Origin of the sequence: Alkalisalibacterium limincola (assembly GCF_008017755.1) — a bacterium.
Lineage (GTDB): Bacteria > Pseudomonadota > Gammaproteobacteria > Xanthomonadales > Xanthomonadaceae > Alkalisalibacterium > Alkalisalibacterium limincola.
In genome coordinates this window covers 1-57,373 of record NZ_VRTS01000007.1, presented here as the reverse complement: position 1 = coordinate 57,373, position 57,373 = coordinate 1, and the positions used below count along the sequence as shown (strand labels likewise).

Here is a 57,373-nt window from a genome sequence, read left to right as displayed (position 1 = left end):
CCGACACCCTGGTGGTGCTGGTGCGGCATGCGGAAAAGCTGGACGAGCCGGGGCCGGACCCGGCGCTGAGCGAAGCCGGGGAGCGTCGCGCCCGGGCCCTGGTGGGCCGGCTCGAGCACGCGGGCATCGACACGATCTACGTCACTTCCCTGCAGCGCACGGCGCTGACCGCGAAACCGCTGGCGGCGCACCTGGGGCTGGAGCCGCGCGTGTTCTGGCCCAACGAGGAAGGCCATGGCGCCGCCGCGCGTGCGCTGGCCGACCGGATCCGGCGCCAGCATTCCGGTGGTTCGGTCCTGGTCGTTGGCCACAGCAACACCCTGCCGATGATCGTCGAGGCGCTCACCGGCGTAGTGCGGGAAGAGATCGACGAGGGCGACTACGAGAACCTGTTCGTCATTGTCGTGGACGCCGAGGGCGGGACGCGGCTGTTGCCCGCCCGGCAATAGTCACCCGCTGTCGGGCCGTTCCCGGCCCCGCGCCCGGGCATCCACCCGGGCGAAGAGGCCCGCAGGATTCACGACGCGCTGGTTGGGGCGGAAGCGGCAGCCCCGGTCGGCTGGGCCGGCCGCGAGACGTAGGACTGGGCCTTCGCGCCGATCTCGCGGAACTTGCCCGACGCCGATTCCAGCTTCCCGGCCCATTCCGGATTGGGCTCCTGTCCGTCGGTGGCCTTGAAGTACGCCTGCACCAGGGCCGTGGTGGCGAACGGGTCGATCAACGCCGCCTTGAGGCTCCAGGCAGCCAGCGCCGCCAGCACCAGCGCCCAGACCCCGCCGATGGTCGGGAAGAACGCCACGACGAGCGCGACGGGTGCGAGCACCACGAGGAAGATCACGAAGGTCAGCGCCCACACCACCAGCGTCAACCACAGCGCGTTCTTGATCAGGTTCCGGTAGTTCTGCGCGTAGAGCACCATGCCGTCACGCGCACCCGCCCACGGGTTGTCGATGCGATTGCGGATGTTGTGCGCCAGGATCGCCTCGTCGACGTAGGTCAGGGACATGTTCACGACCGCCAACGCGAACTGCGTGACGCCCTGCAGGCCCGGAATGGGCAGGAAGTTGGTGACCCGCGTGACGGTCCGGTTGAACGCGCGCAGCACCACCTTGATGAGGCGATCCACGGCGAACAGCACCGAGGACTCGATGAAGCGCTCGCGGATCACCGCTGCACCGTGCTGCAGCTGGCCCTTCCCGTCCGGAATCGGCTTGCCGTCGAGCAGCTCCACCAGCACCGCCAGGTGTGCCGCCTTGACCATGTACAGCAGGTACTCGCGGGCCCAGTACAGGACGCCCGACACCAGCGCGAAACCGATCAACGCGCCCACGCCGCCACCCGAGCCCGCACCCCCACCGATGCTGCCCACCATGTAGCCCAGGCCGCCTCCGATGGCGATGCCCAGGACATAGGCGACCAGGATGCCGAAGTACACCAGCACGCGCAGCACCAGGAACGGCAGCGTGCGCAGCATGAGGCCCATGATCTTGCCGATCTCAAAATCCCACATGTTTCCCCCTGTCTCAGTACGCTGCAAACCTCGGCACCGGGGTCACGAGTGCGTTCCTTTACCCGCACCACCGCTCCGAATCCCTGAGTAAGCCACTGTATGAGTACTTCAACGAAAAAATCGACTGGCAAGGCCAGAGAAGGCATTGCGGGTACGACATTTGCCGACTCATGAGACTTGGTCAGCCCGACGCCCGCACGGCAGATCAGGAAGCGTGCATGCGCAACAATTAGCCAAGCGCCTGTTGGATTCTGACTCCATCCTAGTTCCGATCGATTGTCTGGTCTTCGAAGGCGCCACATCCAAGCGCGTTCTCTCGGTCACACTCGAGAACATCGGGCAGGACCGAGAGATCATCAAAGACTTCTTTTGCGCACTCGAACCGTTGCTCAGTTCCCGATTTGATATCCGTGATCAACAGGCCATACGAAGGTTTCTCGTCCCCGAACTCGCCGAGGTAGTGCTTGTAGACGCGGTACTCGGCGTGATCTGTTCGGGCCGAAATCTCTAAATACTCGGTTTGAAATCGCGAGTAGTGGTTGAACCGGAACGGTGCCACTGACGAACTCAAACCTAGACTCCGAGAGGCCGAGCCATCGGCAGCAACGAGTTCCAAACGATGCTCTTGCCGTTCGCTCGCTTCGCCGGGACTCTCACAGAAAGCTATGCGCTCCCCCTCGATTCCTACGCAAGAGAATTGAAGAGTGGCGCCGGGGCTATCGCACGTGAAAGCTGGTTGCGTGGGCACTTCCTCTGCATGGACAAGTGCGGTCGTCAGCACGAGCATCTCAATCATTGCGCGCGCCATTTCGGCGAAAGTTCTCATAGTTTTCTCTCATCCGTAGGTCGTACCCGCGCTGCGCTGGCCCGTTATAACGGCGGGCAAAGGCTAGCCAATCTTTTCCAACCAGTGACCTCTGCAATACCGCGTCCGAAGAAATGAACGAGACGAACATCCGGAGATGAAATTTTTCCGACACGCTGGCGGCACGCACCATCTCCCTGACTGATTCGAATCCCGCGGCGACATGGTTCGCCCCCATGATTTGGAACTTGGTCCACGAAGCTGACTTCAGAGCAGCTTCCTCACTCAGCGCGTACGCTCTCAGAAGTTTCCGATATTGGTCGCTCCACGTGCCACCTGCCCCGGCACGACGGTCGGAAATGTCGGGATGGGACGCATCAAAGGCTCCACTCGTGAGCCTGTGAAAGTAGTGGCGCTCATAGAGGATCGCAGGCACGGAATCCCAGCCCCGCAATTGAAAGAAGCTTCCCATTGCGCCGGTTTCGGCTTGAGCCACCGCCTTGATGGCGGCGACCTCGCACCCCAAGAGCGAAGCGGCAACCTCATAGTCCGACTCTTCGATCCTCTCGCCTGAGTCGAAGTCCAGAAAGTCGAGAGCGACTTCACCTGCATCAATCCTGATTAGGGGGTGACCTTCGGCAGACCGGTCGTTGCCGGGAATTCCTTCGTGGGCCTCGGTCCTGGACTTCACGAGCAGAGCCGGGCTGTACGCCGTCAGGATGCGTTCGCCACCTCCGAAGGTGGTGGAAATCACCTTCTTGAAACCCCCACGAGCCCTTTTTACCAGCAGCGAGAGTTCCTCCCCGACCCTTAGCTCGCTGACACTCTCACTGAGCCCATCAGCATTCGTGATCCCTTCGAGAATCACGCCCCGGTTGCTCTCCAGAACAAATTCCAAACCAGAGATGGCCCTCAGCAACTTGTCTACGAAAAGAATCCGAAGACTTCCTTGCGTGCCGCCCTCCTCGGCCCTACCGAGTTCACCTTTCTCCTCAAGGGGCAACTGCAACATTTGTCCGACTGCGATTCGGTCCGGATCTGGTATTTCGTTTGCCACTACGAGCTCATCAACGCTGTAGCCAAAGCGCCGTGCGATCGCGCCCAGAGTGTCTCCCGCCGCAACGACGTACTGCGACGGCTTCGTTGCGACACTCATGCCTTCGTCTCCAAGTGAGACTCCACCGCGACCGTTTCATGAAACTCCCAATCTCCTTCACTGACCCAGATCGAAACGTCTGTTTCGCTCTGGCAGGTGAAGACTCGATCTCCCACGCTGACGTTCGAGGCCGGGAACGCCAGTGCTCCAGTCCGTGCGATCTGAAAGTCCACTGCGGCGCGGGCGGAAATCGCGAACGGATGGGGGAGTGGCCCGGGAACAATCACCTGCTGGCTATACCTTGCAGGCGGGTTGAACTTTTCGAATGGCAGCGTTGACAACGTCGGTGTTGCGCTTGCCCCTCCAGAAAACGGATGCATTGCCCCTTTGGCGGTGAACCGCCCACTGCACGCGAATGTGACGTTGCCACCGGACAGCGTGATCGCACTGTTCCCCACCCGCAGCTCGATACGCTGCTTCGCAAGCACCTCTACGCTGTCGTCGGTCGAGCTGATCGTCACGCTGTCGTCGGCCAGGAGTTCCAGGGCATCCGTATGCGCGTGCAGGCTCACCGGCCCGTCGGCGGCAACCAGGCGCAGGGGCCCGGCATGGGCGCTGAGTCCGGCGCTTTCGCCGGTGGCCAGGGCGATGGTGTGGGCGGCCGCGAGATGCAGGTCGTCCTGGCACGTCAGGCTGATGTGCTCGCTGGCGTGCAGCGCCATCGTTCCGGCACTGGTCAGGGCGATGTCGCTGGGGGCTTCCAGCAGCAGCTGTGGCTGGGCGAAGCGCTCCGTCGGTGCGTCCGGATCCCTTGTACCCGGCGCAGGCTTTCCAGAGGGCTGGCCGCCCACCGGACCCTCGTACGCGGCACCGGCGTCGGGGTCGAGGTGATCGAGCAGGGTCTCGATCGCAGCGTTCGCCGCCGTCGCGGGAACGCCGCGGGCGGTGGCGGCGTCGGCGACATTGGCCGATGTGGAGCCGGCCGCCCGGAGCTGGCCCTGCGCGTCGCGCGTGTCCATCTGCACGGATCGCGCGCCCTCCCGGGCCGTGGTGGATAGCAGCAAGCCGCCGGCGGCGTGCATTCGCCCCCAGCCGCGACTTCTGAGTTCGAACCCGCTACCGCGGCAGTCGCCTCGCCGGGTGCCGGACTGGTCGATCAGGTGTCCCAGCTCGAGGCAGGTGTCGGTCAGCGTGGTCTCGATGCGCTGGCGCAACTGGCCGTCGGTGTCGTCGACCACCCACTGCTGCGGATGGCCGCCGTCCAGGCCTTCGGTCCGTAGGCCGCTGAGCACGCCGGCATGGTTGGCGGAGCTGCCCTGCCCTGCGGCAAACGGGAGCTTGATGTCCGCGTTGTACAACTGGCCGACGATGACCGGGCGGTCGATGTCTCCGTGCTCGAACTCCACCAGCACTTCGCTGCCGATGCGGGGCAGGAAGTGGGTGCCCCAGTTCGGGCCGGCGACCGCTTCGGCCACCCGCACCCAGGTGCCGCTGCGCTGGTCCCCCGGGGCATGGCCTTCCGGGGTGGCGCTGCTGGCCGCGTCCTCCAGGCCACCGGCCAGCGGGGCCTTGCCGCGCTGCCACGGAAACTGGATGCGCACCTGGTGGTCGCGTTGGCTGGTGATGGCCTGGTCGGCATGACCCACCACGCGTGCGGTCTGCGGCCCAGGCGCCGTGGGCCGCACGCGCGGCAGGGGCAATGGGGCGAGCTCGGCCGGGGCGCAGACGAAGCGGTTGCGATAGGTGCCGCGTTCGATGTCGGTGGCCTGCAGCAGGGTCGCGATTCGCGCACCCAGGTTGTTGGCCGCTTCGTGCTCCACGACCAGGGGCCGGTAGCGTTTCCCGCCGAGGCCCTGGTGCTGCAACAGCGTGAACCCCACGCCCGCCGCCAGGCCGCGAACACTGCCCTCGCCGGCATAAAGCTCGCCGGGCAGTTGCAGCGCTCCCAGGCGCGCGCGCGCGCAGCGGGCCGCGTCCTCGTCACCATCGAAGCGCCTGGCGCCGGCGCCATCGAACACGTCCCATCCCGGGGATTCGCTTGGACCGCGCCCCTCGGTGGCCGACGCTGCCTCGAGCCGGTCGCACGCCCAGCTGGCCACCGTGGCGCTGTCGGGCACCACCGCGAACTGCCGGCTGAACAGGGTGATCGCGTCGCTGGCTTCGGTGGCATCGACCCGGTGGAAGCGCACCGCGGCGGGGTCTGCATCCGCGCACTGCGCCTGCGCGTCGAACACGACCAGGCGGTGCCGCACCTGCCGGCCATGCGCTTCTTCGGCGGCGTGCTCGATGTACCAGGACAGGCCGTCCTCGGCCATCACCCGCTGCACGAACTCCAGGTCGGTCTCGCGAAACTGCGTTCGGATCGCTCGCGTGGGCAGTGGCAGCGACAGGTCGAAGCGCACGTTGGCCTGCGGGTAGTCGGCGAACACCCGCTCGAGCACGGCGCGGGCGTCGCAGTCCTGGAACACCAGCGCATTGCGGCGATGCGCCAGCAGGGCCAGCCAGGGCTCGAGCACCAGCCGGTATCGCGCCAGTCCACCGTCCGCGCCGGTGCGCCGTGCCTGCGTGACCAGCCCGTGCCAGTGCAGCGGCTGGCCGGTCGGGCGCGCCAGGCGCAGGCCGACTTCGCGCCCCAGCAGCTCGCGCAGGTCGAGGAAGGCCGAGGCGGAGATGCAGTCGACCTCGAAGCGGAAGCCCTCGCACACGGCCTCGCGCCCGCGCAGGCGTTCCACCTGGAGGGCGTCGGGCAGGGGGGTGTCGATCTGCAGCAGCCGGCTGCGCTGGGAAATCAGGCCCATCCAGGCCTTGGCGGTGACCGCATCCATGGTCGTGCTTCCAAAAGGTGTTGCGTCGGGGAGCGCCACCAATCCGTTGGGGCGCGGACATGCTTGCACCGGGCCGGAACATTTTCAACTCGCCAAGACCGCAGCGCCCCCGCCGGGTCACGGATCAGTCGTGGCGCCCGGGAAGCGCGGACCGGGCGAAATCCACCAGCCGGCCGCGGAAATCCGCGTCGAAGTAGGGGCAATCGTTGTGGCCGCACTCCAGCGTGACGAGGGTGCCCTGCGCTGCCTGCTCGGCCAGGGTGCTTCCGTGCGTGTAGGGAATGATCGTGTCGCGGCGTCCGTGAAAGACCAGCACCGGCCCGGAAAACTCCTCCACCAGCGTGAGATTGTCGAAACGGTCGCGCACCAGGAACCCCGGCGCACCGAACTGCCGGGCGAACGCGGCCACCGAGGTGAAGGGCGACATCAGCACCAGCGCCGGAAGCTCGCGCTCGGCCGCCAGCTCGGTGGCCGGGCCGCTGCCGACCGAGCGGCCCACCGCGATGATCCGTTTCGGGTCCACCTCGGGATGCTGCTGCAGCCAGTCGTGGCCAGCGCGCGCCACCTGCATCAGCGTCTCGCGCGTGGGCGGCCGTCATTGCCCGCGTAGCCGGGATAGCCGGTCAGGAGGACATGGAATCCGTCGTCGGAAATGTCCGCGAAGAAGCCGACGTTTTGTCCCACGGATTCCGCGTTGCCATGGAAGTAGATCAGGGTGGCCAGCGCCGGCGCCCCCGGAGGCGCGGCGATGAACACCGCCTCGACCGCCCCGAAGGGCGTCTCCAGCGGGACCCGCCGGGCGCGCGCGGGCAGCGCGGCATCGGCCGCCCGGGAGAACCCGGCACCGGGAAACATCATGCTGCGCTGCTGGGTCCACAGCAGGGCCAGGTAGAGCCCGTAGCCCAAAGCGACCACACCCAGCAGTCCAACCAGCGCCCGCGCCATCGAAAACCTCCGCTCCCAGCTTCCCTCCCGGCCATGCTAGAACATGTGGATGCGAAGGTTCCTCATCATCGGTGCCGTGGTGGTGGTCGCCGTGGCGATCAGCGTGGCCCTGTGGGCGGGGCAACGCCTCGCCGACGTGCCCTCGCTCGACGTGCACACCGTCCCCTTCCCGGAGAGCGACGCCGGCCTCGTCCTGGCCGACCCGTCGCGCCTTCGGATCACGTTCCTGGGTGCGACCACGCTGCTGTTCGACGACGGCGAGACCGCCTTCCTCACCGACGGCTTCTTCAGTCGCCCGTCCTTCAGCGAAGTGGTGCTTTCACCGCTGGAGCCCGACATCGAGGAGATCGCACGGGTCCTCGAGCGCCTCGGCGTGGAGCGCCTCGAGGCGGTGATCCCGCTGCACGCGCACTACGACCATGCGATGGATGCCTCGAGCGTGGCGGAACTCACCGAGGCCCGGGTCATCGGCAGCGAGTCGGTCACCAACGTCGCCCGCGGCCACCCGCTGCCAGAGCGGCAGATCCAGTTGATCGAGGACGGCGAGACGATCGCGCTGGGCCGATTCCGCCTGACCTTCATCGAATCGCTGCATGCCCCCGGCGACAGGGCCCCGGGGGTCATCACCGAGCCGCTCAAGTCCCCGTCCCACGCGACGCGCTTCCGCACCGGCACGGTCTACTCGATGCTGGTGGAGCACGAGGGGCGGCGGGTGCTGGTGCATTCCAGCGCCGGTTTCCTGCCGGGCAACCTGGCCGACCACCAGGCCGATGTCGTCTACCTGAGCATCGGCGACCTGGGCACGCAGGGCGCGTCGTATCGCGAGGCGTACTGGGACGAGGTGGTGGCCGCGGTCGGTGCCCGGCGGGTGGTGCTGACCCACTGGGACAACCTGTTCCTGCGCCTGGACGACCGCTTGCAGCCCGCGCCGCGGCTGTACCAGGACCACAAACCGGCGATGGAGTCGCTCTACGCACTCAAGCTGCGTGACGGTGTTGAGCTGAGGCTGCGCGGGTGTTCGTCGCGGCCGATCCGTTCGTCGGCCTGCCCGACGAACCGGAGGAGGATGAGGACGAAGACGACCTCGAACCGGTCCGCCTCCCGCTGCCGGACTTGCGCGACCGCGAATAGTGGATGGGCCACGACGCCGTGGCCCATCCACCGACTCACCAGTCGGTAGGCCGGTAGTCCTTCAGGAACTGCCCCCACACGTGCGTGCCGGTGTTGATGCCGTCGATGATCGGGTCGACGATCCGCGCGGCGCCGTCGACGATGTCCAGCGGCGGGTGGAAGCGCTCCTGCTCGACCTTCTTCGCGGCCAGGTCGGCGGGATCCTCGTCGGTCACCCAGCCGGTGTCGACGCTGTTCATGTGGATGCCGTCGCCGTGGTAGTCGGCCGCCGAGGTGCGCGTCATCATGTTCAGCGCGGCCTTGGCCATGTTGGTGTGCGGGTGCCGGGTGGTCTTGAAGCTTCGGTAGAACTGCCCCTCCATCGCCGACACGTTGACGATGTGCTTGTCGGCACCCGGGGTGCGCAGCATCAGCGGCTTCAGGCGCGCGTTGAGGATGAAGGGCGCGACAGCATTCACCAGCTGCACTTCAAGCAACTCCACCGAAGGCACTTCGGCCAGCTGCAGGCGCCAGGAATTGCGGTCGCGCAGGTCGACTGCTGCAGGTCCTGGTCCAGGCGGCCCTCCGGGAACAGGTGCTTCTGGCCCAGCAGTTCCTCGGCCAGCAGCGGCACCTGCGACAGCTCGGCGGCGCGGGTCAGGCCGTCGGCACCGGCCAGTGCCTTGTCGTTGCCGACCTGCAGCACGCTGCGCTTCGCCTCCGGCAGCAGGTCATGGCTGCGCAGGCCTTCGTAGTTCCCGACCAGGCGGCGGATCGCCTCGGGGGCGTCATCGATCGACCCGGTCTCGCCCTCCATCATGTGCGCGTAGAACTCGGGCGGACGGCGCACGGTCTGGCAGGCGTTGTTGATGATGAAATCCAGGCGCTCGCGCGTGGCCAGCAGGTGGCTGCAGAAGGCCTCGACGCTGGGCGTGTGGCGCAGGTCCAGGCCGAACACCTCCAGGCGATGGCCCCACTCGGCGAAATCCGGCTCCTCGGCGTAGCGGGCGGCGGAGTCGCGCGGGAAGCGCGTGGTGACGATCAGCGCGCAACCGGCGCGCAGCAACTTCAGGCCGGCCTGGTAGCCGATCTTGACGCGGCCACCGGTGAGCAGCGCGACGCGGCCGGTCAGGTCGGCGGTCTCCGTGCGCTTTTGGAAGTTGAACTGCGCGCAGGCCGGGCACATCTGGTCGTAGAAGTGGTGAACCTGGGTGTACTTCACCTTGCACACGTAGCAGTGCAGCACTTCCGGCGAGGCGCCCAGCGTGTCGCCCGCACCGGGCACGCCCGCGACACGGCTTTCGTCGGCTGCGCCGGCATGCTCGAGCACGTTCTCGCCGCCCGGCGGATGCGGCGGGAAGTAGTTCGGCGTGCTGAACACCGGCTTGCGCCGCAGCGTGCGGATGCCGGTCTGGTCGAGCAGCGCTTCGGTGCGCTTGACCTTCTCGGCATGCGCCTCGCGCTGGAGCTGCTTGAGCTTGCGGCGGTTCGCCTTCGGATCCGGGTGGTGCACGCGGGCCACCGCCAGGTGCAGGCGCTTTCGATCCGCCTCGGGAAGGGCGTCGAGGACGCTGCGGTCCGCGGCGATCGCTTCAAGCAGGGCCAGCGCAGCTTCCACGCGGGCGGAATCGGTGATCGCGTCCTGGCTGGACGGGGCGACGGGGGAAGTGTGCACGGGCAGGTCCGGGATGACGGCGAAAGCGCATCGCCGGCGGGATCCACGGCGAGACGGCGCAGTACCTTGGCGGCACGCGCTGGGCGCGATGGTACGTGCTAATGCACGCCACGGCGACCCGGGAGACCGTACGGGCCGCCCACCTGCCCCAGGCCCGGAGCGCGGGCCTGGGGTCGAAGGGTCCGTGCGGCGGTCAGTCCCGCATCGGGAAGAGCCCCTGCACGCACATTACATAGCTGAGGCCATTTGGCGCGGCGCCACGCAGGTCCGGAAGCTGGAAGGTCGTGGTGCCGTTCCCGCCGTACAGTGTGCCCAGCAACGCGAACAAGGCCTGGTTCTGGGCAATGGACAGCACCTGTCCCCTCAGGGGCAGCCCGGAAGCGACACCGCCGGCGGTAAGCCAGACTTCGCCCAGCGTGCATTCTCCACCTCGCCCGCTGGCCGCGTAGCTGGTGTTCGAACCGAAGCGTGCATCCGGGACCACCGGCCCGGCCGGGCCTTCGGGACCCTGCGGGCCGGCGGGGCCGGTGGCGCCTGTCGGACCGGTGGGCCCGGTCGCGCCTGGGACGCCTTGGGGACCGACGGGGCCGGCCGGGCCGGTGGCGCCGATCTCGCCGGGAATGCCCTGGGGACCCTGGGGACCATCGGCGCCCGTTTCACCGCGCGGACCCATGACACCCTGGGGACGGTCTCGCCGGCAACGCCCGGAATGCCTTGGACGCCCTGTTCACCCTTGGGGCCCTGCTCACCCTGCGCACCCTGCTCGCCCTGGGGGCCGCGATCGCCCTGCGGACCCTGCGCGCCCCGCTCGCCCTGGACCCCCTGCTCACCCTGCGGGCCCGATTCGCCCTGCGGCCCCTGCGGGCCGATCTCGCCCTGCGGACCCTGGGGGCCCACCGGGCCCAGGGCACCGATCGTCAGCGGATACTCCACCCGGCCCTGCGGCGCGAGGGTCTGGGTGATGCCCAGCATGTAGTCGCCCGCCGGCGGCAACCCGCCGCGCAGCGTGCAGGTGAGCAGCGTGCGGTCCGGCGAGCTTCGGCAATCCGGGGTGATGTCGCCGGGTTCGCCCTCGGCGCCCAGGGTCACCCTCATGCCCATCGGCATGCGCAGGAAGTTCTCGCCCACGACCACCAGTGTGTTCACTTCCTCCAGTGTCATGACGGCCTTGATGACGGGATCACCCGACACGGCATGCACGGATGGCGCGTACGCCAGGGACAGCACCGCGCCCACGGCGGCACAAAGGACGAGCTTCTGCATGGTTTCCCCCTGATGAGATGACGTCTAGCGGTGCGGATCGTGCCTGATCCGCGCCACCCGCGACAGTGTCGTCGTTCCCATCAGTGGAAAGTGTCCTCCATGTCCTCGCGCAGCCCAAAACGTGACCCCGTCGAGCCACGACATGGCGCGCCTGCGAGGACGGTCACACTGCACGCCGCCCGATGCCCGCTGCTCGCGGGACATCGGGCCACCTGGTCCTTACCCGTGGGTCTGGCCTGCCCCGAGATCGAAGCGATCAAGGTTCATCACCTTGTCCCAGATGCGCACGAACTCGTGCACGTAGCCTTCGTTCGCATCGTCGGAGGCGTACACCTCGGCCAGCGCGCGCAATTGCGAATTCGAGCCGAAGACCAGGTCGACGACGGTCGCGGTCCACTTGGGCTTGCCCGTCTTCCGGTCCTTGCCCTCGAGCAGGTTCTTGTCGGCCGAGTTGCGCTCCCACACCGTGCCCATGTCGAGCAGGTTCCTGAAGAAGTCGTTGCTCAAGGTGCCGGGTCGATCGGTGAACACACCGTGCTTCGAGCCACCGTGATTCGCACCGAGCACGCGCAGGCCGCCGAGCAGCACGGTCATCTGCGGTGCGGTCAGGGTCAGCAACTGGGCCTTGTCGACCAGCATTTCCGTGTCGCCGACCTCCATGTCCTTGCGCACGTAGTTGCGGAAACCATCGGCCAGGGGCTCGAGCCAGTTGAACGACTCGACGTCGGTCTGCTCCTGCGAGGCATCGGTGCGCCCCGGGGTGAAGGGCACCTTGATGTCGACCCCGCCCTTCTTCGCCGCCGCCTCGACCGCCGCGCAGCCACCCAGCACGATCAGGTCGGCCAGCGACACCTTCTTGCCACCGGACTGGGCGCCGTTGAATTCCTTCTGGATGCCTTCCAGCACGCCCAGCACCTTGGTCAGCTCCTCGGGCTGGTTGACCTCCCAGTCCTTCTGCGGGGCCAGGCGGATGCGCGCGCCATTGGCACCGCCGCGCATGTCGCTGCCGCGGAAGGTCGAGGCCGAGGCCCAGGCGGTGCTGACCAGTTGTTCCGTGGACAGCCCGGAGTCGAGCAGCTTCTTCTTCAGCCCGGCGATGTCGTTGTCGTTGACCAGGGGGTGGTCCACGGCCGGCACCGGGTCCTGCCACACCAGTTCCTCCTTCGGAACCAGGGGGCCGAGATAGCGCGCGATCGGACCCATGTCGCGGTGGGTCAGCTTGAACCAGGCGCGGGCGAACGCATCGGCGAACTCCTGCGGGTTGTCCTTGAAGCGGCGCGAGATCTTCTCGTAGGCCGGATCCATGCGCATCGCCATGTCGGCGGTGGACATCATCGGCTGGTGGCGCTTGTTCGGATCGTAGGCGTCGGGCACGGAATCCTTGCCGGCATCGCCCTTGGGCTTCCACTGGTGCGCGCCGGCCGGGCTCTTGGTGAGCTCCCACTCGTAGCCGAACAGGTTCTCGAAGTAGCCCATGTCCCACTTCGTCGGATGGTTGGTCCAGGCGCCCTCGAGGCCGCTGGTGATGGCATGGGTGCCGACGCCGCTCTGGAAGGTGTTCTTCCAGCCGAAGCCCTGGTCGACGATGTCGCCGCCCTCCGGCTCGGCACCGACGTGGTCGGGCTCGCCGGCACCATGGCACTTGCCGAAGGTGTGGCCGCCGGCGACCAGCGCCACGGTCTCCTCGTCGTCCATCGCCATGCGCGCGAAGGTGTCGCGGATGTCGCGGGCCGAGGCCAGCGGGTCGGGGTTGCCGTCCGGGCCCTGGGGATTCACGTAGATCAGGCCCATCTGCACCGCCGCCAGCGGGTTGGCCAGCTCGCGGTCGCCGGAGTAGCGGCTGTTCTCGGTGTCGCTGGTGGCCAGCCACTCTTCCTCGGGCCCCCAATGGATGTCCTCGCGGGGCTCCCAGATGTCCTCGCGCCCGCCGCCGAAGCCGAAGGTCTTGAAGCCCATCGACTCCAGGGCGACGTTGCCGGTCAGGATGAACAGGTCGGCCCAGGACAGCTTGCGGCCGTACTTCTTCTTGATCGGCCAAAGCAGGCGCCGGGCCTTGTCGAGGTTGCCGTTGTCGGGCCAGCTGTTGAGCGGCGCGAAGCGCTGACCGCCGGTGTTGGCACCGCCACGCCCGTCCTGCACGCGGTAGGTGCCGGCGGAATGCCAGGCCATGCGGATGAACAGCGGACCGTAGTGGCCGTAGTCGGCGGGCCACCACTCCTGCGAATCGGTCATCACCTCGTGCAGGTCCTTGATCACCGCATCGAGGTCGAGGCTGTTGAACTCCTTGGCGTAGTCGAACGACTCGTCCATCGGATCGGACAGCCTGGATCCCTGGTGCAGCATCGACAGGCTGAGCTGGTTGGGCCACCAGTCGCGGTTGGTGCGCCGCCCCTTCGGCTTCTTTCCGGCGTCGCCATTGAACGGGCACTTGGCTTCATCTGACATGGTGTCCTCCCTGGTGATGTCGATTGGTCACTCCGATACTGCGCCTCCCAGGGGCATAGGTGAAATTGTTCTTTGTGATTAGTTCGATAGCGCGGGTATATCGGCAGGCGCGGTCCGGCCACATGGGTTGTGCGGGGAAAGAGGCCGCATACTGGCTTTCGGCAGGTAACCCTCGATCGCGAAGAGGATGAAGGATGGCCTCCCCTCCCGAATCGGAGACTGCAGTCGACGTGGCGGCGCGAAGGCGGCGCCGATGAAGCGGACCTTGCTCGCGCTCCTGACGGTCACGTTCGCGGCCATCCTTGGCACCTACCTGGTGTATCGCGCCGAACTGTCCTCGGTCCGGGATCGGCTCGAAGCGGGCTCGCGCATCGCTGCGACCGCGTGCGGGGACGTGGAGTACTCGAGCCGGGGCGAGGGCCGCGCGGTTTTGCTGGTCCATGGTGCCGGGGGTGGCTACGACCAGGTCGCGGACTTCGCCGAGCTGCTGGCCGCTTCCGGCCACCAGGCGATCGCCATGTCGCGCTTCGGGTACCTCCGAACGCCGCTTCCGGCGGATGGATCCCCGTCGGCCCAGGCCGCGCCCACGCCTGCCTGCTGGACGCGCTTGGCGTACCCCGGGCCACCATCCTCGGGCTGTCGGCCGGCGCGCCTTCGGCAATGGAGTTCTGCATCCGACACGAACGGCGCTGCAGCGCCCTGGTCCTGCTGGTCCCGGCCATCCCGGTCCCCGGGCGGGACGTGGCCGAGACGACACCGCCCTCGCCTTTGTGGCAGTTCGTGTTCGATCACGTGCTGCAGTCCGACTTCGTCATCTGGGCTGTCACGCGGCTACGCCACGAGATGCTGATCGAGACGGTGCTGGCGACGCCGCTGGATGTCTACCGCAACGCCAGTCCGGCCGAACAGGCGCGCGCGCGTGCCGTGGTCGAGGGCGTGTTCCCGGTGGGTCCCAAGCGGGCGGGACTGGAGAACGATGCCCGGATGACGCACGCTGCGTCGGCGCATGCGATGGAACTCATCACCGCGCCCACGCTGGCCATCAGCACACGAGACGATCTGTACGACACCGCTGCCGGTGCGGAGTACGCGGCAAGCCGGATCACGGACTCGCGGCTGATCGTCTTTCCTTCGGGCGGGCATGCCTGGTTGGGACACGACCAGGCGGTTCGCGACGCCCTGGTCGCCTTCCTGGACGAGACGCGGCATTGATCGCGGCGCAACCGCGCGCGTCAGCGGAACGGCACGCCGTGCGGCTCGATGAAATCCGTCGCGATGCCAAGGCCGATGAGACCAATCAGCAATACGGACAGCGCGATGCGCTTGGTCAGCGCATTGACGGTGCGTTGTGTGCTGCCCTTGTCGGTGAGCATGTAGTACAGGCCGGCAAACAGGTTGTAGCCGATCAGGCAGAAGAACCCCAGGATCAGCAGCGTCTTCAAGGCGTTGCTCCGGTGGCGGAGGGGCTGCGACCGGTGTCGCGCAGCCCGTCGAGGAAGGGCTTGATGATGAAGCGGCGACGGAGGAAGAACGCGGCCGTCATGACCCCCAGGAACGCGCCGTAGGACACGACCGTCGCGAGGACCTGCGGCCAGATCGCATCGAACGTGGTATCGGCATTGAGCACGCTCCACTGCGTGGCGGCGACGGCCGCCAGGCTGGCGAGGGTGAGGCTGGCCACGTCGAAGCCCCAGCGCAGCAAGGTTCGCGGCTGGCGCGGATAGACCCAGTACACGACCGCCAGGATCGCGTACCAGGGCAGGAAGAGGATGAAGGCAAGATTGAGCTCGACGGTCTCGTTCACAGGCTTCGCAACACGGGTTTGACCAGGTGCTAGCCTAGGCCTTCCAGAACAGATTCCCCCGTATCAGTTTTCGGCGGAAAAACCATATCAGTTACATGTCTGCGGGCCGCATCCGATGAAGCGCTACGAAGCCCTCGCGGCCGATGTCGCCGCCTCCATCCAGTCCGGCACGCTCAAGCCCGGGGACAAGCTGCCCTCGGTGCGCCAGGCCAGCAGCAGCCGCCACGTCAGCCCTGCCACGGTGTTCCAGGCCTACTACCTGCTCGAGGCGAAGGGGCTCATCCGGGCGAAGGCCCGCTCGGGCTACTACGTCGCGCAGGGGGTGAAGACGCTGCCTCCAGAGCCCGAGACGGCATCCCGGCCCGATGGCGAGGCGCGCCCGGTCGAGGTCAGCGAACTGGTGCTTGGCATCCTCGAGTCGGCCATGTCCCGCGACGTGGTGCCGCTGGGTTCCGCGTTTCCCAGCCCGCTGCTGTTCCCGTTCGCGCGCCTCGGGAGGGCCACGGCCGTGGCCGCCGCCAAGCTCGATCCGTGGATGACCGTGGAAGACCTGGCCCCCGGAAGTCCGGCGCTGCGCCAGCAGATCGCCCTGCGCTACCTGGTGGACGGCGCCCAGGTCGCACCCGATCACATCGTGGTGACCAACGGCGCCATGGAGGCGCTCAACCTGTGCCTGAGCGCGGTGTGCAAGCCGGGCGACACGGTGCTGGTCGAGGCGCCCTGCTTCTATGCCTGCCTGCAGGCGCTCGAACGGCTGGGGCTGCACGCGGTCGAGGTGGCGACCGATCCGCGCGAGGGCATCGACCTCGATGCGCTGGAGACCGCGATCACTAGGCACGAACCGAAGGCCTGCTGGGTGATGACGAACTTCCAGAACCCGCTGGGTTGTTCGATGGGTGCGGAGAAAAAGAAGGCATTGGTCGAACTGGTCACCAGGCACCGCGTGCCACTGATCGAGGACGACGTCTATGGCGAGCTCTATTACGGACACCGCCGGCCCGTCCCCACAAAGAGCTTCGACACCGAGGGCTGGGTCATGCACTGCAGCTCGTTCTCGAAGACGCTAGCCCCGGGCTATCGCGTCGGATGGACCAGCCCGGGCCGGTTCCTTAGGGAAGTCACCTACCAGAAGCTGACCACCTCGCTGTCGACGTCGATCCCCGCCCAGCTCGGGCTTGCCCGCTACCTGGAGCGCGGCAGCCACGAAAGGCACTTCCGGGAGCTCAGGCTGGCTCTCGCGAAGAACCGCGACCTGTATACCGAAGCCATCCGCCAGTACTTCCCCGGCGACACCCGGGTCAGCCGCCCGGCCGGCGGGTACTTCCTGTGGGTCGAGCTGCCACGCAAGGTCGACGCCCTGCTCCTGCACCGCATGGCGATGACTGAAAACATGAGCATCGCCCCCGGACCGATGTTCTCCGCGTCGCGCGACTTCACCCGCTGCGTGCGCATCAACCACGGACATCCGCTGACCACGCGGGTCGAGTCCGCGCTGGGAAAGCTCGGGAAGCTGGCACGGAAGCTTGCCAGGTGAGCGGGAGGCCTGGCATCCAGGCGCAGGTTCCCGCCCGCCCCGACACCCTTTGAACCGGTTCGTCGTTCCGGCGCACCTATGATGCATTGAGGGGTGGAACGGGCTGACAGGCAGTGAATCGCGATAGCGAGCGGATCTTCGACGAGTACCTGGTGACGGCCGCAAGGGCCGGCGACCGGGAGGCGCTCGCCCGCTTGGTCGCGCGCTTCCAGCCCCGCCTGCTGCGCCACGCCTGGCGGGTGCTGGGCGAAGCGGAGCGGGCGCGCGACATGGTGCAGGAGGCCTGGGTCGAGATCCTTCGCGGGCTCGGGCGGCTCGACGATGCCGCTGCGTTCCCGGCGTGGGCCTACCGGATCGTGACACGGCGCTGCCAGAAGCAGTTTCGCCAGTCCGGCCGGGAGCGGGCAGCCCCGGAAGAGGAGGCCGACGGGATCGCTGTAGAAGCACCGGGCACGCCTTCGGCCGAGATCGCCTTCGACCTGTCCCGGGTCCTGGAGGCGATCGCGACCCTCCCTGCACCCCAGCGCGCCGCCTTGGCGCTGTTCCATACCGAGGAACTGAGCGTGGCGGAGATCGCCATTGCCCTCGACGTACCGCCGGGAACGGTCAAGACCCGGCTCATGCATGCGCGACGCAAGGTCCGCGCGCTACTGGAAGGATGCAGCGATGAACAAGCTGGATGAAATGATCGGACGGGCCCTGACCGACGAGGACCGCGAGCTGCTGTCGCGGCATGGCGAGCCGGGATACGTGGCGCAGGCACTGGGGATCTTCCGCGGGCCGATGGCGTGGGCCTTGTGGGTGGCCTACGTGGCAGGTGCTTTGGCGTTCATCGTCGGCGCCTACGCCCTGTGGCAGATGGTCGCGGCGACCGACCCGCTGGCGGCGGTGAAATGGGGCGTGGGCGCGGTGCTCCTGTTCCAGTTGGCCACGCTGACGAAGTCCTTCATGGGCAGCCACATGCAGGCCAACCGCCTGCTGCGCGAGCTCAAGCGACTCGAGCTGCAGGTGTCGCTGCTGCGGTCGGAGGCGCCGGCCGGAAGCTCGGTTTCGCGGGAGTGACCCCCGCCGGTGGCTACCTGCCCGCACGCCGTCCCTGGGACGGCTCGCGTCCCGGTGCGGGCAGGGCGTCCACCGCCGCACTGGCCCGCAGGAATGCCGCCAGTTCCGCCAGCACTCCCGCATCCTTGAGCACCCCACGGTGTCCCAGGCCTTGCGTCGAGAGCAGGCGCGCGTCGGGCCAGTGTTCGGCGACAGCCTCGCCGTCGGTCCACGGCGTATCGGTGTCGTCGCGGTCGTGCACCACGAGGGTCGGCGGCACCGGCACGCGCGACGGGGTCAGGCGCATGTCCAGCTCATCCCACGCAAAGCCGAGGCGGCGCTCGGCACGGCCCAGCCAGCGCCGCATCACTGCATCGCTGAAGCCAAGCAGGCGCTGGAACCGGGCGGCGTAGTCCATCGGCCGGGCAAGCGGGGCCAGCAGCACCACCCGCCTGGTGCGCAGGCCCTGCTGCATCGCCCACGCGGCGGCGGTACAGCCGCCGGAATGGGCCACCAGTGCGTGCAGCGGTCCGAACGCGTGCTCGGCGGCCAGCAGGGTGCGGCCGAACTCGAGCAGATGCGCGCGTCGCGGCCCCCACTCGCTGGGGCCGGAGCGCCCGTGGCCGGGTGCATCGAACGCCACCACACGCATGCCGTTGGCCACCAGGGCCTCGATCACCGCCTGCAGTCGGCCGGATTCGCTGCCCCAGCCGTGCATCACCAGGGCCACCGGGCCCTCGCCCCATGCGCGCCCTTCGACATGGGCGCAGCCCACCCGCAGCTGCAGCAATTCCCCGCTGTCGAGAAAGGCCTCGATGCCCGCATTGGAGCGGCGCGCCGGCGGGGTGAACCAGAAGCGCTCGGCCACCAGCGAGGTCACGCCGGGTGCCACCGCGCCGAGCACGCGGTGCGCGAGGCGCAGCGCCAGCAGTTGCCGCGGTGGGCGGGGGCCCTTGCTCGGGGCGAGCATGATCGTTGTCGCGTTCATGGCGATCTCCATTCGGGATGCAGGAATGCAGCGGGGGGGGGTCAGTGCGGTCGCAACCGGAACCGCTCGCGGTAGTCGGCCGGGGTCATCCGGGTGGCGCGCTTGAAAAGCTTCCGGAAGCTGGAGACATCGCGGTAGCCGCAGCGCTCCATCACTTCCTCGAAGCTCAGATGGGTGGTCTCCAGCAAGGCCTTGGCGCGCTCCACCCGCAGGCGCTGGATGTGCGCCAGCGGACTGAGGCCGTATTCGCTGTGGAAGCGACGCAGCAGGCTGCGTTCGCTGGTGCCGCAGTGGGCGGCCAGTTCGGACACGCTCAACTCGCGGTGCAGCTCGCGCTGTACGAAGCGTTCCGCGCGTTCGGTCAGCGAATGGCGCGGGCGCTCTTCCAGCGCGCGGCTGATGTAGGGCGCCTGGCTCTGGCGGTCGGCATCGATGAGCAGGATGCGCGAGGCCTGCCGGGCCAGGTCCGCGCCGCCCACCCGGGCCACCAGCTGCAGCATGTACTGGTCGACCGCGGTGGCGGCCCCGGTGGTGGTGACCGTACCGTCCTCGACCAGGATCTCCTCGACCTGCAGACGCACCCGCGGGAAGCGCTTCCGGAAGGCGCGATCCAGCCACCAGCTTGTCGTGGCACGGCGGCCATCCAGCACGCCTGCCTCGCCCAGCAGGAAACCACCGGAGCAGGCCGAAGCCAACGGCACGCCGCGCGCGTGCAAGGACTGCAACAGCGCGATCTCGCGATCGAGGCCGGCCAACCGGCCGATCAGGTCGCTGCCGCCGACGTGCATCACGCCCGGGACCAGCAGCGTGTCGATCGGCGTGCTGGCGGCGTCCAGCGCGGCGACCTTCTGGCCGCCGACGGTGGGGATCTGGCGCGGGCCCGAAGCGCTGACCAGTACCGTGGACAGTCGCAGCCCGGTGCCGGGATCGCGGCTGCGGGCAACCTGCTCGGCCACGCGCAGCATGTCCACCGGGACCGCCAGGCTGGACAGCATCATCTCGTCGAGCCCGAGCACCCCAAGGGTGAAACTGGCGCCGCTCATCGCGGCGACAGTGCCGGCCGCACCGCCAGGGCTGGAGAGTGCACAGGACGCAGGTTGTACAACACGGTGGGTGACATGACTCGCTCCACGATGCGGGCCATCAGCTGCCCGGCGAAGCCAGCATCGCGCAGCTCCAGCGCGGACGGCAGTGGCGGAAACGACATCATCATGGCGAAAACAGCCAGCGCAGTCACGGCCGCGGAGAATCCGGCGGGCCGCCACGCGCCTGGTCGATCAGCGGTAACCCTGCGCCTGCAGCGCGAACAGATGCGCGTAGTGTCCTTCCCGCGCCATCAGCTCGTCGTGGCTGCCACGCTCGATGATGCGGCCGTCCTGGATGACGACGATCTGGTCGGCCATGCGCACGGTGGAGAAGCGATGCGAGATCAGGATGGCGATGCGGTTGGTGGTGAGCCCGCGGAAGTGCTCGAAGATCGTCGCTTCGGCTTCCGCGTCCATCGCCGCGGTCGGTTCGTCGAGCACCAGGATGTCCGCGCGCAAGCGCATGAAGGCGCGGGCCAGGGCGATCTTCTGCCACTGGCCGCCGGACAGCTCGCGCCCGTCGCGGAACCACTTGCCCAGCTGCGTATCGAAGCCGGCCGGCAGCGCCTCGATGAACGGCGTGGCCATGCCCATGTCGGCGGCCGCCCGCCAGCGCTCGCGGTCCTCGAAGTGTTCGACGTCGCCGACGCCGACGTTCTCGCCCACGCGCATCTGGTAGCGGGCGAAGTCCTGGAAGATCACCCCGACCCGCTGGCGCAGGGTGGACTCGTCCCACTCGCGCAGGTCGCGGCCGTCGAGCAGGATGCGCCCCTGGTCCGGGTCGTACAGGCGCGTGAGCAGCTTGATCAGCGTGGTCTTGCCGGAGCCGTTCTGACCGACCAGGGCGAGTGATTCACCGGGACGGATGTGCAGGTCGATGTCCTGCAGTGCCGGCGCCTCGCTGCCGGGGTAGGTGAAGGACACGTTCTCGAAGCGGATGCCGTCGTCGGGATCGGGGCCGCGCAGCGCCGTGCCCTGCGCCGAGGGAACAGCGGTTTCCAGGTACTCGTAGAGCGTGGACAGGTAGAGGTTGTCCTCGTACATGCCGCTGATCGCCGAGAGGATCGCCGCCACGGCCGACTGGCCCTGGCGGAACAGCATCAGGTACATGGTCATCTGGCCCAGCGTGATGCGGCCGACCACCGCGGCCAGCGCGATCCACGCGTAGGCGGCGTACAGGGTCAGGGTGCCGATGAGGCCGAGCCCGAAGCCCCAGCCGTCGCGACGGATCGCCAGCTTGCGGTCTTCGCGGTAAAGCGTGTGGAAGATGCCGCGGTAGCGATCGAGCAGCAGCGGGCCGAGGCCGTAGAGCTTGACCTCCTTGGCGTGGTCCTCGCGCGCCAGCACGGTTTCCAGGTACATCTGCATGCGCGTTTCCGGCGAGCGCCAGCGGAACAGGCGGAAGGCATCGCCGGAGAACTTGGTTTCGGCCAGGAACGCGGGCAGCCCGGCCAGCAGCAGCACCGCAACGGCCCACGGCGAGAATTGCGCGAGCAGCACGCCGAAGCTGACCAGCGAGATGGCGTTCTGGGCCAGGCCGAACGTGCGCGTGACCAGCGACAGCGGGCGGCTGGAGGCTTCGCGCCGGGCGCGGGTGAGCTTGTCGTAGAACTCCGAATCCTCGAAGTGCGACAGCTGCAGGGTCAGCGCCTTCTCCAGGATCATGACGTTCACGCGCTGGCCCAGCTGCGCCCGCAGCAGCGACTGGCACAGCGAGATGCCGCGCTGCGCGCCCGCCATGGCCATCACCAGCAGCGCCTCCACGGCGATCAGCCAGAACACCGGCGCCATCTCCACCGCCGCGCCGGCCGCGACCGCGCGGCTGGCCGCCACCACCGCATCGACGATCAGCGCCCCCACCCAGGCCACGCCGGCCGGCAGCAGCCCGCCGACCAGCGTCAGCAGGCCCAGCCAGAGCGTCAGCGGCCGAGAGGTGCTCCACACCAGCTCCAGCGCGCGGCCGCTGAAGCGGAACACGCCGAGGAAGCTGCGGGTGAAGTCGTCGGTGTCGGGGCTGGAAACGGGGCCGTGGTGGGCCAAGCGGGATCCCTGCGAGCGGGCATCGGTAGGGATGCGGAACCCTCATGGTTGGGGCGTTGCGGCGGCGAAGCAACTGGGCGCCAGCACGATCGCATGAGCATGTTGGCGGGAAGACGGGCAAAGGGCAGGGAAAACGCGGCCTCCACCGTGTCGGTAGGAAGCAAGAATGTGCAGAACTTGCCGGCGTCGCCTACCAGCGGGCCGGGTGCGCCCCCGGAGCGGGCTTCGACGCGCTGGGACGCGATCCGGCCTCAGTCCGCGCTCGTTGCAACCCGGTTGCGCCCACCCGCCTTGGCGGAATACAGGGCCACGTCGGCGCGCTTGAGCATGTCGCGGCTTTGCTCGCCGTTTCGGTGCACAGCGACGCCGAAGCTTGCAGTCACACGACCGTAGTCCTTGATCGCAAGTGCCTCGATCGCGGCTCGCAGGCGCTCGGCCAGCCGCGACGCACCCTCGTTAACGGTGTCGGCGGCCAGGACCATGAACTCCTCGCCGCCCCAGCGGCTGACGTAATCCGAGTCACGCAGCTGGCTCGAAACGGCCTGTGCCACCTGCACCAGCACCTCATCGCCGGCATCGTGCCCGTGGGTGTCGTTGAATTGCTTGAAATGGTCGATGTCGAACATGACCACCGCGCAGGGACGGCCATAGCGTGCGGCGACCGAAACCTGGTGGTCGATGGCCTCCTCCATGCGATAGCGGTTCCACAGTCCGGTGAGGTGGTCGCTGGTGGCCAGGTGCTCGAGCCGCTGGTTGAGTCGACCGATCTCGCCGGCGGCGATCAACACCGCCAGGTTGCTGGCCAGGTCGGCGGCGCAGCGCAGCTCGGTCGAGGTCCATCGAGGGCTTCGTCCGTGCACGGTTTCCGCCCACGATTCGAAGCTCTGGCGCGGCGACAGATGGCCGCTTTCCCGGTCGATGGTTTTCTCGGGATTCCCCGCCCAGATGCGGGTTTCGGCCTTTTCCGGTCGAAACAGCAGCAGCGCGGCATGGCGCGGGCTTCGTATCGGCAGTGGCACGGCCAACATCCCCGCAGTCCGGGAGGGTTCGCACAACGCTGCCAGCCCGGTCAGGCGCAGCTCGCGCGACGACCAGGACTGCTCGCCGGGGTGATGGGCACCCAGCCAGTCGACGATGGCGTGGATCGCCGCTGCCTCCGGCACCTTGCCCAGGCTGGCGACGCGGTCTCCGGCGACCACCGCCGCGCCGCCGGCGCGGAACAGCTCCAGCCAGGCCGACCCCTGTCGCGCCACGATTTCTTCCGGGTCGGAGAATTCCGCCCGCTGGTCGACCAGGATGTCGCGACTGTCGTTGGCCCGCAGGATAAGCGCAGCTTCCTCGCGCGCCTGGATCAGCTCCAGTTGGACGCACGCGGTCTGGACCAGTGCGCGCAGGGCGTCGCGCAGCGCCGGTGAAAGAATGTTGGGGGGACGGTGCATGGCAGGCGAGCAAGCCCCACAAGCGGCCGTCCAGGTGCAGCGCGATCGACATCGACGCAACCACGCCCATGTTCGCCAGGTAGCGCACATGGATCGGCGCCGCCGCGCGCAGGATGCTCAGCGACAGGTCGAGGGGCGAGTCGTCGTCCGGGTCGATGGCCGGAACCAGCGGCACGGCCTGCGCCGCAGCATCCGGGATATCCCGCACGGACGTGAGGCCATAGAGCCGACGGACCTGGGCGGGGATGTCGCTGGCCGGGAAGTGGTGCCCCAGGTAGCTGCCGGCAGCCTCGGCCCGGCTTTCGGCGATGACGCTACCGTTCCAGTCCTCGTCGAACCGATAGACCATCACCCGCTCGTAGCCGGCGAGATCGCGAACCAGGGCGACCAGCGCCCGCAGCAGACCCTCGCGGCCCGTGTGTCGAGACAGGGCGGCCTGCCACTCGGCCAGGGCACCGAAGAGCACGCGCTCTGGTTGACCGGAGATCGGTTCAAGCTCCGCCACCACGCGTGAGCCGCTGCGGAACGGCAGCAGCCGAAAGCGTCGTACCTTGTCCCGCCTGCGCAACGAGATGATCAGCGCGCCGCGACCGCCCGGAGCGTCGAGCTGGGTTCGGATCTGATCGACCCGGCGGCGGGTGAGCAGCTGCCCGGGCGTCATGGTGAGCGCATCCTCCGGTGGAACGCCGAGGATGGATTCCAGGTTGGCACTGACCTGACGCACCTGCTGGAGGTTCTCGTCCATCGCTATGAGCGCGCCGTGCGGTTGGATCGCACCCGGAACATGCACGGGCTCACGCGCACAGGCGTCCAGCGCGGCCTTGAGTTCCTGCTCGTCCATCACCCGCACGCCTCCCGGCACCATTCCATTTTTCGCCGCCCGCGATCGAAGCCATCCAGATCGTCCTTGTAGTCGGCAAAGGCGGCCCGGGCACCGGCGATCGCGCGCTCGAGTTCGGCAGGCGCCTCCAACGCACGCTCCAGCATCGCCAGCAGGGCATTGCGGTCATCGGGCCCCATGGGCGCGCAAAGGAAGCGGCACGGCACGGAAGGGCCGAGACTGGACTGGACTCGCCTTGCAATGAACGCACCCCCCAGGCGCGACCCCTCCAGCACATAGACCCGCCCCAACCAGGCCGCACGCCCGCGCAAGGCGTCCGGTGCAACATCGGGTACCGGCGGTGCAGGCCAGCCCAACTCCACGAGATCGGCTTCCAGCAGTGCCAGGCGCGCAGACAACCCCAGCCCCGATTCGGAACAGTGGCGGCTTTGATGCACCAACCGCTCCAGTCGGGCATGCGGCCGGTACATGGCGGCGAGCGACTCCGCGTAAAGCTCGCGGGTGAGGTCGCTGCCGATCAGCCGCTGCAGCAGCGGGTGATGGTCCAGCGCGTGATGGGCCGCCGCCGTGGCGTCGCGCAATGACTGGTGCGCGCGGCTGCGTCGAGTGTCGGTCATGTCAGGCCAACGCCTTCAACGCGGCGGTCGCTTCGGGGTGTCGTTGAGCTCGCACTGGGTCATCGGTGGCTCGACGTGGTCCGGGGGGTAGCGGCGCGCCATCCCGCGTTCCAGCTTACAGTAGCCACGGCGAACCCTGCACCGCGCCATCGTGCGCTGGTGCACGCCAGGGAAAGCTGCAAAACGGCATGTGCCTGCTTCGCAAGGGGCACCTGTGTGCACTGCCTCGCGGAAGGCTAGAGGCGACCACCCAGCCCGCTGGTTCGGCTCGATTCCCCAGCCACTGCCGCGACGACGGATGCACGATCGGTCCAGGCTTCCACACGCGTCCTCGAGCGAGACACCGCGGTGTACAGGAGTTGCCGCGACACGAACCCGCTGCGCGCACCCGGCGCGAGCACCAGTCCGACCTCACCGTACTCCGACCCCTGGCTCTTGTGCACGGTGATCGCGAACGCGCCGACGTGGGTCGGCACCAGCGTCGGTGCAAAGGGTCGAGCACTGGCCATGCGGTCGGCATCGGTGTACTCGAACCACACCCACAGTCGACCGCTGTCGTCACATAGGCACAGGCCCACGTCGCCATTGAACAGGCCGGCGCTGTAGTCGTTGCGCGTCACCATGACCAGGCGGCCGGGGTACCACGCCTCGACCGAGGCACGCCCGGCGTGCGCGCGCAGCTGGTCTTCGATGCGCTGGTTGACGGCGCGTGCGCCGAACTCGCCCTCACGCAGGGCGCACAGCAGCTGGCGTTCGCGCACCAGCTGCAGGCGCTGGGCGGCGTCGGCGGCGGGATGCCCGGCGTCGGTGGGGCGCGTGAGGTCGTGATGCCGCCACAGCGCGCGCAGCTGGTCGGCCCAGCGGCGAACCGCGATGTCGAGGCTGCGGCTGTCGCTTACGGCGACGTGCCTCACCTGGTCGCCGCCCGCCTCCCATGCGGCATCGAACGCCGGAACGTCGCCATCGCGGATTGCCACCAGCACCGGCTGCAGCGAATCGCCGGCGCGAAAGCTGTGGGTCAGCTCCACCAGGTCGTCGGCACCCTCGCGGCGCAGTGCGTCGACCAGGTCGGCCAGCACGGCACCGGCACCCACGGCGCTGAGCTGGTCGGGGTCGCCGACCAGGATCAGGCTGGCTTCGGGGCGCAATGCAGCCAGCAGGCCGCGCAGCAGGGCCAGGTCGACCATCGAGGCTTCGTCCACCACCACGATGTCGGCGGCCAACGGGTCGTCGGCGTGGTGGCGGAAGCGCTGGCTGCGGCCGTCCACGCCCAGCAGGCGGTGCAGGGTCAGCGGCTCGTCGTCGGGAATGCGTGCCAGCAGCGCCTGCAGGTGGGCGGGCATTTCGGTGTCGTGGCCTTGCAGGCGTTGCTTGCCGTCGCGCAGGGCCTGGGCCAAGCGCTGTGCGGCCTTGCCGGTGGGCGCGGCGATGCGCACGGTGGGTTCGGCACCGCCGGCCTGGTGCAGCATGCCCAGCAGCATGCGCAGCACGGTGGTGGTCTTGCCGGTGCCGGGGCCGCCGGTGAGCACGAACAGCCGCCGTCCGGGTGCCTGCTGCACGGCCCGGCGCTGGGCCAGCACCGGAGCGCCACGATCGCCGTGGAACAGGGCATCGACAGTGGCCTCGTCCAGCGGGGCCGGCTGTCCGGTCCGGCGCCGCTCGCGGATCATGCGTGCCACCGCCACCTCCTGGGCGTGCATGCGCCACAGGTAGAACAGACCCCGTTCGATGACGAACGGCGTGGGCGTGGCGCTGCAGCCATCGCCGACCATCGGTTCGCGCTCCAGCGCGGCGATCGCGTCAGTGTCCAGCACGGGCATGCCGTGGCGGCCAGGGCCCTCGCCCGCCAATGCCACGGCGGTGTCGCCATGCGATTCGGCCAAGGTGGCCCAGGCGGCGGTGCGCGCCAGCAGCGGGCTGCCGCCGTGGGCCAGCACCCAGCGGGCGATGCTGGTGTCCAGCTCACGCCATTCGGCAGCCGGTTCGATGCCCAGCGGTGCGGTGAAGGTGCTCATGCGGCCTCCTCGCGCTGGCCGGCCAGGGCGACATCGACGGCGTCGATCAGCGCATCGGGAAAGCGGTGCGCCCACACGCCGGCGCCGGGGGCCAGGCCGGCAGCACGCACGAACAGGTAGATGCCCTCGCCCAGGTGTCGTGCGGGGTCGTAGCCGGGCACGCGCTGGCGCAGGTAGCGGTGCACGGCCACGGTGTAGATCAGCGCCTGGAAGCGGTAGTGGTGGGCGTCCATCGCTCGGGTCAGCGCCTCGCCCTGGTAGTCGGCCACGGCCGGTCCCAGCCAATTTCCCTTGTAGTCGAGCACGTGGAAGCGGCCGGCGTGTTCCAGCGTCAGGTCGATCTTGCCGGTCATCAGGCCGCGCAGCGTGTCAGTGGTGCCGGGAGGCACCAGGTCGGGTTCGTCGTGCTCGCGCGCTGCGCGGCGCAGCGCGTCCAGCGACACGGCATCCAGCGGAAAGTGGAAGCCCATCTCGGCGCGCAGCGCGTGAGCGGGCAGCGCGCCCAGCACCAGACCGGGCAGCAGCTCGGCGGCCAGCGCGGCGTCGATGCGCTGGGCCAGCAGCGGCTCCAGCCGCTCCGGCGGCAGGCGGGCCTCGTGCACGTCGTGCTGCTTCAGGGCCTGGCGTACCAGCGCGGGCTGCTCGGCCACCGGGCGGCCGACCTCGCGGTCCTCGAAGATCTGGTGGATGGCGTTGCCGATGCGGGTGCCCTTGACCGGTTCCAGACGCTGGATCTCCGGGTGCGGTTCGGGAGGGGCGGGCGGCACGGTGTCGAGCCTGGGGGTGTGGTCGCCGCCGGCCTCGTCGGCGGCGGAACTGTCCTCGCTGCTGGACGCCGGATGGAAGCGGGTGAGCGCGGAGAAGCTGTAGCGCTGTTCGGTGGGCGGCAACGGCGGCATGCGGCGGCTGGCCAGCCGGGGGGTCTGCGGCGGGTGGGCATCGGCGAATCGGGCAGGCTCACCGGGCCAGGGGGCTTCGGTCCACGCGATGCCGGGAAGCTCGGCCAGCGCCTCGAGGCCGCCGTTCTCCTTCGCCACGGCCAGCATCGCGTCGAGCGCGCTGCGCTTTGGATCCTGCGGGCTGCGCTCGTTGCCACCTTCCTGCGTCGCGTCGGATGTCTTCCCCTTGCCGCGGCCGTCGCGCACCCGGTCCGGTGGCAGGCCGTACACGTGGCAGGCGAACTTGGCGCGGGTGAGGGCGACGTAGAGCACGCGGAAGCGCTCGTCCTGGTTCGCCCATTCGGCCCGTTCGCGGGCCTGGACGTGGCGCGGGCCGCCGAGGTCGAGCACCCGTCCGATGCCGTCGTCGTCGTGCACCACCGGCAGCTTTTCGTCGCGTCCCTCGTGCGCCCACATCAGCGGCAGGAACACGATCGGGAACTCCAGGCCCTTGCTGGCGTGCAGGGTCATCAGGCGCACGCGGCGGGCATCGGACTCGATGCGCAGCTGCAGGTCATCGGCCGCGTCGCCGCCGGTGTCGCCGCCGCCGCGGCGCTGGCGGTCCATCCAGGCCAGCAGTTCCTCGGGCCCGGAAAGCTGCCCGGACTGGGCCTGCAGCAGCTCGCCCAGGTGGCGCAGGTCGGTGAGGATGCGCTCGCCCTCGGCTTCGGCCTCGCGGGTGAGCAGGCCGCCGGCGGCGTGCGCCACGACCGACTGCACCGCGGCCAGCACGCCCTCGCGCTGCCATTGGCAGCGCCAGCCGTGCAGGCGGGCGGCATGCTGCTGCCAGGCGTCGAGGTGCTCGTCGAGCGCACGCAGCGCATTGAAATCCAGGCCGTACAGGCGCGTGGCCAGCGCGGCGCGCACCATGCCCTCGTGGCCGGCATGGTGGATGCCGGCCAGCAGCAGCTGCAGCTCGCGGGCGATGTCGGTGCCGAACACGCTGGACTTGCCGGCGCCCACGCACGGCACGCCGCGCTGGGCCAGCAGCCGGCGCAGCTGGGTGATGTCGCTGTTCCACGGCACCAGCACGGCCAGGTCGCCTGGGCTGACCGGCTGGCCGGCGATGCGCAGCGACGTGTCGTTGAGGGTGCGTGCGATCTGGTTGGCACAGGCGGCCAGTGCCGCCTCGCGACGCTGGTCCTTGTTCGCCGGCGGCTCCGGAAAGTAGTGGAACACCAGCGGCTGCGCGCACGACTGACCGTCGACGGCGAGAACGGCGCGATCGGCGGTCGGGCTGGGCTTCACCGCCTCGTAGGAAATCGGCGCATCCGGCTGTCGGCTCAATGCTTCGCCCACGTGTGCGTAAAGCGCGTTGAGCGCGCCGACGAAGCGCGAGGCCGAGCGGTAGTTCGTGTCCAGGTGCAGTTGGGTGTCGGCGCTGGCCTTCGCACGCAGGTAGGCGTCGATGTCGCCGCCGCGGAAGCCGTAGATGGCCTGCTTGGGGTCGCCGATCATCACCAGGCGGCCACGCGGTTCGCCATCGATGGCGGCGCTGCGGTAGATCGCATCGAGGATGCCGTACTGCAGCTGGTCGGTGTCCTGGAACTCGTCGACCAGGGTGACTGGCCACGCTTCGAACAGGCGGTCGGCCAGCGCGCGGCCGTGCTCGCCGTGCAGCGCGGCGTGCACGCGGTCGATGAGGGCATCGAAGCTGAGCTGGCCACGCTCGAGCAGCGCGCGGTGGCGCCGCGCGAGAAGCTCTTCGCGGAAGCGGGCCAGGGCCTGGGTCCGGGCGGCCAGCGCGGGATCAGTGATCAGATCCAGAGCGCGGCGGCAGAACGCGAACTCCTCGCTGCCGGCGAAACCCAGGTTCTCGTCCTCGTCGAGCAACTGGTCGGCCGGCGCCTTGCCAAGGTTGTCCTGGACCGACTTCGGCAACGTGCCGTTGACGTCGCTGGCCTCGATGAACTCGGCCAGGCCATGGATGGCGTTCTTCAGCGCACTCTTACGCTTGCCGAAGCGCAGGCCGGCGCACCACTCGCGCAGGCGCGCGGCCCACTGCGCGTCCATGATCTGCGCGGGGTCACTGGACTCCACGACGCGCACCCCGACGCCGGCGCGGGTGACGATGCGCAGGGCCTGGGCCAGCTCGTCGCGACCCCGTGCGTACCAGGCCCGCTCGCCCGCATCCAGCGCCTCGCGCGGGCTTTGCGCCAGGTGCCGCCACAGGTCGTCGAGCAGCTCGCTGTCCAGCGCATCGCCGGCCACCAGTTCGCCCAGGCCGAAGGTGCTGCCGCATTCGAACGGGTAGTCGCCGAGAATGCGCCGGCACAGCCCGTGCAGCGTGGTGATCGGCGCCAGGTCGAGGTCGGCCAGGGCCAGGCGCAGCTGGCGCAGGTCGCGGCGCGCGGTGTCGCCGCCGTTGGTCCAGCGCGCGTGCAGCCAGGCCTCGTCGGGCGGGAGGGTGTCGGGGGACGCTGGCAGCTCCCCATCGGCGGCGCGCGTCGCGGCGGCCTGGGCCCACAGCAGGCGGCCCCGAAGGCGTTCACGCAGTTCGGCGGCGGCGGGGTCGGTGAAGGTGGTCACGACCACCCGGGTCGGGTCCAGCCCGGATTCCAGCAGCAGCCGCAGGTACAGCACCGAGATGGTCCAGGTCTTGCCGGTGCCGGCGCTGGCCTCGATCAGGCTGCGCCCGCCCTCGCCGAGCGGCAGTGCGGCCCAATCGGCGACGCGGCTGGCGGCGAGGGTGCCACTCATGCGGGAACCCCGCCGGCATCCAGGGTGATCAACGCGCGCAGCGCCAGCGCCGTGGCATCCAGGGCAGCGCGCGACGGGGTGCCGTCGCGGAATTCCTCGGCGCCGGCCAGCAGCCGCGCATAACCGGGCGCATAGTCGACCTCGCCGGCGCTGTAGCCACCCCGGAAGGTGGCGCTGACCGCGGTATCGAAGGCAGCGCCGCCCTCACCCGGCGCGACCGACGCGCGCTTGTCGATCACCTCGAGCGCCTTCCAGCTGGTCTTCGGGAAGTACCACGGTGGCTGGTCCTGGGCGTTCGCCCAGAACGCGAGCAGCGCCTCGACCCGCGTGCCGAGCGCCTCGAGCTGCGGCGCGGCGTCGGCGGCATCGAGCCCGTTGAGCAGATGGTCGTATTCGTTGATCGCCTGCTGCCACGGCGCCTCGGCGGTGTTGCTGAGCAGGCACAGCCGCACCGGGCGCGCGTGCGGCTGCGAGAGCCGCAGCAGCGCCCATTCGATGAAGGCCGGGATGCGCTCGCGGAAGCCGAGTTCGCCCTCGCCCTTCTTGCCGGGGAAAACATCGACCACCCACAGCGGGCCGTCGCCGCCGCCCTGCGCGTGCACGCGGACCAGCTCGCCGCCCACCTGCACTGCGCCCACGTGCTGCATCAGCTTCAGCGCGCTGCGCGGCGGCAGGCCGCCGTCGGCGAACAGCGGGTGTTGGCGGGCCACGTCCAGCAGCGGGCCGACGGATTCGCATTCGGCCGTCCAGGCTTCATGCCCCGGCGCGCCGGGCGGCAGCACGCCGGTGAGGCGCAGCCATGCCGGCGGGCTGGTGGGCAACTCCATGCCCGGGCGCTGCGCGGCTTCAAGGAACAGGCGGCGGCCGATCCGGTCGATCGCCGCGAAACGTGCGTCCAGCGGCTCGCTGTCGGCGAGGCGGTCGTCCTCCAGGGCGTCGAGTCCCACGCGCAGCCGGCTGCGCAGCACCTGTTTCGACGGGTCCTTGAAGTAGGCCAGAACCTCGCGCAGCGGGATGATGGCGTCGCCCGCAGCGGCCGTTGAATTCGCCGTGGCTGCGCCCGCCCCCGGCCCGACGTAGAACGGCTTCACCGCCTCGCCGTCGCGCTCGGCCATGCGCCGGTACAGGTCGGCATAGGAAAACAGCCGCGCATCCGCGCCCGCCGCGTCGCGTCCCAGGAAGTAGCGCACGTCGAACGCCTGCAGCGGATGACGCACGCGCCAGGGTCGCTCGGAGTCGTCGTCGGGGCCGAGGCCTGCGGCTTCGTCCAGCGCGGCCAACAGTTCGGCCAGCGGCGGCGCCGGGTTCTTCGGCTTGCCGTCGCGCACGCCCTCGCCCAGGTAGCTCAGGTGCAGGCGATCGCGCGCCGACATCACGGTTTCCAGGAACAGGTAGCGGTCGTCGGAGCGCACGTCGCGGTCGCCGATGCGGCGGATGCGGCCCATCAGGTCCAGGCCGGGGTCGTCCACGGCCCGGGGGAACTCGCCGTCGTTCAAACCCAGCACCGCCACCACCCGGAACGGGATCGCCCGCTGCGGCACCATGCCGCACACGGTGATGCCCCCCATCAGGAAGCGCTGGCGCTCGGGCACCGCGGCGAGCTTCTCGTTGAGCACCTCGCGAACCACGCTGAACTCCAGCGCCGGGTCCAGCCCCGCCTCGGCCGGCTCCTCGCCCAGTTCGGCGACGATGCGCTTGAGCTGCACCAGCGCGTCCACCGCGCCGGCATCCATGCGGTCGACCTCGAACAGCGCGTCGATGTGCGAGGCGAGTGCCTGGGCCCAGTGGCTGGCGGGCCGGGGCCGCGCGCAGGTATCCAGGAAGGCGGCCACCTCGCGCAGCACCCGGTCCAGGCGCCCCAGCAGTTCCGCCTGCGGACCGCTGATCGCCGCCACCGGCGCCAACGCGCGATCGTCGGGCAGGTCCACCGCCTGCGCCTCACCGTCACCCAGGTCGCCGAACACCACGCCGGCCAGCAGCCGGTCCAGGCCCCACTCGAAGGTGTGTTCGCGGATACCCGGCACGCCCAGGCGCTGCCGGTGCCCGGCGTCCAGGCCCCAGGCCACGCGGGCCTCGCCCAGCCAGCGCCCCAGCAGTGGCAGGTCTTCGGCATCCAGGCGCTGGCGCCGCGCCACCACCGGTTCCGACAACAAGTCCAGGAGCTCGGGCGCGCTCAGGCGCGAAGCGGGCAGCGACAGCAGGCGTTCGAACGCACTGAAGACCGGATGGCTGGACGCCAGCGGCACGTCGGCCAGGTGGTAGGGCAAGGCGGCGGTCGGGTCGCCAGGGGCGCCGAACACCGCGGGGATCAGTGGCACGTAGGCGCGGATGTCCGACGCCATCACCACGATGTCCGACGGCTTCACGCCGTCGAGATGCTCGATCGCATCGAGCAGCTGGTCGCGCAGCACCTCGAGTTCGCGCAGGCGGGTGTGGCAGGCGTGCACGCGCAGCGACGGGTCGGCGAACGCGCGCGTGTCGAGCGCATCCTCCTTCATCAGACCGGGCTGCAGTCGCCGGATGCTTTCCTGCACCCGGGCCAGCCGGTCGGTAGGCACCTGGTCGGCCTCGGGCCGGTCCTGCCAGTGGCGCTCGTCCACCTGCGCGCCCTGCTCCTCGCCCTGCAGGCGCATGACGAAGTGCTGGCCCAGCCGCCCCCAGCGCGCCAGCAGGGGGTGCTGCCGCTCCTGTTCGAAGAACCAGGCCTCGGCATCCTGGCCGAACGGCTCCATCGCCAGTTGCTCGACCAGCGCGCGGCGCGGGTCGGTGAGGCCACCCCAGTATTCGCGGCACGGGTCGGGCAGGTAGAACACCACCAGCCGCTGGGCAGCCACCGAGCGCAGCACCGCCAGTTCGTCCGGGGCCAGGTGGCTGATGCCGAACAGGTGCAGCGGCTCGGGGTCGGCGGCGGCGGGAGCCCCTCCCTGGCCCGACTGCAGCGCATGCAGCAGCGCGCGCATGCGCTCGCCGCGGTGGGGCTGGCCGATGTCGCCGCGCAGCCGGTGCCACAGCGGGCCCAGCAGGGTGTCGACCGGCTCGGCGTCCGGGTCGCGGGCCCACGCGGCCAGCCAGTCGGCGCGGTAGACCAGGTACTGCGAATAGATCCGTGCCAGGCGGTCGGCCAGCTGGAAGCGGCGGCGCGGTGCGTCGTCGCCGTGCAGGTAGCGCGCCAGCCGGTCGTCGGGCACCTGGTCGAGCGCGGCGTGGATGCGCCAGCGCAGCGCGCCGCGGCGGTAGGGCTTCACCGCCACCGCCTCGCGCCCCAGCACCTGCTGCGCCAGCTCGTCGAGCCAGCTCGACGGCAGGACCACGTCGAGGTTGGCGACGATGCCGCGCGGGCCGCGCTTGCGTGCCAGTTCGCCCAGCAGCCAGTGGCGCATGCCCGGGTGGGCGGCGATGACCCGCTGCGGCGTGAGCACGTTCGCCGGCGGCGCGGCCCGCAGCAGCGATTCCAGCGGGTCCAGCAGCGCCTCCAGGCGGCTGGCGCGAAAGACCCACAGGCCGTGGCTGGCGATGTCTGGATTCATGCTTCCCCTGTCGCGGGACGGTGGGCCGCCCGCTGGTGAACCCGAACGATACAACGCGCGCTTCTCAGTCGATGAGACCCGCCCGCCTTGCCACCACCCGGACGCGGCACGGGCCCATGGCGCGTAGAATGCGCGCCATGGATATCTTCAAGGTCTTCACCATCGAGGCGGCCCACCGGTTGCCGAACGTGCCCGAGGGCCACAAGTGCGCGCGCCTGCACGGGCACAGCTTCCGCATCGAGCTGCACCTGAGCGGCGAGATCGACGAGCACGTGGGCTGGGTCATGGACTTCGCCGACGTCAAGGCGGCCTTCAAGCCGATCTACGACCGGCTAGACCACCACTACCTCAACGACATCCCGGGCCTGGAGAACCCCACCAGCGAAGTGCTGGCGCGCTGGATCTTCGACCAGGCCAAGCCAAAGCTGCCGCTGCTGTCGATGGTGGTGGTCCACGAGACCTGCACGGCCGGCTCGCGCTACCGCGGCTGAGCCCGTTTTTGCCGCATGGCAACATCGGCGGCAACCCAATCAAACGGTTGATTTACTGAGCTTTCCTGAACGGTAACCATCTTTTCATCTCGTTGTTGTTGCACTGCAACATTACCGGTGGCATGCTTACTCCACACCGGCATTCCGCCTGGAGGAGATCAACCATGTACGAGCAGATCAACGCCCAGTTCGCGGGCATGACCAAGCAGTTCACCGACGCCGCGGCCCAGGCCAACGCGATCATCTTCGAGAACGCCGAGCGCGTGATCGGCCTGCAGATGAAGACCCTGGAAGCCAACCTGGGTGCCACCGCCGACTTCTTCAGCGAAGCCGCCGAGTCGCGCCAGCCGGAAGACTTCAAGACCCTGCTGCCGAAGGCCCTGCAGGTCGCCAAGGACAACGCCGAGCGCGTCTACCACACCGGCCAGGAAGTGATCGGCGAGTCGGTCAAGACCCAGCAGGCGCTGGGCCAGATCGCCAGCGCCCAGGTGCAGGCTGCCGGCGAGCAGGTCAAGCAGACCGCCGCCAAGGCCAGCAAGGCCGCCAAGTAAGACCCGCGCGCCGGTTCGCCGGCAGCGCAAGGAAAAGGCCGACGGGGCGACCCGTCGGCCTTTTTCGTGGGCGCGTCATGGATGGCGGCGATGTCTCGTGGCTCAGCCGCGCGGGCCCGCCGGGGCCTCCCGGCCCAGCCAGGGCGTCAGGTCGAGGTAGCGCTCGGCACCGTCGGGCCGGTCGCCCAGGTTCGGGACCACGCCCAGGCAGGGCACCGGCAGTTCCCGCCGCAGGGCCTCCAGCGTCTGCTCGGGCCAGCCCAGCTCCGGGTCGATCGCGCTGCCGATCCACCCCACCAGCTCCAGACCGTCGTCGATGATGGCGCGCGCGCTCAGTCGCGCGTGGTTGATGCAGCCCAGGCGCAGGCCGACCACCAGCACCACCGGCAGGGGGCCCAGGCGTCGGGCCAGCTCGGCCTGGTCCTTTCCGGCCGCAAGCGGTGCCATCCAGCCGCCGACACCTTCGACCACCACCGCCTGGTGCGAGCCGGCCAGTGCCCGGTAGGCGTGCTCGATCGGCTGCAGGGTCAGCTGCACGTCGACCAGGGCAGCGGCGATCTCGGGCGCGGTCGGTTCCGGCAGCGCGAACGGGTTGACCAGCGCATATTCCGGCACCGGCGGGCTGGTGGCCGACTGCAGGGCCAGCGCATCGGTGTTGCACCACACCTGCCCGTTGAACGTGCAGCCGCTGGCCACCGGCTTCATGCCCGCCACGTCCAGGCCGCGCGCGCGCAAAGCCGCCACGAGTGCCACCGACACCACGGTCTTGCCCACGCCGGTGTCGGTACCGGTCACATAGATGCTCTCCCCCATGGGAAAACTCTAGCAGGCCCGTGGCATCGGCGCTGCTACACTCGGGAAATAAATGGAGGTGGCATGTTCGCAACCAGCACCCTCAGCGGCAGCAAGCCCGAGCAGTACGCCCAGCTTGTCGACCAGGCCCGGGCCATGATGCACGGCGAGCCCGACCGCATCGCCAACGCGGCGAATCTTTCCGCGCTGGTGTTCAACAGCCTGCCCGACCTCAACTGGGCCGGGTTCTATTTCTACGACGGCACCGAACTGGTCGTGGGTCCGTTCCAGGGCCTGCCCGCGTGCGTGCGCATTGCGCTGGGCCGCGGCGTGTGCGGTACGGCCGCCAGCACGCGCCAGACCCAGCGGGTGGATGACGTGCATGCCTTCCCCGGGCACATCGCCTGCGACGCGGCCTCGCGCTCGGAAGTCGTCGTCCCGCTGTACCTGGGCGAGGAACTGGTGGGGGTGCTCGACATCGACAGCCCCGTGCCGCGGCGTTTCGACGCCGATGACCAACGCGGCTTCGAGGCGCTGGCGCAGGTCTATCTGGAAGCCATCACCGCGGAGGCCGCATCGTGAAGGACAAGCTCCCCAACATCGGCCCGAAGTCGGCGGCGTGGCTGCGCCAGGTGGGCATCCATGAGCGTGCGGCGCTGGAGGAGCTCGGCGCGGTCGGTGCCTTCGTGAAGATCAAGCGCGCCGGCTTCCGCCCCAGCCTCAACCTGCTCTATGCGCTGGAAGGCGCCCTGCTGGACTGCCACTGGCAGGAGCTGGCGATCGAGCGTCGCGAGCAGCTCACCGCGGAAGCCACCGAGGCCTGCGTCGACCTGCCGCCGGCACGGGGCAAGAAGCCGCCGGCGGCCGGACCGGTGACGCTGATCAGTGGCAGCGAGGACGAGCGCGACTGATCCGACCCCCGGGGCGCCTCGCCACTCGAATGCCCCCTCCGGAAGATCTTCGGGTCAAGCCGGCGACACCACAGCCGGCACGCGCCGGTCGACATCGGCGGCCGCCTGGTCGTCGGTGCAGATGCGGTCGCGGCCGTTGCGCTTGGCGAAGTAGAGCGCGGCATCCGCACGGGCCAGCCACGTGGTCCAATCATCGCCGGGCTTCAGCAGGGTGGCGCCAATGGACACGGTGACCGCTCCGCCTGGACCGCGCAAGTTGCTCCTGACCCGGGCCAGCACCTTGGCAAGCGCCTGCTCCAGGCCGCCTGTGTCGGTCCCGGGAAGCAACAGGACGAACTCCTCCCCACCGATCCGGAATACCCGATCGCGCTTTCTGATGCACCCCTGCACCAGGTCCGCGAATGCCACGAGCACCCGGTCACCCGCGTCGTGGCCGTGTTCGTCGTTGACCTGCTTGAAGTGGTCGAGGTCGAAGACGGCGAGACCGATGGGCTGGCCGGCACTGTTGTGCAGGGCCATTGCCGCCTGCAGCTCCTGCTCGAGTGCCCGGCGATTGCCGACCCCGGTGAGCGGGTCGCGCGATGCCAGCGCCTCGAGCTGGCCGCGCTGGTTTTCAGTCAACCACGAGAACAGCGAGCTGTAGAACGACACTAGCAGCGCGGTGGCGATGAAGGCGACCGCCATGCTCTTCGACGGAAACAGGCCCGAGTGCAGCAGGGTGCCCGCGATGACCATCGCGTTGGCAATGGCCGCCAGGCGGATCCGCGCCAGCATGAAGTTCGCGATCAGGGTGGTGTAGACCCACAGCAAACCGACAAGACCCGCCAGCGCGGGGATCACGATCACCGCGGCGCTGATGACTGCGACACCCACGATCCCCGCTGCGGCCGACCTGCCCGTCCGCCAGGCATAGGTGAAGCTCCCGGTGACCAGCATCACGATGAGGAGGTCGAACGCGGCGATCAGCCACTGACCCTGCAGCGCCCGATACACCGCAAACGGGAGGATGGCCGTGCTCGAAAGCACCGAGAACAGGGCGAGCAGTGCAAGGCGAAGGTCCGAGCGCAAGCGATCGACGATGATGGGCATGACCACGGCGTTCCAGGCAGGGACGCCGGAGCTGGCCAGGATAAGGCCGCCTGGTCCCTGGATGCGTAAGGAGGTAGCGGGATTTGGCACCACCCGGGGACTGCGAACCGGCGACCTCGTCCCAGTTCTCGATACCGGCACCGAAAATCCCGGATCAGGCTTTGTCACGGGCCGGAGCGAAGCGCGGGACATCCCGAGTGCTACGAGGCGCGCAGCCGGAAGGCCTCCCGCACCCGTTCACGGTAGGCCGGCCCGCTGCCCCGGCGGACGCCCGAGGCCAGCCGGAAAACGTACTGCCCGGATTCATGCGTCTCGATCTCGGTGACTGCGGCAATGCGGACGATGCGCGCTAAGTGCCGGGGGTCGATAGGCAGGAACACGCCCGCCGCGGGCCCTACTCGACGGTCACCGACTTGGCCAGGTTGCGCGGCTGGTCGACGTCGGTGCCGCGCAGCACGGCCACGTGGTAGGACAGCAGCTGCAGCGGGATGGTGAACACCACCGGTGCGGCGATCTCGCCCGAGGCTGGCAGCACCAGCATGTTCTCGCTGTCGATGCCGCGGCCGACGCCATCCTCGACGAACACGAACAGCTCGCCGCCGCGCGCGCGCACCTCCTCCATGTTCGACAGCAACTTGTCGATCAGGTGGTCGTTGGGCGCCACCGCGATGACCGGCATGTCCTGGTCCACCAATGCCAGCGGGCCGTGCTTGAGCTCGCCGGCGGCATAGGCCTCGGCGTGGATGTAGCTGATCTCCTTGAGCTTGAGCGCGCCCTCCATCGCCACCGGCCAATGCGTGCCGCGGCCCAGGAACAGCGCGTGCTGCTTGTCGACGAAGCGTTCGGCCATCGCCTGGATCCGCTCGTCGAGCTTGAGCGCCTCGGCCACCATCGCCGGGAGTTGCTCGAGCTGGCGCACGCCGGAGGCGTAGCGCTTCTCCGACAGGCCCTTGACCCGACCCAGCGCCAGCGAGAACAGCGCCAGCGCCACCAGCTGGGTGGTGAAGGCCTTGGTCGAGGCGACGCCGATCTCCGGGCCGGCACGGGTCATGAGCACCAGCTCGGACTCGCGCACGATCGAGGACTCCGGCACGTTGCACACGGCCAGCTGGGTCAGGTAGCCACGCGCCTTGGCCAGCTTGAGTGCCGCCAGCGTGTCGGCGGTCTCGCCGGACTGGCTGATCGTGATGAACAGCGTGCCGTCCTTCACCACCGGGCTGCGGTAGCGGTACTCGCTGGCGATCTCGGCCGTGCACGGCACGCCGGCCAGCGACTCGATCCAGTAACGCGCGACCAGGCCGGCGTGGTAGCTGGTGCCGCAGGCGACGATGTGCACCGACTGCGTCTTTTCCAGCAGGGGCACGGCATCGACGCCGAGGATCTCGGTGAGCACCTTGCCGCCGGCGATGCGGCCTTCCAGCGTGTCGGCCAGCACCCGCGGCTGCTCATGGATCTCCTTGAGCATGAAGTGGCGGTAGCCACCCTTGTCGATCGCATCGGAGCTGAAGGTGGTTTCCTTGATCTCGCGCTCGACCGGCTCGCCGTCCTCCCCGAAGATGCGCACGCCGTCGGCGTCGAGGTCGACCACGTCGCCTTCGGCCAGGTAGGTGAAGCGCTTGGTCAGCGGCAGCAGGGCGTGGATGTCGGAGGCGAGGTACTGCTCGCCATCGCCATAGCCCACCACCAGCGGCGAACCCAGGCGGGCACCGACCAGGCGGCCGGGTTCGCGCCTGCTCATCGCGGCGATCGCATAGGCGCCATGCAGCACCGGAACCACCGCCTTGACCGCGGCCAGCAGGTCGGCGCCACGCCGCTGCTCGCGCTCGACCAGATGGGCGATCACCTCGGTATCGGTCTGGGAGGTGAACTCGAAGCCCTGGGCCTGCAGTTCCTTTCGCAACGCTTCGTGGTTCTCGATGATCCCGTTGTGCACCACGGAGACGTCGCCGGACACGTGCGGGTGGGCGTTGCCTTCGCTGGGCACGCCATGGGTGGCCCAGCGGGTATGGGCGATGCCGCAATGACCGGACACGCCGCGCTGGAGTTGCAGCTCACCCAAGGCCGAGACCTTGCCCTTGGCACGCAGCCGGGCGATGCCCTCGTCGGTCATGACGGCCACGCCGGCGGAATCGTAGCCGCGGTACTCCAGGGCCTGCAGGCCCTCGATGAGGTGGGAGACAACGTCGCGGCGGGCACTGATGCCGACAATTCCACACATACAGGCGTGTTCCTTTTGCTGGGCCGCCATTGTAACGGGAGGCCGTGGGCGGGTTCTGCGACAAAGTCTGGCGATCGCGGGGCGGTGTGTGGCAGCCGTCGGCTCCCCTGGACACCGCCCTTCCCCATACCGGTCCACGGACAGCGACTGTCCGCTCCCGTGTCCGGTCCAACGCGGCATCGGACGCCGGGCGGACACCCGCAAGCCACTGATCCGAAAGGACGCGAGAGTTGGCACGGATCCTGCTGACCCGACACCAGTCCCCTTCGCCGAGTGCACAGATGATCCGCGACACTTCCGCCCAGGACACCACGCTGGCCAGCCCGCCGCGCCGGAACATCAAGCTCGGGCTCCTCATCGGCGTGGTCGCGCTGCTGGTGCTGGCATCGGGCTGGAGTCTGGGCGGGCGCTGGCTGTCCGGGGAGCGCTCGGTCGACGCTGCACGCATCCGTGTCGCCGAGGTCGGCCAGGGCCTTCTGGTGCGCGATGCGGCGGTCAACGGCCGCATCGTGGCAGCGGTCAGTCCGACCCTGTACGCGCCCGTGGCCAGCAATGTCGCGTTGAAGATCGCCGCCGGCGACAGCGTGGAGCGCGGCCAGGTGCTGGCCGAGCTCGACTCGCCGGAGCTGAGCGCGGAACTGCAGCGCGAGCAGTCCACGCTGCAGTCGCTCCAGGTCGAGGTCGAGCGCGGCAGGATCGAGGCCAACCGGGCCCGGCTGCTGGCGCGACGCACCGCCGACGAGGCCGAACTGGCCCTGGCGGCGGCACAGCGCGACCTGGAGCGCACCGAGCGCGGCCACGACCTCGGCGCGATCGCCCGGGTCGATTACCTGCGCGCACAGGATGCGCTCAAGACCGCGGAGATCCGCAGCGCCCACGCCGCCAACGACGTCGGCCTGGAATCGCAGGCGGTCGGCTTCGACCTGCAGACCCGCGAGCGTGCGCTCGACCGCCAGCGCGTGGTGGTGGCCGAACTCGAGCGCCGTATCGAGCAGCTGCAGGTCCGGGCACCGGTCGACGGCATCGTCGGCACGCTTTCCGTGGTCGATCGCGCCTTCGTCGCGGCGAACACGCCCCTGATGACCGTGGTCGACCTGTCGCGCCTGGAGGTCGAGCTGGAAATCCCGGAAACCTATGCCGAGGAACTCGGCATAGGCATGAACGCCGAAGTGCGCATCGGCAACCAGATCGCCAACGGCACGCTGTCGGCGATCTCGCCGGAAGTGGTCGACCGCCAGGTACTGGCACGGGTGCGCTTCGATGGCGAGCAGCCCCCGGGCCTGCGCCAGAACCAGCGCGTCTCGGCGCGGGTGCTGATCGAGGAGCGTCCCGACGTGGTCATGGTGGCCCGCGGGCCCTTCGTCGACGCGCACGGCGGGCGCTACGCCTACGTGCTGCGCAACGGCGTGGCCGAACGCACCGCGATCCGGATCGGCGCCACCAGCCTCAACAGCGTCGAGATCCTCGACGGCGTGGACGTCGGCGACCAGATCGTCATCGCCGGCAGCGACAGCTTCCAGGACGCCGAGCGCGTCTTCGTCAACAACTGATACCCAACCCATCCGGACCCAAGGACCCGACCATGCTCGTGATGAAGCGCCTCACCAAGGTCTACCGCACCCACATGATCGAGACCCACGCGCTGCGCGGGCTCGACATCCATGTCCGCGAGGGCGAGTTCGTCGCGGTCACCGGCCCGTCGGGCTCGGGCAAGACCACCTTCCTCAACATCGCCGGGCTGCTGGAGACCTTCACCGGCGGCAGCTTCCATCTGGACGGCGTCGACGTGGCCGGGCTGGATGACAGCGCGCGCTCGAAGCTGCGCAACCAGAAGCTGGGCTTCATCTTCCAGGGCTTCAACCTGATCCCCGACCTGAACCTGTTCGACAACGTCGACGTGCCGCTGCGCTACCGTGGCTTCGGCGCGGCCGAGCGCCGCGAACGCATCGAGCACGCGCTGGGCCAGGTGGGCCTGGCATCGCGCATGAAGCACTACCCCTCCGAACTCTCCGGGGGCCAGCAGCAGCGCGTGGCGATTGCCCGTGCGCTGGCCGGCACCCCGCGCCTGCTGCTGGCCGACGAGCCGACCGGCAACCTGGACTCGCAGATGGCGCGCGGGGTCATGGAGCTGCTCGAGGAGATCAACGGCCGCGGCACGACGATCGTCATGGTGACCCACGACCCGGAACTGGCTGCGCGTGCCCAGCGCAACGTGCACATCATCGACGGCCAGGTCAGCGACCTGACCGCCGAGCCGGTGCTGCGCCCGGTCAGTGCCGCCGCGAACAGCTGAGGACGCGACCATGTTTGCCTACTACTTCAAGCTGGGCGTGAAGAGCCTGCGCCGCAATCCGGTGCTGACCGCACTGATGGTGCTGATCCTGGCGGTCGGCGTGGCCGCCAGCATGGCCACGCTGACGGTGCTCTACGTCATGGGCAGCGACCCGATCCCGCATCGCAGCGGGCAGCTGTTCGTGCCGATCATGGACAACAGCACGATGACCGGGTACGTCGAAGGCGAGGATCCGCCGGAGCAGATGACCTATCGCGACGCGGTGGCGCTCAAGGCGGATGCACCGGCCCCGCGGCAGACCGTGCTTTTCGGCGTGGCCGACGTGGTCGAAAGCGGTCGCAACGACATCGCGGCAGCCCTTTCTGACGGTGCCGCGGTGCATGCGGACTTCTTCGCGATGTTCGACGTCCCGTTTCGCGAGGGCGGCCCCTGGAGCAGCGAGGACGACCAGCGCGCTGCGCGCACCGTGGTGATCAGCGACCGCCTGGCCGACCGGTTGTTCGCCGAGCAGGCCGCGGTGGGCCGCACCGTGCAACTGGGTAGTGACGACTTCGTCGTATCCGGTGTCATCGACGACTGGCGACCGCTGCCCAAGTTCTACCGCCTGATCGGCGGCAACCGCTTCGCGCATGAGGAATTCTTCCTGCCCTTCGCCACCGCGATCAGCCGCGAGATGGATCCCCAAGGCAGCGTGAACTGCAACACCGACAGCACGCTGGAGCCCGGCTTCGCCGGACTCGTGCGCTCGGACTGCGTCTGGGTGCACCTGTGGGCGGAGCTCCCCGATGCTCAGGCCCGCCAGCGCTATGCCGACTTCATGGCCGCCTACGTCAACGAACAGAAGGCCTTGGGCCGCTACCCGCGGCCGATGAACAACCGCCTGTACCCGCTGATGGAATGGTTGGAGGTACAGGAGGTGGTCAGTGACGACAGCCGGCTGCAGACCTGGCTGGCCTTCGGCTTCCTGCTGGTGTGCCTGGTCAACACGGTCGGGCTGATGCTGGCGAAGTTCACCGCGCGCGCCGGCGAGATCGGCGTGCGCCGCGCGCTGGGTGCGCCCCGCCGCGAACTGTTCAAGCAGTACATCACCGAGGCCGGGGTGATCGGGTTGCGCGCCGGCCTGGGTGTGGCGATGACACTGGGCTGCCTGTGGCTGATCGGTCGGCAGTCGGCCCAGCTCGAGGCCGCCGCACGCATGGACTGGCTGATGCTGCTGGCCACGGTCGTGCTCGCCGTCGGCGCCAGCATCCTCGCCGGCCTCCTGCCGACCTGGCGGGCCTGCCAGATCACACCTGCCGTCCAGCTCAAGTCGCAGTAAGGAGTCCGCCGTGGAAATCCGACCCATCCTCTCCACCCTGTTGCGCAACAAGACCGGGGCGATCCTGATCACTGCGCAGATCGCACTGACCATGGCGATCATCGCCAATGCCCTGTACGTGGTGAATGACCGCCTCTCGGTGGCTGCGCGTCCCAGCGGCGCGGTCGAGGAGGAGGTGTTCCGCCTGCAGGTGCTCAGCTACCAGCGGCCCGACGACATCGCCAACATGCAACGCCGGGATGTCGAGCTGCTGCGCGCCATTCCCGGGGTGAAGGCCGCCACGTGGACCAACCAGGCACCGATGGGCCAGTCGGGCTGGGGACTGCCGCTGAGCGTGGATCCCAGCCTCGGCGGGGCTGGAGTGAATGGCTCGCCCTACTTCAATCCCGACAGCCTGGTGCAGACGCTGGGCCTGGAGCTGGTCGAGGGACGCGACTTCACCGAGGCCGATGTCGTCGAGATCGACCCGGCGACAGCGCAGCTCAGTGGCGACAAGGTGATCCTGAGCCGCCGCTACGCCGAGCAGTTGTTCCCCGACGAGTCGGGGGTGGTCGGGCGCACCGTCCACCTCGGCGCCGGGCCAGACGCCGTGCCGATGCAGGTGGTGGGGGTGGTCGACACGCTCATGTCGCCGTTTGCCCAGGCCTCGGACAACACCTACAACACGTTCCTGCTGCCGGTGCGCTACCTGACCGAGCATTCGCAATACCTGGTGCGCACCGAGGCCGGGCAGCGAGACCGCATCATGGCCGAAGCCGAGGCCGCCCTGGCGCAGGCGCGGCCGGGGCGCCTGGTCATGCAGAACCAGACGCTGGGCGAGCTTCGCGAGATCCGCTACCGCAACCAGCGTGCCGTGGCGGGCCTGTTGATCGCGGTCACGATCGGCCTGCTGCTGGTCACCGCCAGCGGCATCGTCGGCATGGCCAGCCTGTGGGTGACGCAGCGGCGCAAGCAGATCGGCACGCGCCGGGCGCTGGGCGCACGCAAGATCGACATCGTGCGCTACTTCGTCACCGAGAACCTGATGATCTCGACGACCGGCGTGGTCATCGGCGCCGCGCTGGCGATCGGGCTCAACCTGTTCCTGGTGCGCGAGATCGCGCTGCCGACCCTGCCCGTGGGCTACCTGCTGGGCGGTACGGCGACGCTGCTGGTGCTGGGGGTCCTCGCGGTGCTGGGGCCGGCCTGGCGGGCCGCTGCGGTGCCGCCGGCGGTGGCCACGCGAAGCGTATGATTGAGCCGCCCGGGGCACCGGCCCCGGGCGGAATTCCAGCCACATGCACAGGCCTGCAAGGGGAGCGCATGCCGACGATCCTGGTCATCGACGACAACCCCGGCATCCACGACGCACTGTCGCTGCTGCTGTCACTGCACGAGTTGCGCACGCTGCGCGCGGAGTCGCCCGAGGAGGGACTCGACCTGCTGGCCCGCGAGCAGGTGGACCTGGTGATCCAGGACATGAACTTCAGCGCCGACACCACCTCCGGCGAGGAGGTCGCGTGCTGTTCGCGCGCATCCGCGAGGCCTTTCCCGACCTGCCGGTCATCCTGCTCACTGCATGGACGCACCTGGAGGCAGCGGTGGGGCTGGTGCGCGCGGGCGCAGCCGACTACATCGGCAAGCCCTGGGACGACGAGAAGCTGCTGGCGACGATCCGCAACCTGCTGGAGCTCGGCGAAAGCCGCCGCGAGCTCAACCGTAGGGCCAGCGAGGAGCGCGCGCGCCGCAGTGGACTGGCGCTGCGCTACGACCTGCGCGGCCTGGTGTTCGCCGACCCCGCCACCGAGCGCGTCGTCTCGCTGGCCTGCCAGGTGGCGCGCGCCGACGTGCCGGTGCTCATCACCGGGCCCAATGGCGCCGGAAAGGAATGCATCGCAGCTGTCATACAGGCCAATTCCGCCGTTGCCGACGGGCCCTTCGTGACACTCAACTGCGGGGCCCTGCCCTCGGAGCTGATCGAGGCGGAGCTGTTCGGTGCCGAGGCCGGCGCCTACACCGGGGCATCGAAGGCACGCGAGGGCAAGTTCGAGGCCGCCGACGGCGGCACGTTGTTCCTGGACGAGATCGGCAACCTGCCGCCGGCCGGGCAGATGAAGCTGCTGCGCGTGCTGGAGACCGGACGTTTCGAGCGGCTGGGCTCCAACCGCGAGCGCCAGGTCAAGGTGCGCGTGATCAGCGCCACGAATGCCGACCTGGCCGCGATGATCGCCGATGGCCGGTTCCGCGAGGACCTCTACTACCGGCTCAATGTCATCGAGATCGCGTTGCCGCCGCTGGCCCGGCGTCCCGGTGACATCCTGCCCCTGGCCCGGGCCTTCCTCGGCGATGCAAAGCGGCTGGGAAGCGACGCCGAAGCCGCCCTGAAGCGGCACGGCTGGCCCGGCAACGTGCGCGAGCTCAAGAACGTGATCCAGCGCGCCTGCCTGCTGGCACCGGAGGAGGTGATCCACGCGGACGACCTCGCCCTGCCTTCCCCGTCTGCGGCGGCACGGAACCATGAGGTCGTCGAGGAGATCAGTCGCGAGCAGGTCGAGCAGGCGCTGCGCGAGCACCAGGGCAACATCAGCCATGCCGCCGGCAGCCTCGGACTGAGCCGTCAGGCGCTGTACCGGCGAATGGACCGGCTGGGCATCGAGCGCTGATGACCGGGCCACGCCGCCGCTTCTCCCTGGCCGGCAAGCTGCTGCTGCATGCCAGTGCGTTCACTGCGTTCGCGGTCGCCCTCTCGGCCTGGCTGGCCACCCGGGTCGATTCGCTGGCGCTGGCGATCGTGCTGGCCCTGCTGGTGCTGACACTGCCGTTGATCTGGTGGAGTCGACGCCTACTGCGCGACATCGTGTCGCTGCTGCGCGCGCTGGAGGGCACGGTGCTGAGTTACCGCGACGGCGACTATTCGTTCGGCATCGCCTGGGAGGGGGATGACGAACTGGGCGACCTGGTGGCTGCCCACAACGCCCTGGGCGACACGCTGCGCGAGCAGCGCCTGGGGCTGGTCCAGCGCGAGCTGCTGCTCGACACGATGGTTCAGAACACGCCGGTGGCCATGCTGCTGGTGGATCCGGCCGAGCGCGTGGTCTACGCGAACCTGGCCGCGCGCAAGCTGCTGGGTGAGGGACGCCGGCTGGAAGGGCAATCGCTGCCGGCCCTGCTGGCGCCGGCCCCGGACACGCTGCGCGAGGCAATCGCGCGCGGCGGCGATGGGCTGTTCAGTGTCGGCGAGGGCGACGACGAGGAGACCTGGCACCTGGCGCAGCGGCGCTTCCGGCTCAATGCGCGCCCGCATGTGCTGTACCTGCTGCGGCACCTCACCCATGAGCTGCGGCGCCAGGAGGTGCAAACCTGGAAGAAGGTGATCCGGGTCATCAGCCACGAGCTCAACAACTCGCTGGCACCGGTGGCCTCGCTGGCGCACTCCGGCGGCGAGCTGGTCAGGCGCGGGCAACACGAGAAGCTGGGCGGTGTGTTCGCGATGATCGAGGAGCGGGCGCGCCATCTGGAAGGCTTCATCCGTGGCTATGCCCACTTCGCGAAACTGCCGATGCCCCAGCTTTCCGGACACGAGTGGGCAGCGTTCGTCGCCCGCCTCCGCTCGCAGATCGATTTCGCGCTCGACGGCGCCTTGCCGCCACAGCCTGCGCGCTTCGACGCCGCGCAGCTCGAGCAGGCGCTGATGAACCTGCTCAAGAACGCCCACGAGGCCGGCGGTCCACCCGAAGCGGTGACCCTGTCGGTGCGGCAGCACGGCAACGCGGTCCGCATCGAGGTGCGCGATGCCGGCACCGGCATGAGCGAGGCGGTGCTCAACCAGGCGCTGCTGCCGTTCTACTCGACCAAGCGTGGCGGCACCGGGCTGGGACTGGCGCTGGCACGCGAGATCGCCGAGGCCCATGGCGGCCGGCTGTCACTGAGCAACGGGCCCGAACGCGGCTTGAGCGTGGTGATGCACCTGCCCGATGCGGCGATGCCGGCTCGCGCCGGCGATACGCCGGCGACCGACGTCAGTCGCCCTGCTTGAGGGGGCGCTTCCAGCCCTCGATCGTCGCCTGGCGCGCGCGCGCGACGGTCAGTTCACCCTCCGGCGCGCCTCGCGTGATGACCGAGCCGGCACCGATCGTCGCGCCGCGACCGATCTCGACCGGTGCCACCAGCGAGGAATTCGACCCGATGAAGGCGCCGTCGCCGATGCGGGTCGTGGACTTGTTCACGCCGTCGTAGTTGCAGGTGATCGTGCCGGCGCCGATGTTCACCCCGGCCCCGACCTGCGCGTCGCCCAGGTAGGTGAGGTGGTTGGCCTTGCTGCCGGGCCCCAGGCGGGTCTTCTTTGTCTCCACGAAATTGCCGACGTGGGCGCCCTCGGCGAGTTCGGTGCCCGGCCGCAGGCGGGCGAAGGGACCGATCGTGCACGCACCCTCGCTACGCGCGCCCTCCAGGTCGCAGTGCGCGCGCACCACCGTGCCGGCGGCCAGCTCCACGTCGCACAGGCGGGTGAACGGCCCGATGCGCACGCCGTCGCCCAGCACCACGCGCCCTTCGAGGATCACGTTGACGTCGATCTCGACATCGCGACCCACGCTGACCTCGCCACGCACGTCGAGGCGCGCCGGGTCGGCGATGCGCACCCCTTCCACGCACAGCGCGCGTGCCGCGCGACGCTGGTAGAGGCGCTCGAGTTCGGCGAGCTGCCACGGATCGTTGGCGCCGTTGGCCTCGGCGGCATCCTCCAGCCACACCGCGGCCGCGCCCTTGCCCTCTCCGCGCGCCAGCGCGAAGACATCGGTCAGGTAGTACTCGCCCTGTGCATTGTCGTTGCGCAGCGCGCCGAGCCAGCCGCGCAGCGCGTCGCCGTCGGCGGCGATGATGCCGGTGTTGATCGTGCGCACGGCCAGCTGGGCGGGTGTGGCGTCCTTCTGCTCGACGATCGCGTCGACGCAGCCCCGTGCATCGACAAGGACACGGCCATACCCGGTCGGGTCGGGCAAGTCGGCCACCAGCACGGCCAGCCGGCCGTCGGCGGCCAGCAGTTCGCGCAGCGTTCCGGCGCGGATCAACGGCACGTCTCCGTACAACACCAGCACGCGAGCACCCGCCGGCACACCCGGCATCGCCTGCTGCACGGCATGACCCGTGCCGAGACGCTGTGCCTGCTCGGCCCATTGCAGGTCGGACTGGTCGGCGAAGGCGTCGCGCACCTGCTCGCCGCCGTGGCCGTACACCACGTGGATGCCGGCCGGCGACACCGCCCGGGCCGCTTCGAGGGCGTGGGCCAGCATCGGCCGCCCCGCGACGGGCTGCAGCACCTTCGGCATTCGGGACTTCATGCGCTTGCCCTCGCCGGCGGCGAGGATGATCACGTGCAGGGGGGCGTCACTCATGGCGATGTCCATTCGGTCCTTCCGCGATTATAGGCGCGCCCTTGGCGAGCCCGTCCTGGAACATGTCTGGGTACTGGAACGGAAAACGCCGGCTTTCGCCGCGCTTCCAGTCGACCCGACGGCGTCGGATCAGTGCTTGAGGTTCTTGCGCAGCCGCTCCAGCGCCTGCAGCTGGGCCATCGCCTGCATCAGCTGCTGCTGCGCCTCGGCCACGTCCATCGCATCGGTGCGGCCGGCCAGTGCCTTCTCGGCCTCTTCCTTTGCCGACCTGGCGGCCGCCTCGTCGAGGTCCTTGGCACGGATGGCAGTGTCGGTCAGCACCGTCACCACCTGCGGCTGCACCTCGAGGATGCCGCCGGAGACGTAGAAGAACTGCTCTTCGCCGCCCTTGATCACGCGCACCTGGCCCGGCTTGAGCCGGGTGATGAGCGGGGCGTGGCGGGGCGTGATGCCCAGCTCGCCCAGCTCGCCGGTGGCGACGACCATCTCGACCTCGCCGGAGAAGATCTCTTCCTCGGCGCTGACGATGTCGCAGCGGATCGTGATTGCCATGGAAACCCCTTAAGCGGCCTTGGCGGCCATCTTCTTCGCGTTCTCGAACACTTCGTCGATGCCGCCGACCATGTAGAAGGCCTGCTCGGGCAGGTGGTCGCACTCGCCGTCGCAGATCATCTTGAAGCCGCGGATCGTTTCCTTCAGCGGCACGTACTTGCCCGGCGAGCCGGTGAAGACCTCGGCCACGAAGAACGGCTGCGAGAAGAAGCGCTCGATCTTGCGCGCGCGCGAGACCATCTGCTTGTCTTCCTCGGACAGCTCGTCCATGCCCAGGATCGCGATGATGTCCTTGAGCTCCTTGTAGCGCTGCAGCGTCGACTGCACGCGGCGGGCGGTGTCGTAGTGCTCCTGGCCGATCACGTTCGGGTCGAGCTGGCGGCTGGTGGAATCCAGCGGATCCACCGCGGGGTAGATACCCAGCGAGGCGATGTTTCGCGACAGCACGACGGTGGCGTCGAGGTGGGCGAAGGTGGTGGCCGGCGACGGATCGGTCAGGTCGTCCGCGGGCACGTAGACGGCCTGGATCGAGGTGATCGAGCCGGTCTTGGTCGAGGTGATGCGCTCCTGCAGCACGCCCATCTCCTCGGCCAGCGTCGGCTGGTAACCCACCGCCGACGGCATGCGGCCCAGCAGCGCCGAGACCTCGGTGCCGGCCAGCGTGTAGCGGTAGATGTTGTCGACGAACAGCAGCACGTCGCGGCCCTCGTCGCGGAACTTCTCGGCGATGGTCAGGCCGGTCAGCGCTACGCGCAGGCGGTTGCCCGGCGGCTCGTTCATCTGGCCGTAGACCAGGGCGACCTTGTCGAGGACGTTGGAGTCCTTCATCTCGTGGTAGAAGTCGTTGCCCTCGCGGGTACGCTCACCCACGCCGGCGAACACCGAGTAGCCGGAGTGCTCGATCGCGATGTTGCGGATCAGCTCCATCATGTTGACGGTCTTGCCGACGCCGGCGCCGCCGAACAGGCCGACCTTGCCGCCCTTGGCGAACGGGCAGATCAGGTCGATGACCTTGATGCCGGTTTCCAGCAGCTCGTCCGAGCTCGACTGCTCCTCGAAGCTCGGGGCGGCGCGATGGATGACCCAGCGCTCGTCCTCGCCGACCGGGCCGGCTTCGTCGATCGGGTTGCCGAGCACGTCCATGATGCGACCCAGCGTCTTCACGCCGACCGGCACCTTGATGCCCTCGCCGGTGTTGACCGCGACGAGGCCGCGCTTGAGGCCGTCGGTGGAGCCCAGCGCGATGGTGCGGACGATGCCGTCACCCAGCTGCTGCTGCACTTCCAGCGTGATGTCGGTGTCGGTGACCTTGAGCGCGTCATACACCTTCGGCACGTCTGCGCGCGGGAACTCGACGTCGACGACCGCGCCGATGATCTGAACGATCTTGCCCTGGCTCATTGCTGTTTCCTCAGTTCAAATGCTGTTGGGACGCGGTGCCTCAAACGGCCGCCGCACCGCCCACGATTTCGGAGATTTCCTGGGTGATCGCCGCCTGACGTGCCTTGTTGTAGGACAGGTTCAGCGAGTCGATCATCTTGTTCGCGTTGTCGGACGCGGCCTTCATCGCCACCATGCGTGCCGCGTGCTCGGAGGCAAGGTTCTCCAGCACCGCCTGGTACACCAGCGACTCGATGTAGCGCGTCATCACGTGCTCGAGCACGGTGGCGGCATCGGGTTCGTAGATGTAGTCCCAGTCGTGGCTGGTCTGCAGGGAATCCGAGGGCGGCAGCGGCAGCAGCTGGTCCACCGTCGGGCGCTGCGCCATGGTGTTGATGAAGTCGTTGTAGCTCAGGTACACCCGGTCGAGCTTGCCCTCGGTGTAGTCATCCAGAACGGTCTTGATCAGGCCGATGAGCTTCGACAGCTCCGGGTTGTCGCCCAGGTGGGTGACGCTGGCGAGCATGTTGACCTTCAGGCGGCGGAAGAACACCTGCGCCTTCTGGCCGATGCAGACCAGGTCCACGTCGACGCCGTTCTGCTGGTGTTCCCGGATCTCCCCGAGCAGCTTGCGGAACAGGTTCGAGTTCAGGCCGCCGGCCAGGCCGCGATCGGTGGAGATGACCACGTAGGCGACGCGCTTGACGTCGGCGCGGCTCTCCATGAACGGGTGCACGTAGTCGGAGTTCGCCTTGGCGATATGGCCGATGACCTGCTTCATCAGGCGCGCATACGGGCGCGAGCCCTTCATCCGGTCCTGGGCCTTCTTGATCTTCGACGCCGAGACCATCTCGAGCGCGCGCGTCACCTTGCGGGTGTTCTGCACGCTCTTGATCTTGGTTTTGATTTCGCGGCCGCCTGCCATGTCCTACTCGCTTTAGTTCGGGGGGTCGAAGGGTTCGTGCTTACCAGCTGCCGCTGCGCTTGAACTCTTCGATGCCGGCCTTGAACTCGCCCTCGATGTCCTTGTTCCAGTCACCCGACCCGTTGACCCGGGTGATGAGCTCGCCGAGGTTGTTGTCGAAGTGCGCGTGCAGCGCCGACTCGAACGCACCGATCTTGTTGACCGGGACATCGTCGATGAAGCCGGCGTCGACCGCGTAGAGCGACAGCGCCATGTGCGCGATCGACATCGGCGAGTACTGGTCCTGCTTCATCAGCTCGGTGACGCGCTGGCCGCGCTCGAGCTGCTTGCGGGTGGTCTCGTCGAGGTCGGAGGCGAACTGGGCGAACGCCGCCAGCTCGCGGTACTGCGCCAGCGCCAGGCGCACGCCGCCGCCGAGCTTCTTGATGATCTTGGTCTGGGCCGCACCACCCACGCGCGACACCGAGATGCCGGCGTTCACGGCCGGGCGGATGCCGGCGTTGAACAGGTCGGTCTCGAGGAAGATCTGGCCGTCGGTGATCGAGATCACGTTGGTCGGAACGAACGCCGAGACGTCGCCGGCCTGGGTCTCGATGATCGGCAGCGCGGTCAGCGAGCCGGTCTTGCCGGTGACGGCGCCGTCGGTCATCTTCGCGACCCAGTCCTCGTTCACGCGCGCGGCGCGCTCGAGCAGGCGGCTGTGCAGGTAGAACACGTCGCCCGGGTAGGCTTCGCGACCCGGCGGGCGCTTGAGCAGCAGCGAGATCTGGCGGTAGGCCACGGCCTGCTTGGACAGGTCGTCGTAGACGATCAGCGCGTCCTCGCCCTTGTCGCGGAAGTACTCGCCCATCGAGCAGCCCGAGTACGGCGCGATGTACTGCATCGCGGCGGACTCCGACGCGGTGGCGACCACGACGATGGTGTGGGCCAGTGCGCCGTTCTCTTCGAGCTTGCGGACCACGCCGGCCACCGAGGAGGCCTTCTGGCCGATGGCCACGTAGATGCACTTAACGCCGGAGTTCTTCTGGTTGATGATCGCGTCGATCGCCAGCGCCGACTTGCCGGTCTGGCGGTCGCCGATGACCAGCTCGCGCTGGCCGCGGCCGACCGGGATCATCGCATCGACCGACTTGTAGCCGGTCTGCACCGGCTGGTCGACCGACTTGCGCCAGATCACGCCCGGGGCGACCTTCTCGATCGGCGAGCTGGTCTCGGTGTTGATCGGGCCCTTGCCGTCGAGCGGGTTGCCCAGCGCGTCGACCACGCGGCCCAGCAGGGCCTCGCCGGTCGGCACCTCGAGGATGCGGTTGGTGGTCTTGGCCACGTCGCCCTCGCGCAGGTGCTCGTAGTCACCCAGCACCACGGCGCCGACCGAGTCGCGCTCCAGGTTCAGGGCGAGCGCGAAGGTGTCGTTGGGCAGTTCGATCATCTCGCCCTGCATCACGTCGGCGAGGCCGTGGATGCGCACGATGCCGTCGGAGACGGACGTCACGGTGCCCTCGTTGCGCGCTTCGGCGCCGAGCTTCACCTGGGAGATCCGGTTCTTGATCAGTTCGCTGATTTCGGACGGGTTGAGCTGGGTCTGCATGAGGCTTTTCCCTGGGTCGCCCGGGCATGCCGGGACGTGGCTAGACTTGAATGTGTTGTTTGGAGGCGATCAGTGCGAAAGCGTCGCGCCGAGGCGCGCCAGCTTCGAACGGACCGATCCATCGATGACCATGTCGCCGGTGTCGATGACCGCGCCACCGATGAGTGCTTCATCGACCGCCGTGGTGACTTCCACCTCGCGGCCGAAGCGGCGCTTGAGCCCGTCGACCAGCTTGGCCAGCTCGGCATCGGCCAGCGGCTGCGCCGAGGTGATCTTCGCGCGCACGACCTTCTCGGCCTCCGCGCGGAGCACCTCGAACAGCGCGGAGATCTCCGGCAGCAACGACAGCCGGCGGTTCTCCGCGAGCAGGGCCAGGAAGCGGCCGAACTCGTCGGTCTGACCCGGCACCGCCACCATCCCGGCCATCACCTCGGCGCGCACGCCGGGGTTGCCGAGGATATGGCCGACGCGCTCGTCGGCGGCGATCCGTGCAGCGGTGTCGAGCTGCTGGGACCACGCCGGCAGGCTGCCGGATTCACTGGCCAGCGCGAAAGCCGCGCGGGCATAGGGACGGGCGAGGGTCGGTCTCTGGCTCATCTCAGATCTCGGTCGCGAGTTCGTCGAGCAGCGCCTTGTGGGCGTTGGCATCGATCTCGCGCTTGATCAGGCGCTCGGCACCGGCCACGGCCAGGACCGACACCTGCTTGCGCAGGTCTTCCTTGGCGCGGAACACGGCAGTGGCGATCTCGTCCTCGGCAGCGGCCTTCTGGCGGTTGGCCAGTTCCACGGCCTCGTCCTTGGCCTTCTCGAGGATCTGGTTCGCGCGGCCGTGGGCCTGCTCGATGATCTCGTTGGCCTTGGTGCGGGCTTCGCGAACGAGCTCGTCGACCTTTTCGCTGGCCTGGGCGAGGTCCTTCTGGCTGCGGTCGGCAGCGGCGAGGCCTTCGGCGATCTTCTTCTGCCGTTCCTCGATCGCATTGAGCAGCGGCGGCCAGATCTTGGTCGCGATGATCCATACCAGCGCGGCAAACGCGATGGCCTGGGCAATGAGGGTAAATCCGATATTCATGGGGCGCGCTCTGCCTGAACGTTTGGGCAGGGGGCTTCGATGACGAAGCCCCCGCTTGGATCAGTTCCGTCGCGCGGGCCTTGGCCCGCGCCGACCGGGGCATTACTGGAACGCGGCAGCCAGCGGGTTGGCAAACGCGAACAGCAGGCCGACGGCGACGGTGATGATGAACGCCGCATCGATCAGGCCGGCGGTCAGGAACATACGGACCTGCAGGACCGGGATCAACTCCGGCTGGCGGGCCGCCGACTCAAGGAACTTGCCGGCCATCAGGGCCAGGCCCAGACCGGCGCCCAGTGCGGCCAAGCCGATCATGATGCCGATGGCGAGGGCGGTGGCAGCCTGGACTTCGGCGAGGAGGGCAAGAGTTTCCATGGTAATTCTCCGGAACGAATCGCTAGATGGATGGAACGGTTAGGGTTGGAACAAAACTTCAGTGGCTGTCTTCCATGAGGCTCAGGTAGACCACGGAGAGCATCATGAAGATGAAGGCCTGCAACGGGATGACCAGCAGGTGGAACAGCATCCAGCCGAGGCCGAACACGCCACCGGCGAAGATGCCGATGATCGACGAGCCACCCAGGACCCAGATCAGCAGGAACACGATCTCGCCGCCGAACATGTTGCCGAACAGTCGCATCGCGAGCGAAATCGGCTTGGAGATCAGTTCGACCGTGTTGAGGATGATGTTTGCCGGGAACAGCCACGGGCCGAACGGCGCGACGAGGAATTCCTTGAAGAAGCCGCCCAGGCCCTTGGCGCGCAGTGCGAACACCATCATCAGGATGAAGACGCTGATCGACAGGCCGAGCGTGGCGTTGAGGTCGGCCGTCGGCACCGGCTTCCAGCCGCCGTAGAGCGTTTCGGTCGGGACGACGCCGAACAGGCCCTTGAGCGCGGCGATGGGCTGGTAGACGAAATCCGCCGGGATCAACTTCATGCCGTTGAGCATGAGGATCCAGAAGAACAGCGTGATCGCGATCGGCGTGACCAGGCGCGAGGCGCCGTGGTAGGCGTCCTTGGCCTGCTTGTCGACGAAGTCCAGGCACATCTCGACGAAACACTGCCACTTGCCAGGCACGCCCGCGGTGGCCTTGCGCGTGGCCATCCAGAAGCCGAACACCATCAGCAGGCCGAGGAAGATCGACGTCAGCAGCGTATCCAGGTGCAACGTCCAGAACCCACCCTCGGCCATGCGGAAGGTGAAGTTCTCAAGGTGACCCGTGATGTAGCTGTTGGGGGTGTACTCGGCCATTGCGCAGAAGCCTTGTTAGTGTCTGACCCGGGAGCCGACGGCGAAGAACACCACCATCGAGACGAGCAGCCCTGCCAGCACGGCTGGCCCGGGAAGATTGAGAATCAGGACGCCCACCGCCAGGACCAGCACGACGAGCACCCACTTCACGAGCAGCCCGATGAGCAGCTGCCCCATTGCGAAACCTGCGGCCGGCGCGTCCGAGCGCAAGCCCAGCCATGCCATTGCCGCGTTGCCCAGCGCGAGACCGCCGCCCCCGATCAAGGCACCCAGGGCATGCGCTGGACCGAGCAACAGCAGGGCCAGGGCGAGGACAAGGGTTGCGATCGCCTGTGCGGCGATGGCGCGTTTTGCCAGCCTTCGGCCCGCGTCCATGGAGTTCAGCACGCGATGCACCTGGATCTTGGGAACCGGCGGCAGCTGCCCGACGAAGAGGCGGAAGTATAGCAGCACCCCGAAGGCAGCCGCAACGCGGCAACAGTCGCGCCGGCGCCATGCGCGGGGCCCTGCCACCCCTCGCCCGCGCCACGTGCATACTGCCCAACGACCCTACTTTGAAAGGAGCGTTGATCCATGAGCATGGCTTTGTGGTGCGTGGTGCTGGCCGGCCTGATGCCTTACGCCTGGACGGGCGTGGCCAAGGCACGCGGTGAACGATTCAACAACCGCAAGCCCCGCCAGTGGCAGGCTTCGCTGGAGGGCTTGCCGGCACGTGCGCATGCCGCCCATCTCAACGCGTTCGAAGCGTTTCCGCTGTTCGCCGCGGCGGTGATCATCGCGCAGATGCAAGGTGCCGCCCAGGGCCCGGTTGACGGCCTGGCCGTCCTGTTTGTGGCCTTCCGCATCGCCCACGGCTTGGCCTACCTGGCCGACACCCACCTGCTGCGCAGCGCGGTGTGGTTCGGAGCATTGCTGAGCAACCTGGCCCTGTTCGTGCTCGCGGCGATGGCCTGAGCGCAAACCGGAAGACCGACGCTGGGGACATGCGTCAGGAAGGCGTTGTCAAAGCGGGCTTCGGCCCGCTTTTTTATTGCCCATCTGGTCGCTCGATAATCAACAAAGATAATCGGTCCAGCCTTCGTTCCGGGCTTGCGCCAGACAAAGAGAAATGCCGGCCCCTGGGGACCGGCGTTTCGGATGAAACCTTGGCGATGACCTGTTGCGGAGGCGCTGCGCGCCAAAGCCCTGCACCGGTGCCTGGTTGCCACAAAGAGAAACGCGGCCCCAATGGGACCGGCGTTTCGGATAAAAAACCCTGGCGATGACCTACTCTTGCATGGGCGAGCCACACTACCATCGGCGCGTGTGCGTTTCACTTCCGAGTTC

At 68.7% G+C, this 57,373-nt stretch carries 49 protein-coding genes and 3 pseudogenes (1 of these 52 cut by a window edge); 17 read left to right on the top strand and 35 right to left on the bottom strand.

Going from position 1 to position 57,373, the window contains the following annotated elements; all coding sequences use genetic code 11:
- On the top strand, positions 1-449 hold the 3' portion of the coding sequence (locus tag FU658_RS10395) for a phosphoglycerate mutase family protein (protein WP_147892024.1). It extends 88 nt beyond the left edge of the window; 449 of the gene's 537 nt are visible here — the last part of the coding sequence; the start codon falls outside the window, past its left edge; the stop codon is at positions 447-449.
- A 68-nt stretch (positions 450-517) separates the two neighbouring features.
- On the opposite strand, the gene FU658_RS10390 is transcribed toward FU658_RS10395, so the two are convergent.
- From FU658_RS10390 to FU658_RS10365, 6 genes are all read right to left on the bottom strand, one after another.
- Positions 518-1,510 carry a hypothetical protein gene (locus FU658_RS10390; RefSeq protein ID WP_147892023.1) on the bottom strand — a complete coding sequence of 331 codons (993 nt, stop codon included), beginning with the start codon at positions 1,508-1,510 and terminating at the stop codon, positions 518-520.
- A 262-nt stretch (positions 1,511-1,772) separates the two neighbouring features.
- Positions 1,773-2,306 carry a hypothetical protein gene (locus tag FU658_RS10385; RefSeq protein WP_147892022.1) on the bottom strand — a complete coding sequence of 178 codons (534 nt, stop codon included), beginning with the start codon at positions 2,304-2,306 and terminating at the stop codon, positions 1,773-1,775.
- Positions 2,299-3,471, bottom strand: a complete 1,173-nt coding sequence (locus FU658_RS10380; RefSeq protein ID WP_147892021.1) for an N-acetylmuramidase domain-containing protein — start codon at positions 3,469-3,471, stop codon at positions 2,299-2,301. Before FU658_RS10380 ends, FU658_RS10385 begins: the two co-directional genes overlap by 8 nt.
- On the bottom strand, positions 3,468-6,236 hold the full coding sequence (locus FU658_RS10375) for a type VI secretion system Vgr family protein (protein WP_147892020.1): 2,769 nt from the start codon (positions 6,234-6,236) through the stop codon (positions 3,468-3,470). Before FU658_RS10375 ends, FU658_RS10380 begins: the two co-directional genes overlap by 4 nt.
- Before the next feature lie 124 nt (positions 6,237-6,360).
- Positions 6,361-6,807 carry an alpha/beta hydrolase gene (locus FU658_RS10370; protein ID WP_147892019.1) on the bottom strand — a complete coding sequence of 149 codons (447 nt, stop codon included), beginning with the start codon at positions 6,805-6,807 and terminating at the stop codon, positions 6,361-6,363.
- Complete coding sequence (locus tag FU658_RS10365; RefSeq protein ID WP_147892018.1) at positions 6,807-7,181, bottom strand: hypothetical protein; 375 nt, start codon at positions 7,179-7,181, stop codon at positions 6,807-6,809. The genes FU658_RS10370 and FU658_RS10365 overlap by 1 nt, the downstream gene beginning before the upstream one ends.
- Positions 7,182-7,230: 49 nt before the next feature.
- On the opposite strand from FU658_RS10365, the gene FU658_RS10360 reads away from it, so the two are divergent.
- Positions 7,231-8,361 (top strand): MBL fold metallo-hydrolase, encoded by a 1,131-nt coding sequence (locus FU658_RS10360; protein WP_187266053.1) that lies wholly within the window; start codon positions 7,231-7,233, stop codon positions 8,359-8,361.
- Here the strand turns inward: FU658_RS10360 and FU658_RS10355 are convergent.
- The 4 genes and pseudogenes from FU658_RS10355 to katG all read right to left on the bottom strand — a co-directional run bounded on the left by FU658_RS10355 (position 8,348) and on the right by katG (position 13,674).
- Positions 8,348-9,927: pseudogene (locus FU658_RS10355) on the bottom strand (SDR family NAD(P)-dependent oxidoreductase). The gene FU658_RS10360 and the pseudogene FU658_RS10355 sit on opposite strands and share 14 nt — an antisense overlap.
- Positions 9,928-10,159: 232 nt before the next feature.
- Positions 10,160-10,321: a phage tail protein gene (locus FU658_RS16080; RefSeq protein ID WP_187266069.1), complete on the bottom strand. Its 162-nt coding sequence runs from the start codon at positions 10,319-10,321 to the stop codon at positions 10,160-10,162.
- A gap of 8 nt (positions 10,322-10,329) precedes the next feature.
- A complete protein-coding gene (locus FU658_RS15670; protein WP_147892016.1) occupies positions 10,330-11,229 on the bottom strand; it encodes a collagen-like domain-containing protein in 900 nt (299 codons plus the stop codon).
- Between the two features lie 219 nt (positions 11,230-11,448).
- Positions 11,449-13,674, bottom strand: a complete 2,226-nt coding sequence (gene katG / locus FU658_RS10340; RefSeq protein ID WP_147892015.1) for a catalase/peroxidase HPI — start codon at positions 13,672-13,674, stop codon at positions 11,449-11,451.
- Positions 13,675-13,803: 129 nt separating this feature from the next.
- Between katG and FU658_RS15815 the strand changes: the two genes are divergently transcribed.
- A complete protein-coding gene (locus FU658_RS15815) occupies positions 13,804-14,886 on the top strand; it encodes an alpha/beta fold hydrolase (RefSeq protein WP_343195876.1) in 1,083 nt (360 codons plus the stop codon).
- Positions 14,887-14,906: 20 nt separating this feature from the next.
- Here the strand turns inward: FU658_RS15815 and FU658_RS10330 are convergent, their stop codons facing one another.
- A complete protein-coding gene (locus FU658_RS10330; protein ID WP_147892013.1) occupies positions 14,907-15,116 on the bottom strand; it encodes a DUF2909 domain-containing protein in 210 nt (69 codons plus the stop codon).
- Complete coding sequence (locus FU658_RS10325) at positions 15,113-15,478, bottom strand: hypothetical protein (RefSeq protein WP_147892012.1); 366 nt, start codon at positions 15,476-15,478, stop codon at positions 15,113-15,115. Before FU658_RS10325 ends, FU658_RS10330 begins: the two co-directional genes overlap by 4 nt.
- Positions 15,479-15,593: 115 nt before the next feature.
- Between FU658_RS10325 and FU658_RS10320 the strand changes: the two genes are divergently transcribed.
- The 3 genes from FU658_RS10320 (at position 15,594) to FU658_RS10310 (ending at position 18,074) form a co-directional block, all read left to right on the top strand.
- Complete coding sequence (locus FU658_RS10320) at positions 15,594-17,012, top strand: aminotransferase-like domain-containing protein (RefSeq protein ID WP_147892011.1); 1,419 nt, start codon at positions 15,594-15,596, stop codon at positions 17,010-17,012.
- 113 nt (positions 17,013-17,125) lie between these two features.
- On the top strand, positions 17,126-17,695 hold the full coding sequence (locus FU658_RS10315) for an RNA polymerase sigma factor (protein ID WP_147892010.1): 570 nt from the start codon (positions 17,126-17,128) through the stop codon (positions 17,693-17,695).
- Positions 17,679-18,074 (top strand): DUF6768 family protein, encoded by a 396-nt coding sequence (locus tag FU658_RS10310; RefSeq protein WP_147892009.1) that lies wholly within the window; start codon positions 17,679-17,681, stop codon positions 18,072-18,074. Before FU658_RS10315 ends, FU658_RS10310 begins: the two co-directional genes overlap by 17 nt.
- Positions 18,075-18,087: 13 nt before the next feature.
- On the opposite strand, the gene FU658_RS10305 is transcribed toward FU658_RS10310, so the two are convergent.
- From FU658_RS10305 to recC, 10 genes and pseudogenes are all read right to left on the bottom strand, one after another.
- On the bottom strand, positions 18,088-19,041 hold the full coding sequence (locus FU658_RS10305; protein ID WP_187266052.1) for an alpha/beta fold hydrolase: 954 nt from the start codon (positions 19,039-19,041) through the stop codon (positions 18,088-18,090).
- Between the two features lie 41 nt (positions 19,042-19,082).
- Positions 19,083-20,084, bottom strand: a complete 1,002-nt coding sequence (locus tag FU658_RS10300; protein WP_147892007.1) for a GlxA family transcriptional regulator — start codon at positions 20,082-20,084, stop codon at positions 19,083-19,085.
- Positions 20,081-20,254 (bottom strand): hypothetical protein, encoded by a 174-nt coding sequence (locus FU658_RS14465; protein WP_187266051.1) that lies wholly within the window; start codon positions 20,252-20,254, stop codon positions 20,081-20,083. Before FU658_RS14465 ends, FU658_RS10300 begins: the two co-directional genes overlap by 4 nt.
- Positions 20,255-20,318: 64 nt before the next feature.
- Positions 20,319-22,166: an ABC transporter ATP-binding protein gene (locus FU658_RS10295; protein WP_255505546.1), complete on the bottom strand. Its 1,848-nt coding sequence runs from the start codon at positions 22,164-22,166 to the stop codon at positions 20,319-20,321.
- A gap of 251 nt (positions 22,167-22,417) precedes the next feature.
- Positions 22,418-23,605, bottom strand: coding sequence for a GGDEF domain-containing protein (locus FU658_RS14785; RefSeq protein ID WP_222708416.1), 1,188 nt, complete (start codon positions 23,603-23,605; stop codon positions 22,418-22,420).
- 31 nt (positions 23,606-23,636) lie between these two features.
- Positions 23,637-24,350, bottom strand: a pseudogene (locus FU658_RS16075) (GAF domain-containing protein); the annotation flags it as partial.
- 95 nt (positions 24,351-24,445) lie between these two features.
- A complete protein-coding gene (locus FU658_RS10285; RefSeq protein ID WP_222708414.1) occupies positions 24,446-25,027 on the bottom strand; it encodes a biliverdin-producing heme oxygenase in 582 nt (193 codons plus the stop codon).
- Between the two features lie 272 nt (positions 25,028-25,299).
- The gene (gene recD / locus FU658_RS10280) at positions 25,300-27,078 is read right to left on the bottom strand and encodes an exodeoxyribonuclease V subunit alpha (RefSeq protein ID WP_147892005.1); all 1,779 of its coding nucleotides are present in this window, start codon (positions 27,076-27,078) and stop codon (positions 25,300-25,302) included.
- The gene (locus FU658_RS10275; RefSeq protein WP_147892004.1) at positions 27,075-30,716 is read right to left on the bottom strand and encodes a UvrD-helicase domain-containing protein; all 3,642 of its coding nucleotides are present in this window, start codon (positions 30,714-30,716) and stop codon (positions 27,075-27,077) included. Before FU658_RS10275 ends, recD begins: the two co-directional genes overlap by 4 nt.
- Positions 30,713-34,243 carry an exodeoxyribonuclease V subunit gamma gene (gene recC / locus FU658_RS10270; RefSeq protein ID WP_147892003.1) on the bottom strand — a complete coding sequence of 1,177 codons (3,531 nt, stop codon included), beginning with the start codon at positions 34,241-34,243 and terminating at the stop codon, positions 30,713-30,715. The genes FU658_RS10275 and recC overlap by 4 nt, the downstream gene beginning before the upstream one ends.
- 137 nt (positions 34,244-34,380) lie before the next feature.
- Here recC and queD point away from each other — a divergent pair, with 137 nt between their 5' ends.
- On the top strand, positions 34,381-34,734 hold the full coding sequence (gene queD / locus FU658_RS10265) for a 6-carboxytetrahydropterin synthase QueD (RefSeq protein WP_147892002.1): 354 nt from the start codon (positions 34,381-34,383) through the stop codon (positions 34,732-34,734).
- Positions 34,735-34,898: 164 nt separating this feature from the next.
- Positions 34,899-35,285, top strand: a complete 387-nt coding sequence (locus FU658_RS10260; protein ID WP_255505545.1) for a phasin family protein — start codon at positions 34,899-34,901, stop codon at positions 35,283-35,285.
- A gap of 102 nt (positions 35,286-35,387) precedes the next feature.
- Here FU658_RS10260 and bioD read toward each other — a convergent pair whose 3' ends face one another.
- Positions 35,388-36,098 (bottom strand): dethiobiotin synthase, encoded by a 711-nt coding sequence (gene bioD / locus FU658_RS10255; RefSeq protein WP_147892001.1) that lies wholly within the window; start codon positions 36,096-36,098, stop codon positions 35,388-35,390.
- Between the two features lie 63 nt (positions 36,099-36,161).
- Here bioD and FU658_RS10250 point away from each other — a divergent pair, with 63 nt between their 5' ends.
- Both FU658_RS10250 and FU658_RS10245 read left to right on the top strand, forming a co-directional pair.
- Entirely contained in the window at positions 36,162-36,659 is a 498-nt protein-coding gene (locus FU658_RS10250; protein WP_147892000.1) for a GAF domain-containing protein, read from the top strand.
- The gene (locus FU658_RS10245; protein WP_147891999.1) at positions 36,653-36,988 is read left to right on the top strand and encodes a TfoX/Sxy family protein; all 336 of its coding nucleotides are present in this window, start codon (positions 36,653-36,655) and stop codon (positions 36,986-36,988) included. Before FU658_RS10250 ends, FU658_RS10245 begins: the two co-directional genes overlap by 7 nt.
- A 54-nt stretch (positions 36,989-37,042) precedes the next feature.
- Here the strand turns inward: FU658_RS10245 and FU658_RS10240 are convergent, their stop codons facing one another.
- Positions 37,043-38,077 (bottom strand): diguanylate cyclase domain-containing protein, encoded by a 1,035-nt coding sequence (locus FU658_RS10240; RefSeq protein WP_187266050.1) that lies wholly within the window; start codon positions 38,075-38,077, stop codon positions 37,043-37,045.
- 394 nt (positions 38,078-38,471) lie between these two features.
- Positions 38,472-40,295: a glutamine--fructose-6-phosphate transaminase (isomerizing) gene (gene glmS, locus FU658_RS10235; protein ID WP_147891997.1), complete on the bottom strand. Its 1,824-nt coding sequence runs from the start codon at positions 40,293-40,295 to the stop codon at positions 38,472-38,474.
- 230 nt (positions 40,296-40,525) lie between these two features.
- Between glmS and FU658_RS10230 the strand changes: the two genes are divergently transcribed.
- The 6 genes and pseudogenes from FU658_RS10230 (at position 40,526) to FU658_RS10205 (ending at position 47,921) form a co-directional block, all read left to right on the top strand.
- Positions 40,526-41,845: an efflux RND transporter periplasmic adaptor subunit gene (locus FU658_RS10230; RefSeq protein WP_222708413.1), complete on the top strand. Its 1,320-nt coding sequence runs from the start codon at positions 40,526-40,528 to the stop codon at positions 41,843-41,845.
- A 32-nt stretch (positions 41,846-41,877) separates the two neighbouring features.
- Positions 41,878-42,588 carry an ABC transporter ATP-binding protein gene (locus tag FU658_RS10225; RefSeq protein WP_147891996.1) on the top strand — a complete coding sequence of 237 codons (711 nt, stop codon included), beginning with the start codon at positions 41,878-41,880 and terminating at the stop codon, positions 42,586-42,588.
- Positions 42,589-42,598: 10 nt separating this feature from the next.
- On the top strand, positions 42,599-43,906 hold the full coding sequence (locus FU658_RS10220; RefSeq protein WP_147891995.1) for an ABC transporter permease: 1,308 nt from the start codon (positions 42,599-42,601) through the stop codon (positions 43,904-43,906).
- Positions 43,907-43,916: 10 nt separating this feature from the next.
- On the top strand, positions 43,917-45,140 hold the full coding sequence (locus FU658_RS10215; protein WP_222708412.1) for an ABC transporter permease: 1,224 nt from the start codon (positions 43,917-43,919) through the stop codon (positions 45,138-45,140).
- Positions 45,141-45,208: 68 nt separating this feature from the next.
- A pseudogene (locus FU658_RS10210) lies at positions 45,209-46,548 on the top strand (sigma-54-dependent transcriptional regulator).
- Positions 46,548-47,921, top strand: coding sequence for a sensor histidine kinase (locus FU658_RS10205; protein WP_147891994.1), 1,374 nt, complete (start codon positions 46,548-46,550; stop codon positions 47,919-47,921). Before FU658_RS10210 ends, FU658_RS10205 begins: the two are co-directional and overlap by 1 nt.
- On the opposite strand, the gene glmU is transcribed toward FU658_RS10205, so the two are convergent.
- The 10 genes from glmU to FU658_RS10155 form a co-directional block, all read right to left on the bottom strand.
- On the bottom strand, positions 47,905-49,278 hold the full coding sequence (gene glmU, locus FU658_RS10200; RefSeq protein WP_147891993.1) for a bifunctional UDP-N-acetylglucosamine diphosphorylase/glucosamine-1-phosphate N-acetyltransferase GlmU: 1,374 nt from the start codon (positions 49,276-49,278) through the stop codon (positions 47,905-47,907). The genes FU658_RS10205 and glmU overlap by 17 nt on opposite strands.
- Positions 49,279-49,407: 129 nt before the next feature.
- Positions 49,408-49,830 carry a F0F1 ATP synthase subunit epsilon gene (locus FU658_RS10195; RefSeq protein WP_147891992.1) on the bottom strand — a complete coding sequence of 141 codons (423 nt, stop codon included), beginning with the start codon at positions 49,828-49,830 and terminating at the stop codon, positions 49,408-49,410.
- 9 nt (positions 49,831-49,839) lie between these two features.
- Positions 49,840-51,231, bottom strand: a complete 1,392-nt coding sequence (atpD, locus tag FU658_RS10190; protein ID WP_147891991.1) for a F0F1 ATP synthase subunit beta — start codon at positions 51,229-51,231, stop codon at positions 49,840-49,842.
- A 40-nt stretch (positions 51,232-51,271) separates the two neighbouring features.
- On the bottom strand, positions 51,272-52,135 hold the full coding sequence (atpG, locus tag FU658_RS10185) for a F0F1 ATP synthase subunit gamma (RefSeq protein ID WP_147891990.1): 864 nt from the start codon (positions 52,133-52,135) through the stop codon (positions 51,272-51,274).
- A gap of 40 nt (positions 52,136-52,175) precedes the next feature.
- On the bottom strand, positions 52,176-53,723 hold the full coding sequence (atpA, locus tag FU658_RS10180; protein WP_147891989.1) for a F0F1 ATP synthase subunit alpha: 1,548 nt from the start codon (positions 53,721-53,723) through the stop codon (positions 52,176-52,178).
- Between the two features lie 69 nt (positions 53,724-53,792).
- Positions 53,793-54,320, bottom strand: coding sequence for a F0F1 ATP synthase subunit delta (locus FU658_RS10175; protein WP_147891988.1), 528 nt, complete (start codon positions 54,318-54,320; stop codon positions 53,793-53,795).
- A gap of 1 nt (position 54,321) precedes the next feature.
- A complete protein-coding gene (locus tag FU658_RS10170; RefSeq protein WP_147891987.1) occupies positions 54,322-54,792 on the bottom strand; it encodes a F0F1 ATP synthase subunit B in 471 nt (156 codons plus the stop codon).
- 102 nt (positions 54,793-54,894) lie between these two features.
- Positions 54,895-55,167, bottom strand: coding sequence for a F0F1 ATP synthase subunit C (gene atpE / locus FU658_RS10165; RefSeq protein WP_147891986.1), 273 nt, complete (start codon positions 55,165-55,167; stop codon positions 54,895-54,897).
- Between the two features lie 58 nt (positions 55,168-55,225).
- Positions 55,226-56,047 carry a F0F1 ATP synthase subunit A gene (gene atpB / locus FU658_RS10160; RefSeq protein WP_147891985.1) on the bottom strand — a complete coding sequence of 274 codons (822 nt, stop codon included), beginning with the start codon at positions 56,045-56,047 and terminating at the stop codon, positions 55,226-55,228.
- Between the two features lie 15 nt (positions 56,048-56,062).
- A complete protein-coding gene (locus FU658_RS10155; RefSeq protein ID WP_147891984.1) occupies positions 56,063-56,500 on the bottom strand; it encodes an ATP synthase subunit I in 438 nt (145 codons plus the stop codon).
- A gap of 120 nt (positions 56,501-56,620) precedes the next feature.
- Here FU658_RS10155 and FU658_RS10150 point away from each other — a divergent pair, with 120 nt between their 5' ends.
- A complete protein-coding gene (locus FU658_RS10150; protein ID WP_147891983.1) occupies positions 56,621-57,001 on the top strand; it encodes an MAPEG family protein in 381 nt (126 codons plus the stop codon).
- The last annotated feature ends 372 nt before the right edge of the window (positions 57,002-57,373 follow it).

Coding starts and splice junctions, on each gene's coding strand:
- FU658_RS10390 (WP_147892023.1), bottom strand. CDS start 1,510: ATGTGGGATTTTGAGATCGGCAAGATCATGGGCCTCATGCTGCGCACG.
- FU658_RS10385 (WP_147892022.1), bottom strand. CDS start 2,306: ATGATTGAGATGCTCGTGCTGACGACCGCACTTGTCCATGCAGAGGAA.
- FU658_RS10380 (WP_147892021.1), bottom strand. CDS start 3,471: ATGAGTGTCGCAACGAAGCCGTCGCAGTACGTCGTTGCGGCGGGAGAC.
- FU658_RS10375 (WP_147892020.1), bottom strand. CDS start 6,236: ATGGATGCGGTCACCGCCAAGGCCTGGATGGGCCTGATTTCCCAGCGC.
- FU658_RS10370 (WP_147892019.1), bottom strand. CDS start 6,807: ATGCAGGTGGCGCGCGCTGGCCACGACTGGCTGCAGCAGCATCCCGAG.
- FU658_RS10365 (WP_147892018.1), bottom strand. CDS start 7,181: ATGGCGCGGGCGCTGGTTGGACTGCTGGGTGTGGTCGCTTTGGGCTAC.
- FU658_RS10360 (WP_187266053.1), top strand. CDS start 7,231: ATGCGAAGGTTCCTCATCATCGGTGCCGTGGTGGTGGTCGCCGTGGCG.
- FU658_RS15670 (WP_147892016.1), bottom strand. CDS start 11,229: ATGCAGAAGCTCGTCCTTTGTGCCGCCGTGGGCGCGGTGCTGTCCCTG.
- katG (WP_147892015.1), bottom strand. CDS start 13,674: ATGTCAGATGAAGCCAAGTGCCCGTTCAATGGCGACGCCGGAAAGAAG.
- FU658_RS10320 (WP_147892011.1), top strand. CDS start 15,594: ATGAAGCGCTACGAAGCCCTCGCGGCCGATGTCGCCGCCTCCATCCAG.
- FU658_RS10310 (WP_147892009.1), top strand. CDS start 17,679: ATGAACAAGCTGGATGAAATGATCGGACGGGCCCTGACCGACGAGGAC.
- FU658_RS10305 (WP_187266052.1), bottom strand. CDS start 19,041: ATGAACGCGACAACGATCATGCTCGCCCCGAGCAAGGGCCCCCGCCCA.
- FU658_RS10300 (WP_147892007.1), bottom strand. CDS start 20,084: ATGAGCGGCGCCAGTTTCACCCTTGGGGTGCTCGGGCTCGACGAGATG.
- FU658_RS14465 (WP_187266051.1), bottom strand. CDS start 20,254: ATGATGATGTCGTTTCCGCCACTGCCGTCCGCGCTGGAGCTGCGCGAT.
- FU658_RS14785 (WP_222708416.1), bottom strand. CDS start 23,605: ATGCACCGTCCCCCCAACATTCTTTCACCGGCGCTGCGCGACGCCCTG.
- recD (WP_147892005.1), bottom strand. CDS start 27,078: ATGAGCACCTTCACCGCACCGCTGGGCATCGAACCGGCTGCCGAATGG.
- FU658_RS10275 (WP_147892004.1), bottom strand. CDS start 30,716: ATGAGTGGCACCCTCGCCGCCAGCCGCGTCGCCGATTGGGCCGCACTG.
- recC (WP_147892003.1), bottom strand. CDS start 34,243: ATGAATCCAGACATCGCCAGCCACGGCCTGTGGGTCTTTCGCGCCAGC.
- queD (WP_147892002.1), top strand. CDS start 34,381: ATGGATATCTTCAAGGTCTTCACCATCGAGGCGGCCCACCGGTTGCCG.
- FU658_RS10260 (WP_255505545.1), top strand. CDS start 34,899: ATGTACGAGCAGATCAACGCCCAGTTCGCGGGCATGACCAAGCAGTTC.
- bioD (WP_147892001.1), bottom strand. CDS start 36,098: ATGGGGGAGAGCATCTATGTGACCGGTACCGACACCGGCGTGGGCAAG.
- FU658_RS10250 (WP_147892000.1), top strand. CDS start 36,162: ATGTTCGCAACCAGCACCCTCAGCGGCAGCAAGCCCGAGCAGTACGCC.
- FU658_RS10240 (WP_187266050.1), bottom strand. CDS start 38,077: ATGCCCATCATCGTCGATCGCTTGCGCTCGGACCTTCGCCTTGCACTG.
- glmS (WP_147891997.1), bottom strand. CDS start 40,295: ATGTGTGGAATTGTCGGCATCAGTGCCCGCCGCGACGTTGTCTCCCAC.
- FU658_RS10225 (WP_147891996.1), top strand. CDS start 41,878: ATGCTCGTGATGAAGCGCCTCACCAAGGTCTACCGCACCCACATGATC.
- FU658_RS10220 (WP_147891995.1), top strand. CDS start 42,599: ATGTTTGCCTACTACTTCAAGCTGGGCGTGAAGAGCCTGCGCCGCAAT.
- FU658_RS10205 (WP_147891994.1), top strand. CDS start 46,548: ATGACCGGGCCACGCCGCCGCTTCTCCCTGGCCGGCAAGCTGCTGCTG.
- glmU (WP_147891993.1), bottom strand. CDS start 49,278: ATGAGTGACGCCCCCCTGCACGTGATCATCCTCGCCGCCGGCGAGGGC.
- FU658_RS10195 (WP_147891992.1), bottom strand. CDS start 49,830: ATGGCAATCACGATCCGCTGCGACATCGTCAGCGCCGAGGAAGAGATC.
- atpD (WP_147891991.1), bottom strand. CDS start 51,231: ATGAGCCAGGGCAAGATCGTTCAGATCATCGGCGCGGTCGTCGACGTC.
- atpG (WP_147891990.1), bottom strand. CDS start 52,135: ATGGCAGGCGGCCGCGAAATCAAAACCAAGATCAAGAGCGTGCAGAAC.
- atpA (WP_147891989.1), bottom strand. CDS start 53,723: ATGCAGACCCAGCTCAACCCGTCCGAAATCAGCGAACTGATCAAGAAC.
- FU658_RS10175 (WP_147891988.1), bottom strand. CDS start 54,320: ATGAGCCAGAGACCGACCCTCGCCCGTCCCTATGCCCGCGCGGCTTTC.
- FU658_RS10170 (WP_147891987.1), bottom strand. CDS start 54,792: ATGAATATCGGATTTACCCTCATTGCCCAGGCCATCGCGTTTGCCGCG.
- atpE (WP_147891986.1), bottom strand. CDS start 55,167: ATGGAAACTCTTGCCCTCCTCGCCGAAGTCCAGGCTGCCACCGCCCTC.
- atpB (WP_147891985.1), bottom strand. CDS start 56,047: ATGGCCGAGTACACCCCCAACAGCTACATCACGGGTCACCTTGAGAAC.
- FU658_RS10150 (WP_147891983.1), top strand. CDS start 56,621: ATGAGCATGGCTTTGTGGTGCGTGGTGCTGGCCGGCCTGATGCCTTAC.